57 protein-coding genes, 2 tRNA genes, 1 rRNA gene, 1 other RNA gene and 4 pseudogenes are annotated in these 57,671 nt (G+C 33.4%); 11 read left to right on the top strand and 54 right to left on the bottom strand.

All coding sequences use genetic code 11. From position 1 onward, the window contains the following. Positions 1-93: 93 nt before the first annotated feature. Complete coding sequence (locus AAGD19_RS02535; protein ID WP_341748205.1) at positions 94-738, bottom strand: ankyrin repeat domain-containing protein; 645 nt, start codon at positions 736-738, stop codon at positions 94-96. A 360-nt stretch (positions 739-1,098) separates the two neighbouring features. On the opposite strand from AAGD19_RS02535, the pseudogene AAGD19_RS02530 reads away from it, so the two are divergent. After that, positions 1,099-2,414, top strand: a pseudogene (locus AAGD19_RS02530) (cytochrome ubiquinol oxidase subunit I). Between the two features lie 525 nt (positions 2,415-2,939). Here AAGD19_RS02530 and AAGD19_RS02525 read toward each other — a convergent pair. After that, complete coding sequence (locus AAGD19_RS02525; RefSeq protein ID WP_341748204.1) at positions 2,940-3,548, bottom strand: transposase; 609 nt, start codon at positions 3,546-3,548, stop codon at positions 2,940-2,942. Positions 3,549-3,697: 149 nt separating this feature from the next. Then, entirely contained in the window at positions 3,698-4,138 is a 441-nt protein-coding gene (locus AAGD19_RS02520; RefSeq protein WP_341748203.1) for a hypothetical protein, read from the bottom strand. Positions 4,139-4,255: 117 nt separating this feature from the next. Between AAGD19_RS02520 and cydB the strand changes: the two are divergent. Next, positions 4,256-5,207: pseudogene (cydB, locus tag AAGD19_RS02515) on the top strand (cytochrome d ubiquinol oxidase subunit II); the annotation flags it as partial. 145 nt (positions 5,208-5,352) lie between these two features. On the opposite strand, the gene AAGD19_RS02510 reads toward cydB, so the two are convergent. The 36 genes from AAGD19_RS02510 to AAGD19_RS02335 form a co-directional block, all read right to left on the bottom strand. Then, positions 5,353-8,358 carry an efflux RND transporter permease subunit gene (locus AAGD19_RS02510; RefSeq protein WP_341748202.1) on the bottom strand — a complete coding sequence of 1,002 codons (3,006 nt, stop codon included), beginning with the start codon at positions 8,356-8,358 and terminating at the stop codon, positions 5,353-5,355. 15 nt (positions 8,359-8,373) lie between these two features. Then, the gene (locus AAGD19_RS02505; protein WP_341748201.1) at positions 8,374-15,255 is read right to left on the bottom strand and encodes a hypothetical protein; all 6,882 of its coding nucleotides are present in this window, start codon (positions 15,253-15,255) and stop codon (positions 8,374-8,376) included. 123 nt (positions 15,256-15,378) lie between these two features. Then, positions 15,379-16,419 (bottom strand): efflux RND transporter periplasmic adaptor subunit, encoded by a 1,041-nt coding sequence (locus AAGD19_RS02500; RefSeq protein WP_341748200.1) that lies wholly within the window; start codon positions 16,417-16,419, stop codon positions 15,379-15,381. Positions 16,420-17,017: 598 nt separating this feature from the next. Then, the gene (locus AAGD19_RS02495) at positions 17,018-17,824 is read right to left on the bottom strand and encodes a glycosyltransferase family 2 protein (protein ID WP_341748199.1); all 807 of its coding nucleotides are present in this window, start codon (positions 17,822-17,824) and stop codon (positions 17,018-17,020) included. 32 nt (positions 17,825-17,856) lie between these two features. Continuing rightward, complete coding sequence (locus AAGD19_RS02490) at positions 17,857-18,141, bottom strand: hypothetical protein (protein ID WP_341748198.1); 285 nt, start codon at positions 18,139-18,141, stop codon at positions 17,857-17,859. Between the two features lie 126 nt (positions 18,142-18,267). Beyond that, positions 18,268-18,531 carry a 30S ribosomal protein S20 gene (gene rpsT / locus AAGD19_RS02485; protein WP_341748197.1) on the bottom strand — a complete coding sequence of 88 codons (264 nt, stop codon included), beginning with the start codon at positions 18,529-18,531 and terminating at the stop codon, positions 18,268-18,270. Between the two features lie 24 nt (positions 18,532-18,555). Further along, on the bottom strand, positions 18,556-18,975 hold the full coding sequence (gene rplQ, locus AAGD19_RS02480; protein ID WP_341748196.1) for a 50S ribosomal protein L17: 420 nt from the start codon (positions 18,973-18,975) through the stop codon (positions 18,556-18,558). Positions 18,976-19,248: 273 nt separating this feature from the next. After that, the gene (locus tag AAGD19_RS02475; RefSeq protein WP_341748195.1) at positions 19,249-20,268 is read right to left on the bottom strand and encodes a DNA-directed RNA polymerase subunit alpha; all 1,020 of its coding nucleotides are present in this window, start codon (positions 20,266-20,268) and stop codon (positions 19,249-19,251) included. 15 nt (positions 20,269-20,283) lie between these two features. Next, a complete protein-coding gene (gene rpsK, locus AAGD19_RS02470; protein ID WP_341748194.1) occupies positions 20,284-20,670 on the bottom strand; it encodes a 30S ribosomal protein S11 in 387 nt (128 codons plus the stop codon). Between the two features lie 12 nt (positions 20,671-20,682). Next, positions 20,683-21,060, bottom strand: a complete 378-nt coding sequence (rpsM, locus tag AAGD19_RS02465; RefSeq protein WP_341748193.1) for a 30S ribosomal protein S13 — start codon at positions 21,058-21,060, stop codon at positions 20,683-20,685. Positions 21,061-21,121: 61 nt separating this feature from the next. Continuing rightward, positions 21,122-21,760 carry an adenylate kinase gene (locus tag AAGD19_RS02460; RefSeq protein WP_341748430.1) on the bottom strand — a complete coding sequence of 213 codons (639 nt, stop codon included), beginning with the start codon at positions 21,758-21,760 and terminating at the stop codon, positions 21,122-21,124. A gap of 96 nt (positions 21,761-21,856) precedes the next feature. Then, the gene (gene secY / locus AAGD19_RS02455; RefSeq protein ID WP_341748192.1) at positions 21,857-23,158 is read right to left on the bottom strand and encodes a preprotein translocase subunit SecY; all 1,302 of its coding nucleotides are present in this window, start codon (positions 23,156-23,158) and stop codon (positions 21,857-21,859) included. Between the two features lie 3 nt (positions 23,159-23,161). Then, entirely contained in the window at positions 23,162-23,617 is a 456-nt protein-coding gene (gene rplO, locus AAGD19_RS02450; protein ID WP_341748191.1) for a 50S ribosomal protein L15, read from the bottom strand. A gap of 20 nt (positions 23,618-23,637) precedes the next feature. Further along, positions 23,638-23,847 (bottom strand): 50S ribosomal protein L30, encoded by a 210-nt coding sequence (gene rpmD, locus AAGD19_RS02445; RefSeq protein ID WP_341748190.1) that lies wholly within the window; start codon positions 23,845-23,847, stop codon positions 23,638-23,640. A gap of 327 nt (positions 23,848-24,174) precedes the next feature. Next, positions 24,175-24,729 (bottom strand): 30S ribosomal protein S5, encoded by a 555-nt coding sequence (gene rpsE / locus AAGD19_RS02440; protein WP_341748189.1) that lies wholly within the window; start codon positions 24,727-24,729, stop codon positions 24,175-24,177. A 15-nt stretch (positions 24,730-24,744) separates the two neighbouring features. Then, entirely contained in the window at positions 24,745-25,098 is a 354-nt protein-coding gene (rplR, locus tag AAGD19_RS02435) for a 50S ribosomal protein L18 (protein ID WP_341748188.1), read from the bottom strand. Between the two features lie 16 nt (positions 25,099-25,114). Next, positions 25,115-25,648 (bottom strand): 50S ribosomal protein L6, encoded by a 534-nt coding sequence (rplF, locus tag AAGD19_RS02430; protein WP_341748187.1) that lies wholly within the window; start codon positions 25,646-25,648, stop codon positions 25,115-25,117. Positions 25,649-25,657: 9 nt separating this feature from the next. After that, the gene (gene rpsH, locus AAGD19_RS02425; RefSeq protein WP_341748186.1) at positions 25,658-26,056 is read right to left on the bottom strand and encodes a 30S ribosomal protein S8; all 399 of its coding nucleotides are present in this window, start codon (positions 26,054-26,056) and stop codon (positions 25,658-25,660) included. A gap of 267 nt (positions 26,057-26,323) precedes the next feature. Beyond that, complete coding sequence (gene rpsN / locus AAGD19_RS02420; RefSeq protein ID WP_341748185.1) at positions 26,324-26,629, bottom strand: 30S ribosomal protein S14; 306 nt, start codon at positions 26,627-26,629, stop codon at positions 26,324-26,326. An 18-nt stretch (positions 26,630-26,647) separates the two neighbouring features. Beyond that, the gene (gene rplE, locus AAGD19_RS02415; RefSeq protein WP_375331539.1) at positions 26,648-27,187 is read right to left on the bottom strand and encodes a 50S ribosomal protein L5; all 540 of its coding nucleotides are present in this window, start codon (positions 27,185-27,187) and stop codon (positions 26,648-26,650) included. A 2-nt stretch (positions 27,188-27,189) separates the two neighbouring features. Continuing rightward, positions 27,190-27,522, bottom strand: coding sequence for a 50S ribosomal protein L24 (gene rplX, locus AAGD19_RS02410; RefSeq protein WP_341748183.1), 333 nt, complete (start codon positions 27,520-27,522; stop codon positions 27,190-27,192). Continuing rightward, positions 27,522-27,890, bottom strand: a complete 369-nt coding sequence (gene rplN, locus AAGD19_RS02405; protein ID WP_341748182.1) for a 50S ribosomal protein L14 — start codon at positions 27,888-27,890, stop codon at positions 27,522-27,524. The genes rplX and rplN overlap by 1 nt, the downstream gene beginning before the upstream one ends. A gap of 102 nt (positions 27,891-27,992) precedes the next feature. After that, the gene (rpsQ, locus tag AAGD19_RS02400) at positions 27,993-28,238 is read right to left on the bottom strand and encodes a 30S ribosomal protein S17 (protein ID WP_341748181.1); all 246 of its coding nucleotides are present in this window, start codon (positions 28,236-28,238) and stop codon (positions 27,993-27,995) included. 4 nt (positions 28,239-28,242) lie between these two features. Further along, complete coding sequence (rpmC, locus tag AAGD19_RS02395; protein WP_341748180.1) at positions 28,243-28,455, bottom strand: 50S ribosomal protein L29; 213 nt, start codon at positions 28,453-28,455, stop codon at positions 28,243-28,245. Beyond that, positions 28,448-28,858, bottom strand: coding sequence for a 50S ribosomal protein L16 (rplP, locus tag AAGD19_RS02390; protein ID WP_341748179.1), 411 nt, complete (start codon positions 28,856-28,858; stop codon positions 28,448-28,450). Before rplP ends, rpmC begins: the two co-directional genes overlap by 8 nt. A 15-nt stretch (positions 28,859-28,873) precedes the next feature. Further along, positions 28,874-29,533: a 30S ribosomal protein S3 gene (rpsC, locus tag AAGD19_RS02385; protein ID WP_341748178.1), complete on the bottom strand. Its 660-nt coding sequence runs from the start codon at positions 29,531-29,533 to the stop codon at positions 28,874-28,876. Between the two features lie 3 nt (positions 29,534-29,536). After that, a complete protein-coding gene (gene rplV, locus AAGD19_RS02380; protein ID WP_341748177.1) occupies positions 29,537-29,896 on the bottom strand; it encodes a 50S ribosomal protein L22 in 360 nt (119 codons plus the stop codon). 2 nt (positions 29,897-29,898) lie between these two features. Continuing rightward, positions 29,899-30,177: a 30S ribosomal protein S19 gene (gene rpsS / locus AAGD19_RS02375; protein ID WP_341748176.1), complete on the bottom strand. Its 279-nt coding sequence runs from the start codon at positions 30,175-30,177 to the stop codon at positions 29,899-29,901. Between the two features lie 13 nt (positions 30,178-30,190). Continuing rightward, positions 30,191-31,012: a 50S ribosomal protein L2 gene (gene rplB, locus AAGD19_RS02370; protein WP_341748175.1), complete on the bottom strand. Its 822-nt coding sequence runs from the start codon at positions 31,010-31,012 to the stop codon at positions 30,191-30,193. Beyond that, complete coding sequence (gene rplW, locus AAGD19_RS02365) at positions 31,013-31,312, bottom strand: 50S ribosomal protein L23 (RefSeq protein WP_341748174.1); 300 nt, start codon at positions 31,310-31,312, stop codon at positions 31,013-31,015. Next, positions 31,309-31,932, bottom strand: a complete 624-nt coding sequence (gene rplD, locus AAGD19_RS02360) for a 50S ribosomal protein L4 (RefSeq protein ID WP_341748173.1) — start codon at positions 31,930-31,932, stop codon at positions 31,309-31,311. The genes rplW and rplD overlap by 4 nt, the downstream gene beginning before the upstream one ends. A gap of 5 nt (positions 31,933-31,937) precedes the next feature. After that, positions 31,938-32,588, bottom strand: a complete 651-nt coding sequence (gene rplC / locus AAGD19_RS02355) for a 50S ribosomal protein L3 (protein WP_341748172.1) — start codon at positions 32,586-32,588, stop codon at positions 31,938-31,940. Further along, positions 32,588-32,911, bottom strand: a complete 324-nt coding sequence (gene rpsJ, locus AAGD19_RS02350; RefSeq protein WP_341748171.1) for a 30S ribosomal protein S10 — start codon at positions 32,909-32,911, stop codon at positions 32,588-32,590. Before rpsJ ends, rplC begins: the two co-directional genes overlap by 1 nt. A gap of 126 nt (positions 32,912-33,037) precedes the next feature. Then, entirely contained in the window at positions 33,038-34,222 is a 1,185-nt protein-coding gene (tuf, locus tag AAGD19_RS02345) for an elongation factor Tu (RefSeq protein ID WP_341748170.1), read from the bottom strand. Positions 34,223-34,306: 84 nt separating this feature from the next. Continuing rightward, positions 34,307-34,380 (bottom strand) — tRNA-Gly (locus AAGD19_RS02340). A 20-nt stretch (positions 34,381-34,400) separates the two neighbouring features. Beyond that, a tRNA-Tyr gene (locus tag AAGD19_RS02335) sits at positions 34,401-34,486 on the bottom strand. A gap of 591 nt (positions 34,487-35,077) precedes the next feature. Between AAGD19_RS02335 and AAGD19_RS02330 the strand changes: the two are divergent. Next, positions 35,078-35,554, top strand: a pseudogene (locus AAGD19_RS02330) (TrmH family RNA methyltransferase); the annotation flags it as partial. Between the two features lie 131 nt (positions 35,555-35,685). Continuing rightward, positions 35,686-36,669, top strand: a complete 984-nt coding sequence (locus AAGD19_RS02325; protein ID WP_341747233.1) for a transposase — start codon at positions 35,686-35,688, stop codon at positions 36,667-36,669. On the opposite strand, the gene AAGD19_RS02320 is transcribed toward AAGD19_RS02325, so the two are convergent. From AAGD19_RS02320 to AAGD19_RS02305, 4 genes and pseudogenes are all read right to left on the bottom strand, one after another. Then, positions 36,649-37,500, bottom strand: a complete 852-nt coding sequence (locus tag AAGD19_RS02320) for a hypothetical protein (protein WP_341748169.1) — start codon at positions 37,498-37,500, stop codon at positions 36,649-36,651. The two genes, AAGD19_RS02325 and AAGD19_RS02320, sit on opposite strands and share 21 nt — an antisense overlap. A 192-nt stretch (positions 37,501-37,692) precedes the next feature. Continuing rightward, the gene (locus AAGD19_RS02315) at positions 37,693-39,066 is read right to left on the bottom strand and encodes a hypothetical protein (RefSeq protein WP_341748168.1); all 1,374 of its coding nucleotides are present in this window, start codon (positions 39,064-39,066) and stop codon (positions 37,693-37,695) included. Between the two features lie 140 nt (positions 39,067-39,206). Further along, the gene (locus tag AAGD19_RS02310) at positions 39,207-40,160 is read right to left on the bottom strand and encodes a hypothetical protein (protein ID WP_341748167.1); all 954 of its coding nucleotides are present in this window, start codon (positions 40,158-40,160) and stop codon (positions 39,207-39,209) included. Positions 40,161-40,467: 307 nt separating this feature from the next. Next, a pseudogene (locus AAGD19_RS02305) lies at positions 40,468-40,652 on the bottom strand (DDE-type integrase/transposase/recombinase); the annotation flags it as partial. A 442-nt stretch (positions 40,653-41,094) separates the two neighbouring features. Here AAGD19_RS02305 and AAGD19_RS02300 point away from each other — a divergent pair. Both AAGD19_RS02300 and AAGD19_RS02295 read left to right on the top strand, forming a co-directional pair. Then, on the top strand, positions 41,095-41,484 hold the full coding sequence (locus tag AAGD19_RS02300; protein WP_341748166.1) for a helix-turn-helix domain-containing protein: 390 nt from the start codon (positions 41,095-41,097) through the stop codon (positions 41,482-41,484). Next, positions 41,468-42,199, top strand: coding sequence for a transposase (locus AAGD19_RS02295; RefSeq protein WP_341748165.1), 732 nt, complete (start codon positions 41,468-41,470; stop codon positions 42,197-42,199). Before AAGD19_RS02300 ends, AAGD19_RS02295 begins: the two co-directional genes overlap by 17 nt. A 255-nt stretch (positions 42,200-42,454) precedes the next feature. Here the strand turns inward: AAGD19_RS02295 and tyrS are convergent, their stop codons facing one another. The 5 genes from tyrS to AAGD19_RS02270 form a co-directional block, all read right to left on the bottom strand. Next, the gene (tyrS, locus tag AAGD19_RS02290; protein ID WP_341748164.1) at positions 42,455-43,690 is read right to left on the bottom strand and encodes a tyrosine--tRNA ligase; all 1,236 of its coding nucleotides are present in this window, start codon (positions 43,688-43,690) and stop codon (positions 42,455-42,457) included. Positions 43,691-43,805: 115 nt separating this feature from the next. Beyond that, on the bottom strand, positions 43,806-44,711 hold the full coding sequence (gene secF / locus AAGD19_RS02285; protein WP_341748163.1) for a protein translocase subunit SecF: 906 nt from the start codon (positions 44,709-44,711) through the stop codon (positions 43,806-43,808). Positions 44,712-44,727: 16 nt separating this feature from the next. Further along, complete coding sequence (locus AAGD19_RS02280; protein ID WP_341748162.1) at positions 44,728-44,964, bottom strand: DUF2312 domain-containing protein; 237 nt, start codon at positions 44,962-44,964, stop codon at positions 44,728-44,730. 123 nt (positions 44,965-45,087) lie between these two features. Then, positions 45,088-46,338 carry an MFS transporter gene (locus tag AAGD19_RS02275; protein ID WP_341748161.1) on the bottom strand — a complete coding sequence of 417 codons (1,251 nt, stop codon included), beginning with the start codon at positions 46,336-46,338 and terminating at the stop codon, positions 45,088-45,090. A 527-nt stretch (positions 46,339-46,865) separates the two neighbouring features. After that, a complete protein-coding gene (locus tag AAGD19_RS02270; protein WP_341748160.1) occupies positions 46,866-47,753 on the bottom strand; it encodes a DMT family transporter in 888 nt (295 codons plus the stop codon). A gap of 178 nt (positions 47,754-47,931) precedes the next feature. Here AAGD19_RS02270 and AAGD19_RS02265 point away from each other — a divergent pair, with 178 nt between their 5' ends. After that, entirely contained in the window at positions 47,932-48,648 is a 717-nt protein-coding gene (locus tag AAGD19_RS02265; protein ID WP_341748159.1) for an OmpW family outer membrane protein, read from the top strand. 121 nt (positions 48,649-48,769) lie between these two features. Next, positions 48,770-49,336: a cell cycle transcriptional regulator TrcR gene (locus tag AAGD19_RS02260; RefSeq protein WP_341748158.1), complete on the top strand. Its 567-nt coding sequence runs from the start codon at positions 48,770-48,772 to the stop codon at positions 49,334-49,336. A 144-nt stretch (positions 49,337-49,480) separates the two neighbouring features. Here the strand turns inward: AAGD19_RS02260 and AAGD19_RS02255 are convergent, their stop codons facing one another. From AAGD19_RS02255 to AAGD19_RS02225, 6 genes are all read right to left on the bottom strand, one after another. Beyond that, on the bottom strand, positions 49,481-49,783 hold the full coding sequence (locus AAGD19_RS02255; protein WP_341748157.1) for a YbaB/EbfC family nucleoid-associated protein: 303 nt from the start codon (positions 49,781-49,783) through the stop codon (positions 49,481-49,483). 12 nt (positions 49,784-49,795) lie between these two features. Next, a complete protein-coding gene (gene dnaX / locus AAGD19_RS02250; protein WP_341748429.1) occupies positions 49,796-51,322 on the bottom strand; it encodes a DNA polymerase III subunit gamma/tau in 1,527 nt (508 codons plus the stop codon). Between the two features lie 59 nt (positions 51,323-51,381). Next, positions 51,382-51,477, bottom strand: an RNA gene (gene ffs / locus AAGD19_RS02245) — signal recognition particle sRNA small type. 36 nt (positions 51,478-51,513) lie between these two features. Further along, positions 51,514-52,317: an outer-membrane lipoprotein carrier protein LolA gene (locus AAGD19_RS02240; protein WP_410520822.1), complete on the bottom strand. Its 804-nt coding sequence runs from the start codon at positions 52,315-52,317 to the stop codon at positions 51,514-51,516. Then, on the bottom strand, positions 52,314-53,198 hold the full coding sequence (locus AAGD19_RS02230) for a bifunctional 5,10-methylenetetrahydrofolate dehydrogenase/5,10-methenyltetrahydrofolate cyclohydrolase (RefSeq protein WP_341748156.1): 885 nt from the start codon (positions 53,196-53,198) through the stop codon (positions 52,314-52,316). The genes AAGD19_RS02240 and AAGD19_RS02230 overlap by 4 nt, the downstream gene beginning before the upstream one ends. Then, on the bottom strand, positions 53,198-54,199 hold the full coding sequence (locus tag AAGD19_RS02225) for an NAD(P)/FAD-dependent oxidoreductase (RefSeq protein WP_341748155.1): 1,002 nt from the start codon (positions 54,197-54,199) through the stop codon (positions 53,198-53,200). Before AAGD19_RS02225 ends, AAGD19_RS02230 begins: the two co-directional genes overlap by 1 nt. A gap of 114 nt (positions 54,200-54,313) precedes the next feature. On the opposite strand from AAGD19_RS02225, the gene AAGD19_RS02220 reads away from it, so the two are divergent. The 3 genes from AAGD19_RS02220 to AAGD19_RS02210 all read left to right on the top strand — a co-directional run bounded on the left by AAGD19_RS02220 (position 54,314) and on the right by AAGD19_RS02210 (position 57,439). Beyond that, positions 54,314-54,574 (top strand): monovalent cation/H+ antiporter complex subunit F, encoded by a 261-nt coding sequence (locus tag AAGD19_RS02220; RefSeq protein ID WP_341748154.1) that lies wholly within the window; start codon positions 54,314-54,316, stop codon positions 54,572-54,574. Beyond that, positions 54,574-55,722, top strand: coding sequence for an FAD-dependent monooxygenase (locus AAGD19_RS02215; RefSeq protein WP_341748153.1), 1,149 nt, complete (start codon positions 54,574-54,576; stop codon positions 55,720-55,722). Before AAGD19_RS02220 ends, AAGD19_RS02215 begins: the two co-directional genes overlap by 1 nt. A gap of 214 nt (positions 55,723-55,936) precedes the next feature. Then, positions 55,937-57,439, top strand: a 16S ribosomal RNA gene (locus tag AAGD19_RS02210). Positions 57,440-57,671 lie beyond the last annotated feature (232 nt).

Raw genomic sequence — 57,671 nt, 5'->3', positions numbered from 1 at the left:
CTGAGATACCCTAGGCTATTAAACCGATGCCTTACATCTAATTGAGGTTAATATATGTTTCATCCATTTTCCAGTTGCTACCCACTTGCTTCATTAATAATCAAAAGATAGTCCATCATCTACCCCTGACAATGGAACAGACACTGCACCAATACCACGCTCAAGTACATTTTGGTATATAGGAGTACATTTATTATTAAATGAATAATCAGTAGTGTAATCATGACTTATTGCTTCATATAAGGATTCTACAATACCACTTATCTTTTTTAAATGAGCATCCGATGATAAACCCATTGATTTGTTTAATAATTCCCAAAAATCATCCATATATTTCTGTCTATTCTTACATAGCTGTGCCTTAAACAAATTTGGTTTTTTAATTTCAGCACCATTTGCTTTTAATAGACCAACATTTGGATAATTACTATTTATAGAAGCAATGTCTAATGGTGTATTAGTATCCTTATTAGCTATATTTGGATCTGCGTTCATGCCTAATAACATTTCAATGATCTTAGTACTCTTAAGATTGTCATTATGTTCTGCTGCATAATGTAGTACAGTATTACCGTCTTGATCTTGCTTATTTACATTACCTTTTGTAACTAAATGGTTTACTAACTCCACGTTACCTGTTTTTACAGCTGTAAATAATGGATTTTTATCGAATAAAGTAGTTAAACCACCATAGCGTACTTTAGCAACAAATTGCTTACACACTGTTCCAAACGTCATATTTATTCCTCCAATTAGTTTTTACATCACAAATATCCGTTTAAAACGGATATTTGTGATCATACTACAGTAAAATCCCATTACATGCAAGCAATATTTAAAAAATTTTTAAGTTGAATGAATAGAATCAAAGGTTTATATACTCGAATGTGACTCCGAATTGGATTTGAAAATGAGGTTAACTTAACGTGACAATCTAGTGCGAATAGTGTATGATAGCATTTGAAAATAAAATTGACTATAGCATTTTTTATCAAAGAAGTCTCTTATCACCTCAATTTCAGATTAATTTCATTAATCCGAAATTGGAATGAGAATGTAAACAATCAGACTTAAAGCAGTTTGACACAAAGTAACAATATGGAATTCGATCCTAATCTACTATCTCGTATACAATTTGCCTTTACCATTGGTCTTGCTAGCTGGCTTGCTGTCGTAGAAAGGTTATGGATTAAAACTGGCAATAATATTTATCAAGAAATATATAAATTTTGGATTAAGATTTTTGCTATTACTTTTGGTATGGGAGTGGTATCAGGCGTTGTTATGTCTTATCAATTTGGTACGAATTGGTCAGGTTTCTCTGATAAGGTAGGTAATGTACTTGGACCACTATTAGGTTTTGAAGTGCTTACTGCATTCTTTTTGGAATCATCTTTCCTTGGAATTATGCTATTTGGCTGGAATAGAGTCAGTAAAAATATGCATTTCGCTGCCACTTTAATCGTGGCAGTTGGTACAATTATCTCTGCTTTTTGGATTCTTGCAGCTAATAGCTGGATGCAAACTCCTACTGGTTATGAAGTACGAGCAGATAATATTTTATACCCGGTAAGTTGGTTGGAAATTATTTTTAATCCTTCATTTCCATATCGTTTTTGTCATATGATTGTAGCAGCATATTTAACTACAGCCTTTGCAATTGGTGGTGTTGCTGCCTGCTATCTTTTACATAAAAAATTTGTTAACCATGCTAGAATCATGTTTGGCATGGCAATGTTGATAGCAGTAGCTGTTGCCCCCATACAATTTTTATTGGTGATCAACATGGGTTAAATACTCTAAAACATCAACCGGCAAAAGTTGCTGCTATAGAAGGTATATGGAACACGGAGAAAGGAGCAGGCCTTAGACTCTTTGGCTGGTCTTCAACAAAAGAAGAGACAACAAAATATACTATAGAAATACCAAAAGTTGCTAGCTTATTACTGACACACAGCTTAGATGGAGAAGTAAAAGGTTTAAAAGAATGGTCAAAAGAAAATCGACCTCCCGTATTAATAGTATTTTTTTCCTTCCGAGTAATGGTAGGAATCGGTATATTAATGGTAATTACTGGGGTTATTGCATTAGTTTTATACTTACGTAAAAGATTATTTGATACCAAATGGTTTCAATATTGGTGCATGTTGATGACTCCATCTGGTTTTATAGCAATATTAGCAGGTTGGTTTGTTACAGAAGTTGGTAGGCAACCTTATGTAGTATATAATATACTCAGAACATCTGAAGTATCTTCACCAGTATTAGGTCAATATATCTTTGCCTCCCTAATTACTTTTGTTATAGCGTATGCTTTTATATTTGGCGGAGGCATTTATTATATTATAACTTTAATAAAAAAAGGACCTAGTACTACAAATATAGTAACCTCAAATATTGATGTAATAAATTAATAGTAAGCTTAGGTATCATCGCCATTAGGTGTGATGTCACCGCTGCGTAAGCAGGGGTCTAAAAATAGCATAGATAGTGTATATTACGTAGTTTTATATCCCAGCTTTCGCTGAGATAACATAATGGTAAGCAGGGGTGACATCCGAAGGGGCAGGAATATCCCCTAGGCTATTAAACCGATGTCTTATATCAATAGTTGAGGTTACAACTATAATACTAGAGAATCTAACCGGTAAAAGGATATATCACCATGCTTAATTTTGCTCCCTATATAGATTTACCTTTAGTTTGGGGTGGGCTAATTGTCATTGCAATCTTTCTTTATGTCAAAACTTACGCTATGTAACCCGAGTTGCCAATTAATTATACTGGCAAAAGCTATATTTAACGCTGGTTTCATGTGAGGCTCGATACTAAAACATTTTTAATACAAACATATTTCTAAAAAATATAGTTTTTATTAAGTGTTTTAATGTTACAAATTAACTTCAAATGTTCATAAAACCTAGCTCTGCTCTTATAAATTAATTGGCAACTCGGGTTATGTAAGGTTCTAAATAGCGTAAAGAGGGTGAACGTAACTGCTGTTGCATATAATGATCTAAAAGCCCTAACTTTATTTGATAAACCGTCTTACCTATTTTGTGTGCAGTTCTTTTTAGAAAAGCCCACACTAAAAATGCACAACTAATGTGATTACGCTGGATGCGTTGTTTTCTGCATTGGCATCGTTCTATACCGGTAAGTTGCTTGATTTCTCTATGCATGCTCTCAATTACCCAACGAAAGCCACACTCATCTTGTACGGCTTTAGAAGATTTTTGAGTTTTGTTATTGGTAACAATATAATCAACTCTGTTGGTAGAAACAGTAAGTTTAAACAAATTAACATGCTTATCTTTTGCAAAGCCCTTTATATGAATCTCCACTCCGCTCTTAATTTCCTCATCTGAAAACGTTAACTTGCTAACAGCTTTATAAGGCTTAGAAGAGGAAGTTTTAGTAACGTTTCTATTTGCTTTAATAGGAGCATAATAATATTTACCCAAGGAATCAACATGTTGCATAATTTTATGCGTAGCATACCATGTGTCAAAAAGCACAGTTTGAAAAGGAATCTTTTTGCTATACACAGCATTATTTAACCCGAGTTGCCAATTAATTTATAAGAGCAGAGCTAGGTTTTATGAACATTTGAAGTTAATTTGTAACATTAAAACACTTAATAAAAACTATATTTTTTAGAAATATGTTTGTATTAAAAATGTTTTAGTATCGAGCCTCACATGAAACCAGCGTTAAATATAGCTTTTGCCAGTATAATTAATTGGCAACTCGGGTTATTTAACATATTTAATAGGTGTTCTACTTTTGTCGCTCCATCATGTTCGGGCGAAAAAATTCGGTAATCTATTACCCAAAACTTATTAATATCCGGATTATAATATACCAAACTTACTACTCCTATACCAGTAGTAATACCACCTGTAGCCCCACTGTACTGTGATCTAGCAATTTCTATTTTCTTGGTATTTCTTTTATTTAACACCGTATCATCAAATATTGTATATCCGTTAGGCGATAAAATAACATCATCCTTAATATGTTCCCATAACAAAGAAGGTGTATATTTTTCATTTTTTAAAAATCTATTAATAACATCATGGCTACATTTTTTGGCATGTTCAGCATAGTAGGTCAAACTATAATTCTTTTGACTCACTATTAGAAATTGACAGTAATCTGTCCTATTAACTGGTATTGCTTGCAATTTTATCCTCTTGGCATTTGTAAATTATACTCAACATAATGTACCATTTTTTTTCTCATAGCGTAAGTTTTGTATGTATTACTAGATGGTTTTGATCTAGGAATTGGTATATTATTCCCATTTGCTCCTACTCAAGATTGCCGCAATAAAATGATGAACTCTGTAGTACCATTTTGGGACGGTAATGAAACTTGGTTAGTTTTAGGTGGCGGGGGGGTTATTTGCTGCATTCCCACTAGCTTATTCAGTTTTGATGTCAGCCTTCTATATACCAATTACCATAATGCTTTTGGGATTAATCTTCCGCGGAGTAGCTTTTGAATTTAGATTTAAAGCCTCTCTAAAATATTGTTTCATATGGGATTACTCTTTCCATTTTGGCTCTATCATCGCTACATTATTTCAGGGAATTATGCTAGGAGCTTTTATACAAGGAATTAAAATTGATGGCAGAGTATTTGTTGGCAATGCTTTTGATTGGCTAACACCTTTTTCTATCATGACAGGTATTGCTCTAGTATTTGGTTACGCTCTTCTTGGTGCTACTTGGCTGATAATGAAGACTGACGAAAATACCCAAATATGGGCTCGTAAATCCGCATCATACGTATTAATATATGTTATGTTATTTATGGGTTTAGTAAGTTTATGGATACCATTTTTAAACGAGAGAATTCGTATATTTTGGTTTAGTATGCCTAATTTTATATATCTCTCATTAATCCCCGTTTTAACTATTTTTACATTATTTAGGTTACTTTCAACTCTTTATAAGAATAAAGAATTTCAGCCTTTTTGTTACTCAGTTTTACTTTTTATTCTAGGCTATTTAGGGCTTATCTTAAGTATTTGGTCTTTTATAGTACCATATCAAATATCTCTGTGGCAAGCGGCAGCGGCAGCAGAATCACAATCTCTAATGTTGGTAGGAGCGGCAACACTTTTACCAATAATATTGGGTTATACAACTTATTGTTATTATATATTCCGTGGAAAATCAACTCATCACCCTATGTATTAATAAGTTGAGAAAAATTTTTATTTCTCAGAAATGCAAACAATGGCTTTGGTTTGTAATTTTATACTTAGTGGGGCTAATATTTGTGCTATCATTATCCTGTATAATTAAAGCTATCTTTTATATATTAAACTAATAGCTTTTACTATTACCCCCTAGCTCTTCTAACTTTCGACAGTTGATGAAAACCAACATAAAGCAAAGGTGTTACATAAAGTGTTAATATCGATCCAACAACAATCCCTGTTACCAAAACTATAGCCATTTGAAAACGACTATTGGCATAGTTGCCATTATCAAAGAAAAGTGACAACAAACCAATACTCATAGCTAAAGAAGTAATTAAAATTGCCCTGATTCTTGACGTTGCCGCTGTTACTATTGTTTTTAGAGTTCTTTGTCCCTTCTGATGCATTGCACTACATAACAACACACTATGCTTAGTCATTAATCCTGCTAATGTGATAAGTGATATTTGCGTATATATATTTAACCCCCCTTGAGAAAAATATAAGCTTAATAATGCTACACTTAAAGCAGCTGGAATTCCCCCAACTAAAATAAACAATGATAGAATTGAGTCGTTAAAGCGTGCAAACATTAATAAGTAGAGTCCAAGTACAGATAGTAAAATTAGTACTGTAAATGATGATGTTGAATCAATAAGTATTTGCGTTTGCTCACTATAGCTAATATCACTATCATTTGGTAACTTGCTGTTTAACTGATTAATAAAATGAACTGCATCCTGCAATTTAATACCATGTTTAGCAGTGGCAATTACTTCAATGGAATATTGCTCATTATAACGCATAATTTGATTAACGGTATTCACCCTATTAATATCACATATATCCTTAAGCTGAATAAGGTTTTCTCCATTTTTCTGTGTTGTAATGAACATATTTTGTATATTACTTAGTGTTTTGCCAAATTTAGGATCTGATTTAGCGATGACATCATAGGTATTATCATAGTGCTTAAAGTTCCCTATCTTCCTAGCATTAAACAGAATATCTAATGTACTTGATATATCTTTCTGACTTAAACCATATTTAAATAACTTATCTTGATTACACCAAATTTTATAATCTTGTACAGGTGAAGCCTCAATAGCTATAACATTAGTAAATAAATCTTTTGAGTTATTCTGTATAAAATGAACAGCCTGCCAAGCATTCTCCATGGATGATTGGTTATTGACATAAAAGCTTAACTCAACGTTACCCTTTGCTGAACCAGCATTTTTCCCTTGAGCAAATTTCACTGAAATATCTCCACCCACTGCTATTTTTGCTAGTTTAGCTTCAATTTCATGCAATGTTTGTACCGCTTTAGCTTTATCTTTTAATATCAACCAAATTGTTGAACGTGGTGATTCTTCAATGCTCAGAGTATATTTTATATTATCATTATCTTTGATTATTTTAGTAATTTTCTCCATATAGTGATGGATGTAACTTAAATTGGTATTAACCATAAAGGTGTTAGTAAGTATAAGCATATCTTTTTTTTCAAATGGCTCAATTTCTATTTTCATATTGTTAACTGCAACATATGTACCAGCCGCTACAACGATAGCCACCAAGGATAAAAATACTTTGGCATGACGTATAATAAAAAATAAAGACTCCTGATATTTGTATGTAATCATATCCAATGTCTTATTAACAATTTGAACAAATTTGCTTTCATGCGTATTATTTGCTAGTTTTAAAAACAATATGGGTGTTAAGGTAAATGCAACGATAAAGGACATCACTAAACAAGCAATTACTGACAAAGCAAATTCCTGCAAAATTTTTCCTACTTCTCCTTTAATAAACAAAATAGGGACATATATTACTACTAGCGTAAACATCAATATTAAAACAGATAAAAAAAGACTATAAATTGCTTGTAATATACTAGTTAAAGCATCTTTATTTTTTCGATAATAATGTTCAGCATTCTCAATCACTACAATAGAGTCGTCAACCACTAACCCTATAGCCAATACCATAGCCAACATTGTTATGGCATTGAGTGTAAAACCACATAAGTACAGCATAACAAAACAAGCTGCAAGCGAGACTGGAATTGCACAAATTGCGATAATTGAATATCGCAATGATCCCATTAGCAGTAAAACAATTACTGACACCAACAAGACCGATTCAAGCAAAGTTTTTCTTACTTCTTGAAATGCTTGTAAAATATCTTGGCTATCATCGATAATAACCTGAAAGATAAATTGGGGATTGGCTTTTTCATAATGTTCTAGGAAATGTTTTACACTCTTTGATACATCGATTGGATTTGCATCCGACTTAGCAAAAATACCTAATAAAACAATTTTATCCATGCCAAAATAAGAGAGGCTAAGTAGCTCTTTATCTGATATTGTAATGCTGGCAACATTTTTTAATTTTACAGCAACATTATTACTTTCTAAATTGATTTCGCCAAAATCACTCAACTTACTAATTGCTGTATCAAAAGAAATATACTCTGTTTTATATTGATTTGATAACTTACCACCAGAGAAATCACTGTTTTGTAGTGTTAACGAAGCAAGAATACTATCTAACGGAATATAATATTTTGCAATCTTTTCAGGATCAATATCGATATTAATCACTTTTTCAGTCACACCAAAACTAGATGTATTGGCTACACCATCGACATATTTAAGCTTTTTTTTGATCAACTCAATATCATCAGCAGTAGCTGATACATTGTTCTTAGAACTCACCGCAATATACATCATTGGTAAAACAGAAAAGCTTTCAGTAGATATTATAGGCTCTTTAGCCCCCTCTGGCAGGAGAGCCTTATTTTTTAGTATCAAATCTCTAACTTGATTAATTGCTTGTTCTATAGGAACTTTTTTGGCTATACTTAGAGTTATTTTACTCTCTCCTAACTGACTAATAGCAATAATCGACTTAAGGCCATCAATATGTGAAAAAACTTCCTCAAAAGGTTTGGTAGTATATTTCTCTATCAGGTCCGGCTTTACATTCGGGTTGATGATAGAAATGTAAATATTTGAAACAGGAATATTTGGTAAAAGTTGAATTTTCAGCTGCAAATATGAATATATACCAAATAGCACAACCACAATATTTATCACAATAAAGAAGCTACTATGTTCCAACAATTTTTTTATCATAAAAGTTTTTTCATATTAATCCCTAATATTCTTAGTAGGACCCTGCACCCCTATTTTCCTCTGTGCTGGGTCTTGCGAGATGTAGCCATGGCTTATTCTAGGTGCAGCTGAGGTTCTAGTTGTATTTGCTGATCTTCGCAGGGTATTGGATGGCAGCTTGGTATTGTCTATTCCATTTACAGCTGGAGTTACAACAGTATCTTTTTTTATTACTACCGCTGGATCGATTACTTCAGTTGCAGACCGCTTTGAGGGTACAAGTTGAGGAATATTCTGTTCTCTTAAACCATTCTGTCCTTGTTCTCTTAGTACGTTCTTAGCCCCAGTTCCTACTATTTTTACTGGACTAGCTACCTCAGTTGGGGATGCTTTTGGAATTACAACTGGAGTTTTTTTGCTCTGTTGTTCTACTAGTAGCTTAGTTTCAGCACGTTTCTGATCTAATGGATTAGGAGATTGTGTCAAATCACCTACACTACCTATACTACTTACACTAGATCTACTAATTGAACGATTGCTTCTAGAAGTTACACTATTATTATTACTATTCAATGGTGTACTGCTCCCCTGTACCTTTTTCATTTCATTTCGCACATTAGTTAAGTCTTGAGTTGCTGTTTTTACTCCTGATGAGTTTCGTTGATTAACAGACTGTCTCTGGACTCCCGTAACATTCCCACTCTTCTCCATAATGGATTTTCTATTCTGATTTAGTGGCACTTTTGTTTTTGCAGAATCTTGCAGAGCAAGAGCATTCGCAGGCATAACCTTAATTTCTTGTATCTCTTTATTTATTTTGTCCTGTCTTGCTTCGAAGTCTTGACGAAGCTGTGCATGCTCATTCTCAAGCTTTTGTAGTTCATCAGCTTTTTTCTTCTCACTTCTTATACAGGCTGCCCGTTCCTTCTCTTGCTTCTCCTCAAGATCTGTTAGCTCTTTAGCTCTTTTTTTCTCACCTCTTACGAAGGTTTGGTAAGCCTTCGCATAGTCTTCATCAAGCTTTTTTAGTGTCTCATCTCTCTCTTTCTCTTTTTTTTCTAAGCTTTTCCGTTCATTCCCATGCTTATCTTCAAGTTTTTTCATCTCTTTAGCTCTTTCTTCCTCTTTTGTCACGAAGAATTTCTGAGCACTCTCATGCTTATCCTGAAGCTCTTTTAAGTCTTTATCTTTTTTGTCCCCATTTCTTGTGAATAATCTATAAGCCTCTGTACGTGCATCCATAAGGTCTTGTATCTCCTTATTTATCCCATCATCATCTTGTTCGAATTTTCTGCGAGCAACCACACGTTCATCCCTAAATACTTGCATCTGTGCATCTAATTTCTCTTTGCTCTGACCTCTTGCCTTCTTGTACTTCCCCTCAAGCTCCTGTATCTTCTTACTTACTAGATCATCTTGTGTTTTGAAGATTCTTTGAGCACTATCACGTTGAGTCCTATACTCTTTTATTTCGTTATTTTTTTTCTTATCATCTTCATCGAAGCTTTTCTGAGCCTTCGCCTGCTTATTTATAATATCTTGTATCTCTTTCATTCTTTCTCCCGCTCTTGCTTTGCCATTTTTCTGAGCCGTCGCATGCGTATCCTTAAGTTTTCCCATCTCTTGCTCTCTCTTTTTCTCGCCTCTTTCGAAGGCTTGCTGAGCCTTCGCATAGTCTTCATCAGCCTTTGTTATCCCGTCTTTTCTTGCTTGCTCAATTTTTTTGAAGCCTAACTGAGCAACCGCATGCTTATCCTGAAGTGTTTTTAGCTCTTGAACTCTCGCTTGCTCTTTGTTTGCGTAGAATTTCTTCGCACTCTCATACTTCTGCTTAGCTTCTTCTATAGCTTCTTTTCTTTTTTTCTCACCTCTTTCGAAGACTCTCAAAGCACTCATATGCTGCTCCTTAAGTGCTTGTATCTTTTGATTTCTCTTTTCCTCATTTCTTTCAAAGTCTTCCATATCTTTCTTACGCTGACTATCATTCTCTTGTTTCTGCTTACTTATTTGATCCTTTAACGTTTCTTGGGCTTGTCCAGTCACCAGTGCACACTGATTCTCAAGCTCTTTTATCTGCTGTACTCTTTCCCTCTCTTTTTTTTCGAGGTCTTGCATCTGTCTTTTTATTTCTTCCCCTTCTTCTTCTAAGATTTTCATATCTTTAGCATAGTCATCATAAACATTTTTTATCTGTTTTCTCATTTCTTCCTCTTCTTTTGCTAAGGTTTCCACATCTTTAGCACACTCATCATCAATAGCTTCTATTCGCTTATTTATGTCTTCCCCTTCTTTTGCTAAGGTTTCCACATTTTCAGCATACTTCTTATGAATATCTTCTATTCGCTTATTTACCTCTTCCCCTTCTTTTTTTAAGATTTCTACATTTTTAGCATGCTCATTATCAATAGCTTCTACTAGCTTATTTATGCCTTCCTCTTCTTCTGCTAAAATTCCCTCTTTCTTAGCATGTTCATCATCAAAAACCTTTCTCTCATTGTTTAGTATATCATCTTTAGCATCTGCTAACTTTTCTTCCAACTGCTTATTATATCTCTCCAATTCTTCTATACTGTCTTGGGCACTTTGTTTTTCCAATTTGTTAGCTTCAAGCATTTGAGCAAACTCAACTAACTTAGCTTGTGCATCATCATTTTGTTGAGTCAAAGCAAGTACTTGTTGTTGTGATTTTTCATTAGCATCCGCTAATTCCTTGTCCCTCTCTGCTATCGTAGCTGCGTGCTTCGTAGTCACTCCATCCAATGCATCTCTTTCTTTAGTCAAAGCCTCTATCTGTTGTTGTGATTTTTCATTAACTTCTGCTAACTTCTCCACCGCTACCTTATTCTCTTGCTCTAATCTTTGTTTGTCTAATGCGTGATTTCTAAGCACTTCCTCTAACTTAGCCTGTACAACATCTTTTTCGTTACTAGCATCTACTAAGTTCTTTTCCAACTGCTTATTACCATCCTCTAAGGCTGTCATCTCTTTTTGTAGATTCTCACTTTCTTCCTTAAATTTGGTCTGCTCTATTTCTAATGCTTTCTGAACTGACTCTAATGCCTGTTGCTTATTTGTTATCTCAGCCTGTGCCAACCTTTCTGATTCTTCTGCTTTATCAAATTTAGCCTGAATAGCATCTTTTTCATTATTAGCAACTTTTAAACTATTCTCCAACTTCTCCTTAGCTTTAGCCACTTCATCTTTTTGTTTCATCAAAGTTATAATTTTTTCTTCCTGAGCTTTAGTCACAGCTTCAATCTTTTCTTCATAGGCTTTAACCAATTGCTCTTTTGCTTTATGAGTTCTAAGATCCTCAGCTAACTTGACCTGTAACACTTTTAATTCGTCATCTTTGTTCTGTTGTACTTTAGTCAAAGCTGCAATTTGCTCTTCTTTTTCTTGCTGAATTTTAGTCAAAGCTGTTATTTGTTCTTTCTGAACTTCTAAATCTTTAACCGCCTTCTCGTTTGCTTGATTCAAAGCCGAAATTCTTTCATCCAACTGTTTCGTACCATCCTCTAAGGCTATCATCTGTTCTTGCAGATTCTTATTTTCTTCCTTAAATTTGTTCTTATCTTCCACTAATTTTTGCTGAACTTCTTCATACTCACCCTTTACCTTTCTGAATTCTTCACCCTTTACCTGTTTTTCTTCAGTTAAAGCTGTTATTTTTGCTTCATACTCCTGTTCTTTCTTTGCTTGAACTTCAGTCAAATTTGCTAGCTCTTTAGCTATCTTCTCTCTTTCTTGATTCAAACCTAGCAGTCCCTGTTGATTCTTTGCTAACACATCTTGCTGAGCTGCAAATGTTTCAGCCAACTTAGCATTCTCTTCTAATGCCACCTGTTTTTCTTTAGCCAAAATTTCATTCAAATCAGCAATTTCTTTAGTAGAAGCTACAATTTTTTCCTCTAGAACTTTCTGCTCTTTAGCCGCCTGCTCTTTTTCTTTATTCAGTTCTGCTAATTTTGCTTCATACTCCTGCTCTTTTACTTGCTGAACCTCAGTCAAAGCTACAATTCTTGCATCTAACTGCTTCTTATCTTCCACAAATTGTTTCTGATCTTCCGTCAAAGCTACTATTTGTGCTGCAAATTCCTGCTCTTTTGCTTCATAAGCTTTAACTGTTTCATCTAACTTATCCTGTGCTACTTTTAATGCGTCATCTTTTGCCTGTTTCTCTTTAAGCAAATCTGCAACTTCCTGCTCTTTTGCTTTATGAGCTTCCGTCAAAGCTTCTATTTCTTTGCCTTTTTCTGCTAGCTGCTTAACGGCATCATCCTTTACTTTAGTCAAATCTGCTATTTCTTGACCTTTTGCTGCCAACTCTTTAACGGCATCATCCTTTGCTTTAGTCAAAGCTTCTGCATTTTTTTCAGCATCTACTAAGTTCTTTTCCAACTGCTTTTTATTTTCTTCAAATTCCTTCTTAGCTAATTCTAATGCCTGCTCGTTTGCTTGATTCAAAGCTGCAATTGCTTCATGCTCCTGCTCTTTTGCTTTCTGAGCTTTAACCATCTCTTCTTTTTCTGTATTCAAATCAGCAACTTGTTTTTTATGAGCTTCAACCTCCTCAGTTAACTTAGCCTGCTCTGCTAATGCCTCCTGTTTTTCTTTAAGCAAATCTGCAACTTCCTGCTCTTTTGCTTTATGAGCTTCCGTCAAAGCTTCTATTTCTTGACCTTTTACCGCTAGCTCTTTAACGGCATCATCCTTTGCTTTAGTCAAAGCTTCTGCATTTTTCTCAGCATCTACTAAGTTCTTTTCCAACTGCTTTTTATTTTCTTCAAATTCCTTCTTAGCTAATTCTAATGCCTGCTCGTTTGCTTGATTCAAAGCTGCAATTGCTTCATGCTCCTGCTCTTTTGCTTTCTGAGCTTTAACCATCTCATCTTTTTCTGTATTCAAATCAGCAACTTGTTTTTTATGAGCTTCAACCTCTTCAGTTAACTTATCTTGTGCATTTTGTAATTCCGTATCTTGCTGCTGTTTCTCTTTAGTTAAAGCCGCCATTTTTTCTGCAAATTCCTCCTCTTTTGCTTCATAAGCTTTAACTGTTTCATCTAACTTATCCTGTGCTACTTTTAATGCGTCATCTTTTGCCTGTTTCTCTTTAAGCAAATCTGCAATTTGTACTGCATGCTCTTGCTCTTTTACTTGCTGAGCGTCAACCGCTTCAGCTAACTTAGCCTGCTCTTGTAATGCCGCCTGTTTTTCTTTATCCAAAATTGCATTCAAATCAGCAATTTTTTTAGTAGAAGCTACAATTTTTTCTTCTTTTTCTTTCTGGGCTTTATTCAAATCTGCTATTTGCTGATCTCTTGCTACCTGAGCTTGCTTCAAATCTGCAATCTCTTTAGTCACAACTTCAATCTTTTCTTCATGAGCTTTAACCATCTCATCTTTTTCTACATTCAAATCAGCAACTTGTTTTTTATGAGCTTCAACCTCCTCAGTTAACTTAGCCTGCTCTGCTAATGCCTCCTGTTTTTCTTTAAACAAATCTGCAACTTCCTGCTCTTTTGCTTTATGAGCTTCCGTCAAAGCTTCTATTTCTTTGCCTTTTTCTGCTAGCTGCTTAACGGCATCATCCTTTACTTTAGTCAAATCTGCTATTTCTTGACCTTTTACCGCTAGCTCTTTAACGGCATCATCCTTCTCTTTAGTCAAAGCTTCTGCATTATTTCTAGCATCTAATAAATCCTTCTCCAAACCATCATTATCTTTACTTAAGATTGTTATCTGCTCTTGCAAATCCTTATTTTCTTCTTTCTTTTTTTCTAATTCTTGCTGAACTTGCTCATGATCTTTTCTATCTTCAGCCAAGTTAGCTTGTAAATCTGTATTCAACGCATTATATCCTAAATCTTTTGCTGCACTAAGTGTTGCCTGTTGATTTTTTGCATTTTTTTCTGTCTTTTTTGAGTTACCTTTAATCTTGCCTTGAATCTTTTTAACTGATTGATTTTTCTGCTTTTTAAGTTCAGTATGATGATTCGTAATAGGTTGTTTTAATGCTGTTTTCTTTTCTTTAATCTTGTTCTTTAAGGACTTTATCTGTTGTTGTGAATCATCAAGCAATTTCTTTTGAGCCTCCAAATCACCCTGTAAAGCAGCCGCATTTTCAGCCACATTTTTTTTAGTCTCTTGATTTTGCAGCTGATTTAATGAATTATCTTTTATCTCCGATTGTTTAGGCAATTGTGATTGCAGTTGCTCTAGTTTTTCAAATGCTAATTTTTTCTCCATATAAGCATTATTCAAATTATCTTCTTTGGTCTGCAAATCTAATAATTTTGCTTCAGCTTCCTTAATATCACTCTGCAATAGTTCAAATTTCGAAGTATTTTCATGTGTTTCCAGTGGTTCACCATCTGAATCCAATTGGTCAATTTGATTATTCGATTGCTTATTATCACCTAACATTAGTTCTTGTTGGTTCGAATCTCCAAGTATAGCACTTTGTGATTGATTAGTTTGTGATGAATTAGGTTTCTGCACAGAATCAGTAATATTTGGAACTTTTATAATATCAAGATTTTTGTCATCATTATTTACATATACTTTAGAATTAATTTGAGAACTTGCATTATCTTGAGTATTACGATTATTACTAATATACTGTTCTGGAGAAACATTATTGCCTCCTGTAGTTCTTTGTCCAGTATTTGATGAAGAATGTGAGTTATCTGAGGTATTACTACTATTATTTTGAGATTCCTCCAATTCTTGCACTGTTTTCTCTAATTCTGCCTGAAGCTCAAGTTTCTTCTTCATCAGGTCCTGTATAGCACCTGCTTGAATTGCGTTTAATTGCTTAAGTTTAGCTGTGTTATTATCATTATTCTCAAGAGCATTAACAGAACTACAAAATAGCAGTATCATAAGAAAGTATAGTTTTTGGATTTTTTTATTCATTTGTATTTAGTTCTCCAACTATCAGAAAAAGTATTAATATATTGTAAATATAAATTGAAATGTTCTTAATTTATCAAACTATTATTATAATTTGTCAAGTTTCGATTCCGGTGCGTCAATAAGTTATGACCTATTTCGTATTGTTGAGTGAGTTGTCTCATCTTCAATCAAAACCTTGACTCCGTCATGCAATCCTTTCTTTCCTGAAATAACCACTTGGTCATTCGGTTTGATGCCAGTAACTACCTCTACACTTTGGCTATCACTATCACCTATTTCAATCCTTACTTTTTTAGCTGTATTATTTTCAATAATATAAACATAGTAATAAGAGTCAAAGAAAACAGCTGAGTTTGGTAATTTTATCCGTTGCTTGTTACCATTGAAAATAACATTTACGTTAACAAATAAGCCCGGCATGATTGAATTATCATCATTTGGAATCAATGCTTCAATATAAACTGAGTGATTCTTATCTTGGGCAATTTCTGAAGTTTTAAAATCACTTAGTTTAAGGGCTAAATTTAAAGCGGGAATATAGATGTTGACATAGCTCCCTCCCGCACTTTTAAATTTTTGATAGTCGCTTTCATCAAGACCAAACGCAACCTTGATAATATGAATATCATAAAGAACGACTATTTTATCCTTTTGTGTAACAAGCTCTCCAACAGTAACAAGTTTTCGTTCAACAATTCCACTTAATGGGGCAACAACATAATGATTGGTTTTTTCATCAAGTAATGTATAATATTTTTGTTTAGCATCAAGGTATTCTATGTTATGGTTCACATACTCTGTATATCTAATTAGATTCTTATCCAATAACTGCTTCATCGCATTAGCTTTTTTCTCTTTAAGACGATACTCTTCATTTGCTAGTTCAATCAGATAGTCAATTTGCGTGGTATCTAATACCGCTAAAATATCACCTTTTTTAACATAGCTACCTATAGGCAAGTCAAGTTCTTTAATTCTTCCTGTTGTATTGACTTTAACTGCATGGGTTTCATAGGCTAAGGTTTTGCCTGTTGTAACCAATATATCATTTGTCTCCTCTGAATATTGAGCCTTAACCACTTCAACAGGAATTACGACAGCCTGATTGTCCACTTGCTGTGTTGAGGCTTGTCTATTGACTACTTTTTTGATAGAAACTATCACTACAACAACCGATACTGCAACAAATAATAGTCCATATATATAGGATCTTCGACTTATTAATATCTTCCCTAGTGTCATTTGAATTTTACCATATTTCTGATTAGATTGCTAACCTTCTCTTTAATCTATTCATTTTCAACTTCGATTATACTCAAATGATTTGAGTATAATTTCTGATAACAAAAGAACCGTGTCAAACGGTTTTATTGTTTTCTAGTCACATATACAGTAAAATTTTATTTTATGCAAGTAATTATTTTAAAATTTTTTAATTTTATTTACAGAAAGTAGTAGTGTAGCTAACATGAAAATGTTTCAACCATAACTAGTGTATAGCCTTATATACATTATAGCCAATATAGAAATGTTTGAGTCATAGTAATAGAATTGGTGACCCCCTGCAAAACAAGGGTCTACAATCTATAAATATCCCCTCAGAACATTGCTTTCCCGCACCGAGGCTGGTATAACATCGATAGAAGCTAAATCTATATTTATACCACCCACTGGTAACAACTTTTAAACTGCCCTGTACTTATGTCTATATGCTGAGCTTACTACTAAACTCCTTACAAAAATTGTAGGCTATTGATGTAATCTACGCTTCTATGTTGCTATCGTCTTTTTTATTATTTAACAACTCTCTTGCTTTAGCAAGTCTTATAAACCGTGCAAAAGCAAAAATCATAGAATCAACAAAACCATCAAAACCAAATACCCAATATCGTCTTATAAAAAATGATTTTAAAAAATAAAAAATACTTTCTGTAGCAATTCTTGTTTTTGATGGATTCCTACCTAATTTAACTAAATCTTTTGCTTGCTCGGAGGAATAAAAATTTGCTTTAGCTACTAGTTGCTCAATTGACGTGCCAGACCTATGATAAATTATACCATTTAAATCATAGATTTTGTTTTGTGAATTAATATTTGGATTAAACAACACCGAATCATGAGTAGTAGTGTTATTATTAGAAAAACTACTATATTTACGATTATATAATCTGATACATTTATTATAAGGAGCAAAACGACGAACCTTCTGATCATTACGGTGCAATATAACAATTTTAGTACGGTAAGCTAAATAATTAGCTTGATTATTTGAAGCAAATATAAACTCTATTTCATCTTGTAATTCTTTTGATAGTTCTTCATCAGCATCAATATTTAATATCCAGTCATTCTGACATAAATTTTCGCCAAAAGTCTTTTGTTTAACATAACCATTCCATTCGTTAAAAATCACTTTGATTCCTAAATTTCTAGCAATTTGTACTGTATCATCAGTACTCCCACTATCAACAACAATAAGCTCCTCGACAATGTCCTTAACACTGTTGATAGCTCTTGCAATCCTAGTAGCTTCATTTTTTGTGATAATAAAGGCTGAAATCTTTAGCATATCCCTCTCAACTAGGTCCTTGCATACATTTTCTATCTAGCTTCTGTAAAGGTTTCATTTCTATAGTCTATATGTTCATTATTTTTAGGAAGTACCCACAAATTGAATAATTTTTGAGGAATTTCTGAGTAAAAGAGTAGCCAAATAACCTCAAGCAGTACATAATATGTCCATGAGGAACGAAAGCAAATTTTGACAACAAAATTACCAAAAGGAATCAATTCGTGAACACTCCTTTTTGTTCTCGAATCCTCACTTGCATACCTACTATTACCTGCATCTTTTAAAAGTCGTATATTTGAACCTACTGACGTCATATACGACGTCCCACAAATCTAGAATGTGGGTAATAGTAATAAGGCAGGGATAATACACCCTAGGCTGTTAAACTGTCTTTCATCGAGATTGGTATTACATAAAAGGCATACACAAGAAACTAGAAGCTAATTCATATTTTTAATTTTTTGAGATAATCTACTGATTTTACGTGAGGCTGTATTTAATTTGATAATGTTTTTTGTTACACCTTTCATTATTTCAGATTGTGCAACAGTCAAAGCTAATTTAGCTGATTCTTTTGAGCCACTAATAACTTCTTGCAAAACTTTTTTTATATATGTTTTAATTCTACTTGACCTATTCTTATTTATTAAAGTTTTTTTTATTGTTTGTCTTATTGCCTTTTTTGCTGATGAATGATTAGCCATATTTATTATTTTCCTACAGATTTATTAGTTTTGTTCTTCATGGTTATGACTTTCTACTTTTGGGGTCATACAGCCTTTACTATTTACATCTCTATCAACGAACTCAATATAAGCTACTGATGCCATATCTCCATAACGAAAACCAGCCTTTATTATCCTAGTATAACCACCTGGACGTTCACTATATCTTTTACCTAAAACACTAATAAGTTTTTCAGTAGCAACTTTATCTTTGATTTTAGCAAGCAACATTCTTCTAGTCGCTAAATCAGATTTCTTGGCCTTAGTTATTAGTACTTCAATATATGGTCTAAGCTCTTTAGCCTTAGGTAAAGTTGTTTTTATTTGCTCATTCATCACAAGTGCAGCAGCCATATTAGCAAACATCGCCTGTCTATGACTACTTGTTCTATTAAGCTTTCTACCCTTAATTTTATGTCGCATGTTATTACCTTTTTATTAACCTCAATTCGATATAAGAATTGTTAATTCTTATATCGAATTGGCTTGTTATAAGGAAAAATGCATTCTTGAAGCGGCTTTTACGAATGCATTTTAATCTATTACCACTAAATAATCTTATTTTTATATCATATAAAAATTAAGATTATTAGCAAATTAATATTTAACAATCAGGTGACGAACTGCTTCAAACCTGATTGTTTCTATATGTATCCCTGAATTAGATATAACCTGTTACATCTAATTCAGGTTTTATTAATATGGATCTTCATAACGCTTAGATAGTTCCTGAATATTTTCTGGAGGCCATCCTGGTATGTCCATACCAAATTTTAAACCAAAGCCTGATAATATATCCTTAATCTCATTAAGAGACTTTCTACCAAAGTTTTGAGTTCTAAGCATTTCTGCTTCTGTTTTGATAACAAGATCACCTATATAAATTATATTTTCATTTTTTAAACAATTCTGAGATCTAACAGATAATTCTAATTCCTCAACTTTCTTCAACAAAGTTGGATTAAATGCTAATTCTTCTAACTTATCCTGTTTATCTTCTGTTTGTTCTTCAAATGTAATAAATAATTGTAACTGATCTTGCAGAATTCTAGCAGCAAGTGCTATAGACATCTCCGGAGAAATACTACCATTAGTTTCAACGGTCATAATCAATTTGTCATAATCTGTAACTTGACCAACACGTGTATTATCAACTTTATAGGTAACCTTTCTTACAGGACTGAATAACGCATCTATTGGGATAACGCCAATAGCTAATTCCGAACCAACGCTGCTTGCAGCGGGAACATACCCTTTTCCCGTCTCACACACTAATTCCATTTCAAGCTGAGCCCCTTTTGCCAAAGTACAAATCACATGGTTAGGGGTTAGTACCTCCACATCATGCCCTGTTCCAATCATCCCAGCAGTTACAACGCAAGGACCAGTAGCACTTAATCTGACAATCTTTCTTTCCGAAGAATGCATCTTAACGACCACAGACTTAAGATTCAAAACTACATCAACTAAATCTTCCTTAACCCCAGGTATAGCAGAAAATTCATGCACCACCCCTAGTATCTTTATTGATGTTATTGCAGCACCCTGAAGAGATGAGAGTAGAATTCGCCTCATAGCATTACCTATTGTTAAACCAAATCCTCTCTCTAAAGGTTCAACCACAATTTTTACTATATTACTACTCTTATCAGGACTGTCATAAACTATCTTAGAAGGTTTTATTAATGCACTCCAGTTTTTATTTAATGATAACATTATTTACCTATGCCCCTATACTCTTCTTCTTTTTGGTGCTCTAACACCGTTATGTGCAACAGACGAAACATCTAAAACTGACGTAACTATAAAATTTTGACTAAATACCGCACGCATAGCCGATTCCCTTTGAGCCCCTGCACCTTGCACTCTAATTGAAACAGTTTTCAGACCGTGTTCTTTTGCAACTTCTGAGGCTTTATCAACAGTTATTTGAGCAGCATAAGGCGTAGCTTTTCTAGCCCCCTTAAAACCATGTGTACCTGCTGTTGAAAAAGCTATAGCATTACCTTGCACGTCCGTAAAAGTAACAATAGTATTATTAAAAGTTGTCTTTATATGAACAACACCAAGAGTGATATTTTTTCTTTTTTTCTTGACCTTAGTATTAGCCTGACTCATCATTATACCATATTACTTTGTAACTTTTTTCTTACCGGCAATCGCAACAGCTTTACCTTTTCTTGTTCGAGCATTAGAATGAGTATTCTGACCTCGAACAGGCAACTTTCTTATATGTCTAAGACCTTGGTAACTTCTAATATCCTTTTTCTTCTTGATATTAAGATTCACCTCTCTTCTTAAATCACCTTCTACTTTATATTCTTTTTCAATAATATTACGTAAAATAATAAGCTCTTGATCTGTTAAGTCTTTGACCCTTTTACTTTCAGATATTCCAGTTTTTCGACAAATCTCTTCTGCAGCAGAAAAACCAAGCCCATAAATATATGTTAAGCTCACTACTAATCTTTTGTTTGCTGGAATATTAACACTCGCTATTCTTGCCACAAATAATCTCCAAAATTTCGATAATAACCAAAAGGGAATAATATAAAAATATCCCTTAAAGTCAAATCATTTTTAATACTTTATATAAAACAAGCTCTACTTCTTCTTTATCCTTATTTGCATCAACAACATAGAATTCACTATTATCTCTATAATAGTTAAGTAACGGATAAGTTTCTATTTTATATTCTTCTATTCTTTGCTTAATAGTCTGTTCATCATCATCTTGTCTGTGCATAAATTTATCTGATCCACAAACATCACAGACATTATCAACCTTAGGTTTAATGAAATAACTATTATAAATTTGTCCACAATTTTCACAATTAAACCTACCTAGAATCCTCTTGATAATCACTTGATCGTCTATGTCGAAAAACACAACTTTAATCTTTTGATTAGCAAACATTCTTAGAAAATTAGCTTGCTCTAAATTACGAGGATAACCATCTAGAACATAACCGTTTTTATATATATCCTGAGTTAAAAACTCCTTAACTACATTATTCACCAATTTAGGAGGGACAAGTTTTCCTTGTGCCATATACTCTTTAATTAACAAACCATCCTTGTTATTAACCTTTACCATTTGCCTGAATATATCGCCAGTAGACACATGAGGTAAATTTAACTTTCTTGCCAATAACTGCCCTTGAGTTCCTTTCCCTGAACCAGGAGACCCTATAAGCACTATAATCATTTGAAACTCTTCTTTAAACATAACATAATATATACCCTCCACTAAGTTAAAATGTATAATTTTTTGCTTTAAAGAATTGTTTTTTTATAATACCAGTTAGTTTTTTAACTTCATTTTTTTAATTAATCCCTCATACTTACTGCTAAATAAATGAGTTTGAATTTGTACAAATGTATCTAGAACAACATTAACAACAATTAAAAAACTTGTACCCCCTAAGGCAAAAGATACGGCATATTTATTCATTAACATTTCAGGAACTATACATATAAAACTAAGATATATACCACCTATTACAGTTAACCTAGTTAACAAATAATCAAAATATTCCGCAGTATTCTTACCAGGCCTTTTGCCAGGAATATATGCCCCATATTTTCTTAAGTTATTTGCTGTTTCTTCTGAATTAAAAACTACTGCTGTATAAAAAAAACTAAAAAACATTATCAACGCAACATACAACAAAATATATAAAGGCTTCCCATGCCCTAGATGGAAAGTTAATAAACTCATAATTTCTGAATTATTGCTAGAAAAATTAGCTATTGTCACAGGAAACAATAAAATCGAACTAGCAAATATTGGCGGAATTACCCCAGAAGTATTAAGTTTAAGAGGCATATGAGTCGAATCACCACCATAAATTTTATTACCAACTTGTCTTTTTGGATATTGTACCAAAACTTTTCTCTGTGCCTTCTCAAAGAAAATTATTATAGCTATAATTACAATAACTCCTAAACAAATAGCCATAACTACTATCGGAGACAAACCACCACTTCTTGACAACTCAAACATGCTTATAATGCCACTTGGTACACCCGACACTATACCTATAAATATAATTAAGGACGATCCATTACCAATACCTCTACCAGTAATCTGTTCACCAAGCCACATTAAGAACATAGTACCTACAACTAAAGTAATAACGGTAGTAACCTTGAAAAAAAGCCCAGGTATAATAACTACTGGACCTACATTAGTCACAACATGTTCCAAACTTACTGCAACACCATATGCCTGAAAAGAAGCTAATAAAACAGTTAAATACCTAGATAATTGATTGATTTTCCTTTTACCAACCTCACCTTCTTTTTTTAAATTCTCTAAAGGCTTGTAGGCTATTGACATTAATTGAATGATAATTGAAGCAGTTATATATGGCATAATTGCTAAAGCAAAAATAGACATTCTACCTAGAGAGCCCCCAGATAGCATATTAAACATACCAAGTATACCAGATTGATTTTGTTCAGCCACACTGCTTAATGCAACCGAATCAATACCCGCTATAGGAATAAATGAGCCAAATCTACATACTATAAGAGCCAAAATAGTAAAAATAATCCTATTAGCTAAGTCTTTATTAGATTTTTGTGTGGAATTTAAACTCATAAATTACAATATTTGACCACCAACTTGTTCTATTAACTTCTTAGCAGAGCTAGAATAAGCATCTAATTGAAATGATAAGGGACTATTAAAATCACCACTGCTAACAGATAATAACTTAACCAATAAGTTAGTATTCTTAATTAACCCGACTTCAACTAATCTATCCTTTGTTACAACTTCTGTTGAGTTCAAACGATTTTCTGCTATTAAAAATTCTATATCAGCAATATTTACTACACTATATTTCTTAGAACTAGGACAGTTAAAGCCTCTCTTTGGCAATCTTTTAATCATAGGCATCTGCCCCCCTTCAAAACCTTTGATAGCTACACCAGATCTAGATTTCTGTCCCTTAACACCTCTGCCACATGTTTTACCTTTACCACTGCCAATACCGCGACCTACTCTTTTTTTATCTTTCTTGGCACCAAAATTGTTAGATAACTCATTTAATTTCATTTTCTAAACTCTAATTTATTCTAATTTATATTTTCTACTTTTAACAAATGTTGTACCTTCTTGATCATCCCTCTAACAGAGTTTGTATCTTTCAAAATAACAGATTTATGCATTTTATTTAGACCTAAACCTACCAAGGTTTCTTCCTGATCATATTTACGACCTATACTACTACCAATTTGGGTAACTTTAACCTTTACCTCATTCACTTTTTCTTGATTACTACTCATAAATTCCTACAACCCAATTATTACTTTACTTTAAATATAAAGACTCACTATAGCCCATTGCTTCAAAGCCCCATTCACACGCAAATTCGGTGAAATTATCGAAACAATCAGATTTGAGACGGCTCTGCATCTGATTGTTAAATTAATATTTTGCTAAAAACATGATTTTAAAAGATTAAAATCATGTTTTTAGCTTAAGGTTTAAAATGCATTCACAAAACCGCTTTAAGAATGCATTTTTCTTTATTTTTTAGATTCTGCTACCTACCAATCAAAACTTCTTAAGTTGACACTCATAAGTCTACGCTGGAAGGACTATTACACTACTTAAACTTGCACACTTGGTTCTGATATTATTTGTTGCCCTTTTGTAGATTTAGTTGATACCTCATTTATTCTTTTTCCTCTCCTTTCAGCAATATTCTTTGGAGAAGATAGTTGAGATAACGCATCAAAAGTTGCAGCAATCATCGCATATACATTACTAGAACCCAAAGATTTGGCAACAATATCATGAACTCCTAAAGAATCAAAGATTGCCCTCATAGCACCACCAGCGATAACACCAGTACCTGCCTTGGCTCTTCTTAAAATGACTTTAGCTGCTCCACTTTTACCAATGACATCATGATGAATAGTTCTATTTTGATAAAGAGGAATTTTAATCATATCTTTCCTTGCTTCTTGAGTAGCCTTAGCTCTAGCTTCTGTTACCTCTTTCGCTTTGCCATGACCATAACCAACCTTACCGGCTTTATCACCAGCAACAATACAAGCAGAAAAAGAGAATTTTCTACCCCCCTTTACTACTTTAGTAACTCTGTTTACATCCACCAAAGTTTCTGTTAGTGCTTCACCCGTATTTTTTTTAGCTTTAGCCATTTCTTAAACCTAAAATTAAAATTTCATTTTTTTTCTTGCTGCATCAGCTAAAGCCTTAACAACACCATGATATTTATAACCACCCTTATCGAATACAACTTCTTGCACCCCTTTAAGCGATGCTCTTTCGCCTATTAAATCACCTACTTTCGTGGCTGTACCAATATTACAGTTGGATTTTTTTAACTGTCTAATTTCTTTATCTAAAGTCGAAGCAGATGCAATAGTTATTGATTGTTTGTCATCTATGACTTGTGCATATATGTGCTTTCCAGACTTAAAAATAGACAGCCTGAGTCTGTTTGATTTTGATATCTTAGACCTTACTCTAGCCTTTCTTATATCAAACTTTAACTTTGAACTACGCATATTTAACTCTTAAATTTTAATTTTTCTTACCTTCTTTTCTCTGAACATATTGACCTTTGCGTTTAATACCTTTACCTTTATATGGTTCAGGTGGTCTCTGCTTTATAATAATTGATATAAACTGACCTAATTTTTCTTTATCAACACTTTCCAATATAATCTGATTTTGTTTAGGAGCGGTAACTTTAATATTTTGAGGTATTTCTACTTTAGTATTATGACTTTTAGCAAGCATTAAGTTTAAATATTTATCCTTCACCAAAGCCTTATAACCAACGCCATTGACTTCAAGCTCTTCTGTAAAACCTTCTTTAACACCTTTTATCATACTATTTATTATACTTCGTGCCGTACCCCACATAGATCTAGCACTTTTAGTCTCTGCTAATGGTTTTACAAAAAGCTGATTATCTTGCAATAAAATTGCTATATTTCCTGCGAAAGTTTTTGTTAATTCTCCCTTGGGACCAACAACATTAACTTTCAACCCATCAAGTTCAACTTTCACCCCTTCAGGCACAGGGACTGGTAATTTTCCAATACGTGACATCTTTATACCTTAAAACACTTTACAAATTACTTCACCGCCAATTTTTTGGCTATGTGCTTCTCTATCTGATAAAACTCCTCTAGAAGTAGAAAGAATATAAATACCCATATTGTTATAATATCCTTTTAATTTATCAATAGAAGAATAAATCCTCTTACCTGGTTTTGAAACTCTACTTATTTCACATATAGCAGGTTTTCCATTAACAGAATATTTTAGATCCACTTCAATATGACTTATATTACCATCCTTGACAACTACATACTCTTTTATATAACCTTCTTTTTTTAAAACATCCAAAATAGCACATTTTATTTTTGAACAAGGTAGAGATATATTCATCAATTTACTTTTTTGACCATTTCTAATTCTAGTCAACATATCCGCTATATTATCTGTCATTGACATACGATAAACCTACTATTTTAACCTCAATTCGATATAAGAATTTTTATATCGAATTGGCTTTGTTATAAGAAAAAGTGTACCCTTGAAGCGACTTTTACGAGTGCATTTCAACTTTTTTCATCATTCAATGGGTGATTTTAATTATTAAAACCACCTATTGAATAGAATATTACATTTTAACAATCAGGTACTGAACCGCTTCAAACCTGATTGTTTCTACTTAACCCTTGAATTCGATATAATAAGTTATATCGAATTCAAGCTATTTTACCAACTTGCTTTAATCAAACCAGGAACTAATCCCTTACTACCAAGATCTCTCAGCTTATTTCGCGATAGACCAAATTTACTATACACTCCTCTTGGACGTCCAGTAAGCTCACACCGATTTCGAACTCTATTCATAGCTGAGTTTCTAGGTAACTTAGCTAAAACCATCACTAACGAAAATCTTTCTTCCAAAGATAAAGTTTTATCGTAAATCTTGTCCTTTAATTTAGCACGCTTGTTATATAAACTTTGTGCCATCTTTCTTCTTCTATTATTCTTTTTTATAGAACTTACTTTAGCCATCTATTTTTCTTCTAAAAATTAATTATAAAAAGGCAAATTAAAGCCAGAAAGTAATAATTTACCTTCTTCATTATTCATAGCACTTGTAACAATCGTGATATCCATACCACGAATTACATCTATCTTGTCGTAATTAATCTCTGGAAAAACAATCTGTTCTTTTATACCAAAAGTAAAATTACCTCTACCATCAAAGCTTTTGCTTGAGAAACCTCTAAATTCTTTAATACGCGGTAGAGCAACGATTACTAATCTCTCTAAAAAATCATACATTCTATCTTTGCGCAGAGTAACTTTACAACCAACTTTCATACCTTCACGAAGCTTAAAAGTAGCAATAGACTTTTTGGCCTCAGTTACTAAAGGCTTTTGTCCTGAAATTAGAGTTAGATCATTGACAGCATTATTAATTACCTTAGAATCTGCAACCGTCTCACCAACACCCATATTAACAACAATTTTTACAACCTTAGGCATTTGATGTTTATTCTTGTACGCAAACTCTTTCTGTAAGTTTGGTACAATCTCTTTAGTGTATAAATCTTTAAACCTGAGCAACATTACTTACCTTCCTTATTACTAATAATTTCACCAGACTTCTTAGCTACTCTTACTTTAGAGCCATCTTCTAGAAATTTAAAAGCAACTTTTGTATGGTTACCTGTTTTAGGATCTATGTGAGCAACATTGGATATATGTATGGATAATTCCTTTGACACTATGCCACCTTCACTTGTTTTACTCGCCTTAACATGCTTGCGAACAATATTTATACCCGAAACAATAGCTCTATTTTGCTCAGGCAAAACCTTTAAGACCTTACCCTTTTTTCCCTTATTTTTTCCGGTGATAACAATAACTTCATCACCTTTCTTAATTTTTAGCTTAATCATTACAACACCTCTTCTGCAAGTGACATAATCTTAACGAATTTTTTTGCCCTTAATTCTCTAGTTACAGGACCAAAAACTCTTGTACCTATTGGTTCTCCTTGCTTATTTAAAAGTACTGCTGCATTAGAATCAAACTTAATTGTACTACCATCTGCCCTTCTAACACCCTTTTTTGTTCTAACAATTAGAGCCCTATGTACGTCACCTTTTTTTACTTTTCCGCTTGGTAAAGCTTCTTTTATAGATACCACAATGACATCCCCAAGATTTGCTATCATGTGATGTGAACCACCAAGCACTTTAATACACATAATTTTTTTAGCACCAGAGTTATCCGCAACATCTAAGATGCTCTGCATCTGAATCATAACTTACTTCCACTTGAGAATTTAATAACGCAACAAAATAAACAATCTAAATAACAAAGTCAAAGGATAAAACTCACCATTCTGTGACAACCAAACCTATCATTAGAGAGACACCTTTACATCCCCTAACACCACCCAAGACTTAGTTTTAGATATAGGACGACTTTCAACTATACTAACCTTATCACCATCCTTATAAGTATTCTCTGGATCATGAGCAGCATATTTTTTAGAGACTTTTACAATTTTTTTGTATTTAGGATGCTTAAACCTACGCTCTACTTTAACTGTAATAGTCTTATCAGTTTTCGAACTTACAACAACGCCCTGTAGCACTCTTTTCGGCATTTCCCTATTCTCCAGTTTTTGATCTTATAGTTAACTCTGTATTAATACGAGCTATTGTTTTTTTTACAAAAGAAAACCTGCTAGTATTTTGTAATTCACCTAATGTTCTTTGAAACCGTAGATTAAAAAACTCTTTTTTAAACAAAATTCTCTTTTTGTGAAGCTCTTCCGTAGTCTGCCTAACCAATTCCTTTGCTGATACCCCTAAATTATTCATAACGCCTCACTATCTTTGTTCTTACAGGCAATTTTGCACTAGCAAGCTCAAGTGCTTTCGTCGCTATATCATCTGTAACCCCTTCCACTTCAAACATAATTCTTCCAGGTGATACTCTCACTGCAAAAAATTCAGTAGAACCTTTTCCTTTACCCATTCTAACTTCCGCAGGCTTCTTTGACACAGGCAAATCCGGAAAAATTTTAATCCATAATCTCCCCTGCCTTTTCATACAACGAACTGCAGCCTTTCTTGCTGCCTCTATTTGTCTTGCGGTAACCCTTAAACCATCTAACGATTTCAAGCCAAAAGAACCGAAAGCTAGCATAGTACCAGCCTTTGCTTTTGAGGAAACTCTCCCCTTATGTGCTTTTCTAAATTTTTGTTTTTTCGGAGCTAACATTATTTTACTTCAAAATTAATTATGTTTCTTTCTATTTTCCACATGATCACCCCTATAGACCCAAACCTTTATACCTATAACTCCATAAGTTGTCATAGCTTCAGCAGTCGCATAGTCAATATCAGCTCTCAAAGTATGTAAAGGTACTCTACCTTCTCTATACCACTCTGTTCTCGCTATTTCAGCTCCAGCTAAACGTCCAGAACAAGCAACCTTTATACCTAACCCTCCTTGCTTAAAGCAGGCTTGGATAGCGGTTTTCATAGCTTTTCTAAAAGACACTCTTTTTTCAAGCTGCATAGCAATCGTTTGAGCAATAATGTTAGAGTCTATATTAGGCTTCTTTACTTCATGTATGTTAATATATATTTCTTCTAAACCCGTAATTTTTTGGACAGATTTTTTTAATTTATCAATGTCGTTACCACTTTTACCTATAATAACTCCAGGCTTTTTAGCAAAAATATTAATTATAACATTCTTATTAGAAGGCCTCTCTATTAATACTCTACTAACTTGTGCTTGCACATAGTTCTTATTAACTAGATTTCTAACCTCTAAATCTTGGATAAGAAGGACTTTATACTGCTTCTTATCAGCATATAACACCGAGTCCCAACCTTTAATTAATGTCGGACCAACTCTAAAGCCATGCGGATTAACTTTCTGCCCCATATCTTATTTCCCCTCAACTTCAGTAACTGTAATATATAAATTACTAAAAAATTTATTAATCCTTGTTGCTCTTCCTTTAGCTCTTGGCATAATTCTTTTCATCACCAACGCCTTACCTACAGTTGCAGAAGTAATAAACAAAGTATCAATATCTAAACCAAAATTATTTTCAGCATTAGCAACAGCAGACTGTAAACATTTTTTTACATCTTGAGCAATTCTTCTAGGGGAAAAGGTAAGCTGAATTAGAGCCTCAGACACTTTCATATTCCTAATAGAAGTTGCAACCAAATTCAATTTCCTCGGACTCACTCTAAGAGACTTAGCAATTGCTGTAGTAGAGCCTTTATTCACCTTCACCATATCTATTTTCTCTTAACTTTTTTATCTGTGCCATGACCATGAAAAGTCCTAGTTGGAGAAAATTCACCTAATTTTTTACCAACCATTTCTTCACTTACAGTAACAGGTATAAATTTATTTCCATTATGTACAGCAAATGTTATTCCAACAAAAAATGGTAAAATTGTTGACCTTCTAGACCAAGTCTGAATCATTTCTGATTTACCAGATTCAATCAATTTTTGTACTTTTTTTATCAGATAACCATCTACAAAAGGTCCTTTCCAAACTGAACGAGCCATAATTACTACCTAATTACTTTCTTCTCTTAATAATAAATTTTGATGTAAGCTTATTCTTACGTGTTTTCTTACCCTTAGTTGGGAAACCCCATGGAGTCACTGGATGGCGACCACCAGAAGTTTTTCCTTCTCCTCCCCCATGTGGGTGATCGAATGGATTCATTGCAACACCACGAACATGTGGTCTCCAACCTAGCCATCTATTTCTTCCGGCCTTACCTAAATTGGTATTCTTTTGATCAGGGTTTGAAACAACACCTATGGTAGCCTTACAATCTAACGGTATCAATCTAAATTCTCCAGATCGAAGCTTGATCTGTGCATAACCCGAATCCTTACCTACTAAATTAACAGAAGTACCAGCAGATCTTGCAATTTGACCACCTTTACCAACTTTCATTTCTACATTATGTAAAGTAGTACCAACAGGAATAGATTTCAAAGATAAACAATTTCCTACTTTTATGTCAGCTTTATCACTTGATACTATTCTATCTCCTACAATAAGCTTTTGTGGTGCTAAAATATAAGAATACTCACCATCATCGAATTTAATTAAAGCAATGAAGGAAGTTCTGTTAGGATCATATTCTATTCTTTCAACAGTGGCAAATATATCCTGTTTATTTCTTTTAAAATCGATTATACGATAAAGTCTTTTATGCCCTCCTCCTCTATGCCAAGAAGTGGTTCTGCCCAAATTATTTCTACCACCAGTCTTAGATAAACCTTTAGTTAAAGGTTTATGAGGCTTACCCTTCCAAAGATCAGATTTATCAACCTGTACTAATTCTCTAAGGGATGGAGTAACTGGATTAAACGTTTTTAAAGCCATTTATTTAATACCCCCAGTAAAATCAATAGTATAATCTTTTTCTAACGTCACAATTGCTTTCTTTTTATCTGATTGTCTGCCATTAACACCCTTGAATCTTTTTCTCTTACCTTTTACATTCATTATGTTAACTTTTTTAACCTTAACCTGAAAAATCTTTTCAACAGCCATCTTGATAGAAGCTTTCTCAGCACTACCAGCAACATGAAAAGTAAACTTATTTTGTTGCTCAGATAAAATATTGGTCTTCTCAGTGATCACAGGATTCCTAATAATATCATAATGTTTATAAGACTTCACTTTAACCTCTTTTCTAAAGCATCTACAGCTTCTTGTGATAACAAAACATAATCATGGCGTATTATATCATAAACATTTGCACCAATTTGCGGTACTGAAATAGTATTTGGAATATTTTGTACTGCCAAAGAAAAATTGATATCAACTTCATCACCACTAACAATAAAATAACTTTTACCATGAAAATTATTTAATAATTTTATAAGATTAGAAGTTTTGGATTCATGTAATTTTAAAGAATCTACTATTAGCAGCTTTCCCTCAGCCAATTTTTCTGATAAAGCATGTTTTAAACCAAGTTTTCTAACTTTTTTTGGTAATTTTGTAGCATGACTCCTTGTTACTGGACCGTGAGAAACTCCACCACCTCTCATTTGGACAGATCTTAAAGATCCTTGCCTTGCATTACCCGTACCTTTTTGCTTAAAAGGTTTCTTTGTAGTACCAGATACTTGCGACACTGTCTTTGTTTGATGTGTACCAGCCATAGCTTTAGCTCTCTGCCAATCAACAACAAGCTTGATAATATCTTCCCTAACAAAATCTACGGCAAAAACTTCGTTATCTAAATCAATCTCACCAACAGCTTCATTTTCAAGATTTAATAATTTGGCTTTCATATAGTTTATCCTATAGCTGTAATGGTTTTCTTAATAGCATCCTTAATGTAGACATAAGATCCTTTTGAACCAGGAATATTTCCACTAACTATGATTATGCTTTTTTCCATATCAGTATCGACTACTTTCAAATTTTGAATAGTAACTCTTGTATTTCCCATGTGACCAGCCATTTTCTTATTCTTAAATACTTTACCAGGATCTTGTCTACCACCAGTAGAACCATGCGAACGGTGAGACACAGATACACCATGTGAAGCTTCAAGTCCTCTAAAATTATGCCTTTTCATACTACCAGCAAAACCTTTACCAATAGTAGTACCTACAACATCTATAAACTGACCAATAACAAAATGATCCACATGCAATACAAAACCTACATCAAGGAAACAAGCTTCAGAAATTCTAAATTCCTTCAATTTTTCCTTTGGCGTAACTTGAGCATTAGCAAATACCTGCTTCATTGGTTTTGTTACTTTAGATAATTTTTTATCTTTTACCCCAATAACCAAAGCATTATAGCCATCCCTTTCTAGGGTCTTTTGTCCTACTACTTGGCAATCTTCAACTTGTAGAAAAGTAACGGTAAATCTCTCACCTTTTTCATTAAAAATTGAACTCATACCAATTTTTTTAGCAATTAAACCGGTTCTCATCACTCAACACTCTCCAACTTAATCTCAACATCAACACCAGCAGGCAAATCAACTTTTTTTAAAGCATCAACAGTCTGAGGAGTTGGATAACTTATTATCAAAAGTCTTTTCTGAATTCTAATTTCAAATTGCTCCCTTGATTTTTTATTGACATGCGGAGACCTATTAACGGTAAATCTCTCAATTGTCCTTGGCAACGGAATTGGACCAATTATATCAGCACCGGTTCTTTTAACAGCCCCTACTATTTCTCTAGTACCTTGCTCAAGCGAGCGGTGATCAAACGACTTTAAACGAATTTTGATTTTTTGATTATTTTTCATTAACTAAACCTTTTTATAAACAGCTAGACCAGTCAAAGCACATTCTTTAATAGACTTACTCTAATTAAACATATTTTGCCTAACCCTAAAAAAATAGTCATCCTGAACTTTTTCGACTATTTCTTATTATTTTATAATCTTTGATACTACACCAGCTCCTACTGTCCTACCACCTTCACGTATAGCAAAACGTACTCCCTCTTCCATAGCTATCGGAGCGATCAATGCAATTTTCAGATTCGCATTATCACCAGGCATCACCATTGTTTTACCATCTTTCAAAGTGATTTCTCCAGTTACGTCAGTCGTTCTAAAATAAAACTGTGGTCGATATTTATCTGTAAATGCTGTATGACGACCACCTTCTTTCGTGGTAAGTACATAAACTTCAGCTTCAAACTCAGTATGCGGAGTTATACTTCCAGGCTTAGCTAACACTTGACCTCTGCATACATCTTCCCTTTTAGTTCCACGCAGTAATATACCAACATTATCACCGGCTTCACCTTGATCTAATAGCTTCTTAAACATTTCCACACCAGTACAAGTAGTTTTTTGAGTATCTCTTATACCGACAATCTCTACCTCTTCACCAACTTTTACTATACCTTTTTCGATTCTACCAGTAACAACCGTACCTCTTCCAGAAATAGAAAATACATCTTCTATCGACATTAAGAAAGGTTTATCTGTATCTCTCTCAGGTTGAGGTATATATTCATCAATAGCATTCATCAACTCTTTAATCGCAGCTTCACCTTCAGGTTTTCCTTCTAGAGCCTGTAAAGCTGAACCTCTGATAACTGGTATATCATCTCCAGGAAAATCATACATTGATAAAAGTTCTCTGACTTCCATTTCTACTAAGTCAAGCAATTCTGGATCATCAACCATATCAACTTTATTCAAAAATACAACTATTGCAGGTACGCCAACTTGCTTAGCAAGCAATATATGTTCCCTTGTTTGGGGCATTGGACCATCAGCAGCAGATACTACCAATATAGCAGCATCCATTTGAGCTGCACCACTTATCATATTCTTTATATAATCTGCGTGACCAGGACAATCAATGTGAGCATAATGCCTTTTTTTAGTTCTATATTCAACGTGAGCAGTAGCAATAGTTATACCCCTTTCCCTCTCTTCAGGAGCTTTATCAATGTCATCATAATTAGTAGCCTGTGCTCCACCTTCTTTTGATAACACTAAAGTTATTGCAGCTGTTAAAGAAGTCTTACCATGATCTACGTGTCCTATAGTACCTATATTACAATGGGGTAGATCCCTTTCAAATTTTACCTTTGCCATAATTCATTCTCCACAATTTAAGATTTAATACAATTTAACATAAAAATACAAATTTATCCAATTTCCAATTATCACCAATACTCTTGGAGCGGGTGATGGGAATCGAACCCACGTGGCCAGCTTGGAAGGCTGGAGCTCTACCATTGAGCTACACCCGCGTATCTACCTAACCAACTTGTGGTGGAGGAAGAAGGATTCGAACCTTCGTACGCTCACGCGGGCAGATTTACAGTCTGCTGCCATTGACCACTCGACCATTCCTCCAAAGAATTTACGCAAGTATTAAATGGTCTAATTAAACGTAAAGCATATATATAACTTAGTATAAGTACCAACAAATCTTCTCTGCTCTTTTCCAAGGACATTTGAACTTCGGGCTACAAGCCTTTATAAATAAGGATACAACCCTTTAATACATCATTATTATTCCTGTGCATCGCATGGGTATCAATTTAAGAAGTCTCGATATCCTTCCCGCGGCAGCAATCCAAAAAACAACCTAAATGGCTGTTAGGTATCATGGACTCGCCTACGCGGAAAGGACATCTTTTTTGTTATAAAGCTGAAACTCAAATGATCCCGACCCTTTTCTCTTGAACTATCCTAGGTTCTGTGAACGTTTCTATGTAATGAGTAGATTTATAGGCATTTTCGCTCGCAGAACCGTAGCGTACTAAATGTACGTGAGGATTCGAGAACGAAAATGCCTATAAATCTACTCATTACATAGAAACGTTCACAGAACCTAAATAAGCTAATATTAAACTTATATTACTTCAGAACGTTTATCAGTTGTAACTTTCTATAATAAATAGTAGTTTGTGTCAAGAATAAATTACTCTAGGTTCTAATAAGATGAGAAATAAAGCTAAAATTTCTAAAGATTTGCACTATATATACGGCAAACATCCAGTATTTGCAACATTAAGCAACCCAAAACGTTATATTCAAAATGCTTTATGTACAGAAGATATTTTCAATTTGCACAAAAATTTAATCTCTAACCACCCGTATGAGATTACCAACATAGATTACTTAACCCGTCTTTTTGGTTCAAATCATAATCATCAGGGAATAGCCGCTAACGTTAAAAGTATCTTCTCTAATCGTATTGAAGATATTGACATAACTATTCCTAATTGTAAAGTTGCTATTTTGGATCAAATAACCGATCCACAAAATATTGGTGCTATTATTCGTAGTGCAGCTTCTTTTGACATCACGACCATAATATTACCTCTAGATAATGCACCTGATGAAAATGCTACCATAGCAAAAACAGCTTCTGGAGCTTTAGAACTAGTACAAATGGTTAAAGTCACTAATTTAAGGTGGTCAATAGACAAAACTTACGCTATGAGAAAAAAAATGGTACATTATGTTGAGTATAATTTACAAATGCCAAGAGGATAAAATTGCAAGCAATACCAGTTAATAGGATAGATTACTGTCAATTTCTAATAGTGAGTCAAAAGAATTATAGTTTGACCTACTATGCTGAACATGCCAAAAAATGTAGCCATGATGTTATTAATAGATTTTTAAAAAATGAAAAATATACACCTTCTTTGTTATGGGAACATATTAAGGATGATGTTATTTTATCGCCTAACGGATATACAATATTTGATGATACGGTGTTAAATAAAAGAAATACCAAGAAAATAGAAATTGCTAGATCACAGTACAGTGGGGCTACAGGTGGTATTACTACTGGTATAGGAGTAGTAAGTTTGGTATATTATAATCCGGATATTAATAAGTTTTGGGTAATAGATTACCGAATTTTTTCGCCCGAACATGATGGAGCGACAAAAGTAGAACACCTATTAAATATGTTAAATAATGCTGTGTATAGCAAAAAGATTCCTTTTCAAACTGTGCTTTTTGACACATGGTATGCTACGCATAAAATTATGCAACATGTTGATTCCTTGGGTAAATATTATTATGCTCCTATTAAAGCAAATAGAAACGTTACTAAAACTTCCTCTTCTAAGCCTTATAAAGCTGTTAGCAAGTTAACGTTTTCAGATGAGGAAATTAAGAGCGGAGTGGAGATTCATATAAAGGGCTTTGCAAAAGATAAGCATGTTAATTTGTTTAAACTTACTGTTTCTACCAACAGAGTTGATTATATTGTTACCAATAACAAAACTCAAAAATCTTCTAAAGCCGTACAAGATGAGTGTGGCTTTCGTTGGGTAATTGAGAGCATGCATAGAGAAATCAAGCAACTTACCGGTATAGAACGATGCCAATGCAGAAAACAACGCATCCAGCGTAATCACATTAGTTGTGCATTTTTAGTGTGGGCTTTTCTAAAAAGAACTGCACACAAAATAGGTAAGACGGTTTATCAAATAAAGTTAGGGCTTTTAGATCATTATATGCAACAGCAGTTACGTTCACCCTCTTTACGCTATTTAGAACCTTACATAGCGTAAGTTTTGTATTTTTGAAAGTACATCTAGACTGAATGCACTAAACAATGCTATTTCATCCCAACGTTGATGGTAAGCATTCATCCCTGTTATAGTAAATTTTAATGTAGTAGCTTTAGTATCGATATTGTATACCACTGATACTGAGGCAGAATGATTATCTAAGACAATATTGTAATTATTTGTATATTTTTCTTTAGCTATATAAGAACTAGATAATTTAGTAGTATAGCCAAAGTAACTTATAGACAATAGTTCTTCACGTATATGTTTCAGTAGATTTGGAGGATCTATATTATCATGCCATTTTGTTGCTTTACTGCTTAAGTCTATTAATAGTTGATGAAGTAAGGTAAAACAATCTGCTAAGGTCTTACAAGAGTTTAGCATTTCTTTTAGCATTTTTCCGTTGGTACTCATAGCTATATTAACATTAAATTCCTTTGAGGGAGAGAGATCTGATGAGTTGAATTCTTTTGAACCTTGCAACATTTTTCTTATATGCATCATAATCAATTTCAAATCATCTGAATTAGTATTGACGATCAATTTGTAAGTTTTTGCCACCTCAAACATGTCATGTAGCATTTGCTTAAAATTAGATGCTTGTTGCTTCTTGTCCTGATATATTGAGGATGTTGACATAGATTTTATGCTCAGGTCTAAAACATTCACAAAATCATTCATTTGTTTTGCAAGTATAAGATTCATTATAGAATCCTGAGAATCCTTATATCCTAATAGCTCTTCAATCTCTTCTGTTGTAGACTCAAAGTGTTTATATAGAGCTTCAAATTTACTTGGATCGCGGAAATCAACGACTTTTTCTTTCATTTCTTGGATCAAACTATTAATTTTTTCTATACTGTTAGTATTGTTTTCAACAATATGAGCTAACTTTGACCCTAGATTTTTTAAAAGCTTTCTAGAATTTGTCTCTACCTTATAACTATCAACAAATTCAGTATTACACCATGCTCCAGGAATATCTAGGATTGTTATTTCTTTTACCAGTGTTCCAAGAGCTTATAAAAAAATTTCTTTATCTTTAGCCAAGTCTATACAAAATTTTAGCCAATTTTTCTTATCATTATCGGTTATAAAAAATTTTGCTAATTTAGTTACTTCGTTAAAATAAGCTTTTTGATTAGTAGATAAATTTAATCCTGCACTTTCTAGAATTTTTGCAGTTTCTCGTTGATGGTGAGTTGTGGTTAAGTCTTGTAGCAAAGAACTAGATAATACATCATTATCACCTAATGTTGTGATAATTAGCCCTTGGAATTTTTGATGAATATTTAAATAGTTTGTTATAATATCTTGTTGTTCTATATTTGATGTTTTTGCATTCTTGGTGCTATTATATGTATTAATAGACATAATTAATTCAGCACTGGATAATGCTATTTGTATAAACAGTTTTTGGGATATCAATCCTTTGTTCTTTAATTTATAAGCACTATTAAATATTTCTTGAACCTCGTTAATATTTGCTGATGTTGGATTACTTAAACAGTCTAGCTTTTCAAGAATTTCTGCGTATGTACCAGCACTTTTTGTAGTGTTATTTTTAAAAATTAATGTCTTCAATAATTGAAATAAGTTAGTTGAAGCTTGTTGTGCAAGGCTCTCATCGGAGCTGTTTGACATTACCACTAGATCACCTAGTTTATCATTATCAGTGTTAATAACATCATCATTAGTAGTGTCAACATGCTTAAACTTATGCGAATATGGGCTTACATGAGGTGATAAAGTAGAAGAAAAGATACCAGGTACTATAATCCCGTCATCTTGTAGTTGTTGGTATGTCAATTCTTTATATGTTGTTGGTAATTGAATAATAGATTTATGCTGTGGATCTATAACTAGTTGCTTCCCTGCATTCAACTCTTGTACTAGCTCCTTAACCTTAGTGAGATCCTTAATTCTAATTACTGGTATTCCCTTGAAAGCAAATTCTCCTGCTTCATGAGAATTAGGTGAAGCGTCATTTTGTATAATAACAGCCTTAACCTCATTAGCTGAAGAAAGATATGCATCTAAAGCCTCATTTATATTGTTGAAAACTAAAATTTCTTCAACTTCTTTAATTAATTGACTATTATTGATATCCTGTGTGATTGTGCTACCCTTTAGTACTTTACCACCCTCTTCAGCAATTTTTATTAGAGATTCTGGACTTAATGCTGAGGGCTGTTGTAGGGTGCGATCTCCATCAGGTTTTGATCGTACTTGCACTATAGATATTTTGTTATCTTTAGGATCATAAACAAATTCTACATCCACTTCCATACCACTATATTCTTCTTTGACAAACTGTACAAATTGGTGCAAATATAATGAAACTGGCTCAGGTAAACTATCAGCATATTTTGTATTATTAACCCGAGTTGCCAATTAATTTATAAGAGCAGAGCTAGGTTTTATGAACATTTGAAGTTAATTTGTAACATTAAAACACTTAATAAAAACTATATTTTTTAGAAATATGTTTGTATTAAAAATGTTTTAGTATCGAGCCTCACATGAAACCAGCGTTAAATATAGCTTTTGCCAGTATAATTAATTGGCAACTCGGGTTTATTAGTATTAATTATTGTGTCTAAAGACAGTTTTCCATTGTTAATTTTAGCTTGTAATCGATAATCTTGAGGACTCTTTGTTGGATAGACCATATTGTTTTCAGTAATATAAAAACTGTGTGAAGGACCTTTGCTATTTACAACATATTCTCCATGACCAAAAGCTGCATTAATCGTAGTAGTACCACGACCACTATACGCTACTCCCGAAACAACAATAGATTCATCTTCTTCATGAATCATCAATTGGGCTAATAAAGGTACAAATGGCAATTTTGTAATATCATCACCAGCTTTTAACCGCTGTGATAGAGATTTTTCATCAAAATAACCTGCTATTACATCAACAATAGGTTGATTTATTTCACTAAAAACAGAGCTAGATATAGAGCTTATGTTTCCACCTGGGTTTGCAAATTCCTCTGAATCTTCGTGCCCTGTACTTCTGAACATTACATAAGAGTTTGGTCCTAAATCTGATATAAAACTATTTAATCCATCCAAATTTATAGTGTTTTCAGAGAAACATTGTTTAATACTGTCCTTAATATCCTGTAGAGTTTGTTTAGCGTTATCGTCTATAGTCTCCTTGTTAGGCTGTTTGTTAAAAAATTCAACAAACTTTAACCAGTTTTGTTCAATATCTACGTTATGAGATTTCAAATAATTAAATATTGTATCATGTGAAAATTTCAGAAATTCTGGTATTTGAATTTTTATACCAAAACTGTCATTATTATCAGCTTGTATTAAGAATTCTGGAAGTAATTTCCCTTTTAAATACATTAAGTTAGCAGCTTTGTTTCCATACATAATAGCTGCTTTCTTCACTTCATTAGGATATTGAGGGATTGTTTTACTTAAAGAAACTTCACTATTTTGGATATCTTTCAATGTTGTTTTAGTCATAAATCACGCCTGTTTCATAAATTTATTACGTTGTTCTTATAAAAATCTTATTAATTAACTAATTATTTGCCATAGACAACCTTATAGATTTTATTTAAAAAATAAATAACCGTTTGCAACGGTTATTTTGCTTCCGACCAGGATTATACTAACTTAAATTTGGATTGCAAGTATTATTTTCTACGATGTCAATAACATTCTAAAATCTGAACTTGTTGCTGTTATGCGTAAATTACTAGCTTTTATGCATTCTATTGTAAAAAATAATTCTTCTTGCAATGAAAATTTATGTTAAGTTATTATTTTCTTATTGACTTCCATTACGGATGCTGAGGTTATTATTAGCTCCAGTAATTTGTCTTTTTTGAATCATACGAATATTTTCTATATCAGTGATAGTAACCACAGCAGAACGAAAAATTTTAAACCAAGCATTGACTTAGCTCGTTTCTTGATAAAGCGGTGCTCTTGTTCAGCTATATTATTCAGATATACTCTTCTGCTCCTACGAATTGTTTTTTGAAAATATCATGGATTCGCATGCGTAACTATACTATATGTACGCTACGCCTTCTCACCATTCATTTTCAAATCCAATTCTTCAAATCATTTGAGTATAGTTGCAAGAATGGAAGATATAAAAGATTAGAGAAATTAAGATTGATCAATAAATATGGACTTTACTCCTAAATGGGTTTACTATTTAACCCGAGTTGCCAATTAATTATACTGGCAAAAGCTATATTTAACGCTGGTTTCATGTGAGGCTCGATACTAAAACATTTTTAATACAAACATATTTCTAAAAAATATAGTTTTTATTAAGTGTTTTAATGTTACAAATTAACTTCAAATGTTCATAAAACCTAGCTCTGCTCTTATAAATTAATTGGCAACTCAGGTTTTTTTAAGGAGTTTTTAGGGAGTGTTTATCGTGGAATCAATTGCAAAAATACGCAAAATGTATCATGTTGATGGCAAAGCAATTAAAGCAATTGCCAAAGAGCTTAATATATCAAAAAATACCGTTAAGAAAGTTATACGCAGTGATGTAACCAAATTTGAATTAGCCAAATATACTAAAGCTAAGCCAGTTTTGGGTGAATATCTTGCGATGTTAAATCAACTATTAGCAGAGAATATCAAAGAACCAGTCAGACGTAGGATGACTGGTAAGAAGCTATACGAACAGTTGAAGATATCAGGTTATCAGGGTAGTTATGAATCTGTAAATCTAATCGTTAGGAGTTTTCGGAGAACCCATGAAGCAAAACCTGATTACAATTTACATAAGAAATATATTAGTATTGTCGGTATCATATAATAAAATTGCTATGCCATTAATATATAAAATAATTCCTTATAAAGGAGCATGTACGGCAGACGATCAAATTGCAGTAATATCGAAATTTATAGAGGAATTTGGTAAGGAAAAGATAGAGGGAATATTAGGAGATAGGGAATTTGATAATGAGAAATTAATTACCTATCTTCACAATAAAAATATTAATTATGCATTAAGGGTGAGAAGGACAAATAGAATAGTTAATAAACAAGGTCAATGGATTAGGATCGATAGCATGAAAGAAATAAAGATAAGAAATTTTTCTACAAGGTTTTATTCTGTCCCAGTGAAATTTGATCATATCAAATTAGCAAGCGGAAAATATCTATCGATAGTGTATAGTAAGAACATGTCAAACGGATATGAAATATATCGGAAGAGATGGGATATCGAGGCAGCCTTTAAAGGGTGCAAAAGTAATGGTTTTAGAATGGAAGATACGCATATAAAGAGTAAAGTGCGATTAGAGAATTTTATAAAATGTTTATTTATAGCATATGCAATGGCAAGAAAAATAGGAGCAATTGGAGAGCAAGAGCAACCGATAAAAATGAAGAAAACGCTAGGATGTAGGAGTTATTCTGTACTACAGTTAGGTATAAGATCAATTAAACAAGCTTATAGTCGTTCTAAGCAATTTTTTGATTCCTTAATCATAAAATTGTTTAAGTTACACTTTGTGCAACCAACCTAACCTTTTTGTCCAGTAGTGTGACTAGTTGTACGCGAAGGTAGCCGACACTCGTACTCCGAGTAGCAATTTAGTTTTGGGAAATGGTATAATAATATATCTCTTTGGCAAACTCTACTTCTGCTGGTAATTTATTCGTACTCTTGGTACTCTGCTCCTTACGTACATCATCGTCCGCTGTGGGTCAAGGTTTCGTGGCTTCTTTAAATCCTTGCACATAAACGAGTTTGCCAAAGAGATATATTTTTTCGTTCACTATTATGTCAACCTGATCAACACATATTTTTTCTTACCTACGGAGATCTTAATAACTTGGTTGTCCTGCATAAAGGTCAAGTCAATAACCGTGTTTTCGTCTTGGATTAATTGATTATTGATTTTTGCTCCAGCCCCTCTAATCAACCGACGTCCTTCGGATTTTGATTTAGCAAGACCTGCTTCATAAAGTAATTCATATGCTGGAATACCTAGAGCTAACCTCCCCTGTTCTAGATAAATAGTTGGTAAATTGCAATCAATTTCTCTTTGTTCAAAAAGCTTGGTAGCTGTTTCTAAAGCTGTCATAGCTGCCTCTTTACCATGACAAAGTTTAGTTAAATTAAAGGCTAATTGCTTTTTGGCACTATTAATATCAGATGCACTAAGTAAGATAAACTCTTGCATGGCATCTTCTCCTAACTCACTATATAATTTTGCGAACTTGACCACATCTTGATCTTCACAATTCCGCCAATATTGATAATAATCGTACGGGCTTAACATATCCTCATTTAGCCACACAGCTCCACCAACAGACTTGCCCATTTTGTTGCCAGAAGCAGTTGTTAGTAAGGGCGTAGTCATACCAAAGACTTCATTACCTGTTAGTTTCCTTGTAAAATCAACGCCCATTACTATATTACCCCACTGGTCACTACCACCTATTTGTAAGGAACAACCATATAGTTTATTTAAATGATAAAAATCGTAGGCTTGTAGCAACATATAATTAAATTCTAAGAAACTCATATGTTGCTCTCTCTCTAAACGTAATTTTACAGAGTCCATAGATAACATACGATTCACAGAAAAAAAACTACCAAAATTGCGAAGAAAATCTAAGTAATTTAACGATTCTAGCCAATTTGAATTATCAACTAATATTGCATCATTTTTCCCAGTACCAAATTTAATAAATTTTGATAATGATTTTTTTATACCTTCAGCATTTTGGGCAATTTCTTCTTTTGTTAAAGATTTCCTTGCCTCATCTTTACCAGTAGGATCACCAATTTTACTAGTTGCCCCTCCTAGGAGTACTATTGGTTTATGACCATATTGTTGCAATAAACGCAGTATCATAATTTGCATCAGACTACCTACATGTAAAGATTGTGCTGTACAATCAAAACCAATATAAGCAGATATTTTACTGTTTTTCATTAGCTCTGTTAGTTTTTCTAAATCAGTACATTGATATAGAAAACCTTTACTATCAAAATTTTTAATAAACATTTTTTAAACTAATTTTTTTTAATATTTATTATTATTTTGTAGCAGAATTGAAGACCTCTACTTCAATTTTGCCACTCAGCTTTTATCCAAAAATTTTATCTAGAAACTTGATTTATCAATTCTTCAAGTTTTTGAAGTAGGTCAATATAGGAGCAGATATAAAAATAGATGAATATGTACCAACTATTATACCAAAAAACACTAATACACTAAAACTATAAATAGCTTCCCCACCAAATATTACCAAAGCTAGGTTTGCGAGTAAGGTTGTAACAACTGTTAGAATAGTCCTAGACAGAGTTTCATTAATACTCAGATTAATAATTTGTGGCATTACTTTCTTATGTGATTTGCGTAAATTTTCTCTGATTCTATCATAGATAACTACTGAATCATTCACAGAATAACCTATTATGGTAAGAATAGCAGCTATGGAGCTTAAATTGAAGTCTAGCCTCATTACACTCATAAAACCTAAGCTTAGTATGGCGTCATGTAACAAAGCTACAAGTATACCAAGCCCAAAATACCACTCAAATCTAACCCAAGTGTAAACCATTATGGCAAGAAATGAAAGAATTAGTGCTGTTATTCCTGATTTTATCAATTGAGTACCAACTTGTGGACCGACAAAATCTACTTTACGATACTCAAATTTATAAGGAAATTGGTTTTTTAAAGTTGATTTGATAAGCTCAATATTTTGCATTAAAGTATCTTCACTATTGCTGCCAACTCGTATTGACAAATCATGCTGATTACCAAAATTTTGCAATACTACTTCACCAATCTTAAGGTTATTAAGCACTTCACGCATTTTGGTTAAATCAGGGTCTTGATCAAGCCGCACTTCTATAACAATCCCACCAGCAAAATCAATACCAAAATTAAATTTGTAAATCCCTATCCAAATAATACTTACAAGAGATAAAATAATGGATATCGTATAACTTACTTTTTTAAATCTGATAAAATCAAAGTTGATTTTATCAGGTAAAAGCCTTAATGGATATAATTGCATTATTGAATTCTTTAATTTATATACCGAGAGCTTGTCTATACAATTCTAAGATCGCATCTTGTTCAGCTAGCTTATTTCTATCAAGTTTTTTTAGTTTTAACACCGACTTCATGACCTTGGTATCAAAGCCACTAGAGCTGGCTGCATCAAATATATCTTTTATTGCTTCAGATAATTCAGCTTTTTCTTGTTCAAGCCCTTCTATTTGATTTATATATTGTTCTAATTGTTCTTTAGCTATCACTTCTGTCATAAAATTAAAGTTTATTGTTTATCAAAAATTGTAATATGGCTAGTATATATTATTTTTATCAAGCCACTAAGTAGTTTATAGATAATTTTGCTATAAATACTAGAAAAATTTTTAGATTAGTTGTTACCCTCTTGAACGATCCTTATAAAAACAAAGAGCTATTAGGCTTGAAATAGCACAAGCAATTACATAATAAATAGATGAAGTAATAGTACCAGTTTTTTGTACAAGATATTCTAGTATTAAAGGTGTTGTACCACCAAAAATACTGGTTGCTGTATTATAAGACAATGATAAAGCAGTATTTCTGATATTGGTTGGATAAAATTCAGCTTGCAGTGCAGGTTCAGGACCAATATAACAAGCAGCTAAAATTGATAATACGATTTGAGATATAATTATAAAATAAAATTCTCCAGTTTCAATTACATTCATCAAAAAAGGAATAACTAAAATAATTACCAGTAAATTAATCACAAAAATTTTCTTTCGACCAATTACATCAGATAAATAGCCAGAACATAAAGTAACAATAGCCATGATTATATAACAATAATTAGCTAAATTGCTAACTTGGTCATCGGTAAAACCACGATTTATCCTCAAAAATGACATTAGATAAGTAGCTTGTAGATAGAATATTACTGAACCTGTAGAATTGATGAAGATTGATATTAACATATCAATCCAATATACAGAGATAACTTTTTTCAGAGGAGATTTTAAAATCCCACCATTTTCTTTTATACTTTGAAAACTAGGGGTTTCACTGGTATATTTTTTTATATAAAGTCCAGCAAATAAAATAAAAATTCCTAATAAAAATGGTATTCTCCACCCCCAATCATTAAATTGTTGTCCTGATAAAAGGCTTTGTATAAGCTGCGAAATGAGTGATCCAAATAATAGACCAATACAAATACTGGACATTGGTATACTGCCAGTAAAGCCACGATGTACCTTACCTGTATGTTCAATAGCAAATGCAATTGAGCCAGTAAGTACTCCGCCCATTGATAAACCTTGCAGCATCCGAAGTAGAATCATTAATATAGTTGCGGTAACACCTATATTGTCATAAGTTGGTAATATGCCAATTAGTGCCGTTGGCAGAGACATACAAAATATAGATGTACTTAAAGCAGTTTTTCTACCAAAACGATCTCCCAGTATCCCAAAAAATACCCCACCTATTGGTCTCATTAAATAACCGATAGCAAATACCAAAAAAGCATGCAATAAAGACGAGCTAGGACTTGATCCAGGAAAGAACTTTGCTCCTATTATAGGAGCAAAGTAACCAAATAGTGCGTAATCATACCACTCAAATGCATTTGCTACACCGCTTGCAAAAACCAACTTACGTTTATTCATATTTTTTATTATTTCATTGGTGTCAAGGGTTAGAATGCTTATTAACCTCAATTTCGGATTAATGAAATTAATCCGAAATTGGAATGAGAGATGTTATTCCCTACAAACGATGTCATTTCTACTAGCCACTATGTCACCCCTGCGAAAGCAGGGGTCTAAAAATGCTCAACAATACTTCGAACTACTTTTTTTAGATACCAGCTTACGCTGGGATAACATCGAGGTTGCTTAAGTTGACACTTATGTGCTGTAGCTCGGATGACATCGTTATAGAATTTTCTCTTCTAAATTCTTCAATTTTTTGCAGTATATATCAAAAATTTATTCCACTAATATGTTTGTACAGAAAATGTAAACAATCAAGCTTAAAGCGGTTTGCGCCTGATTGTTAAATATTTCATTTGCTAATAATAGATCAGAATGCATTCGTGCCAGCCGCTTCAAGAATGCATTTTTCCTTATAACAAGCCTATTCGATATAAGAATTAACAATTCTTATATCGAATAGAGGTATTGTGAGTGCTTCTTCATGCAGTAGCTTTATCATTTTGTGTTATATTTCCTTTCTCAGAATATATTATAAACAATGTTGCAGGTATTATTATCAATGCTCCGTATAAAGTACTGTTTTCAGGGATTTCATTAAACACAAGATATCCAGCTGATGCTGAAATTATTAACTCTAAATATCTATAAGGGGCTGTGGCTGTGGCATCAACTAGAGAGAAAGCCTTTAATAAGAAAAATAAGATTAAACTACCCCCAGCTCCTAAGGTAAATAGCAAAATAAATTCTGAACTGGTAGGTGTTTGCCAATACATTATTGATGGTGGTATTGATACTAAAGATGTTACTAAAGCAGAATAAAATAGCATACTAATCATTGATTCTTTTACTACAAATTTCTTATTGATAATATCTAACATGGCAAAAGCTATAGCAGCTAAAACAAAAATCAATATCTGTGGATTAAAGTCACTAGCATGAGGTCTCAGGGTAATAACAATACCAATAAAACCAAATAAAGTTGCTGCCCATCTTTGCCAAATAATATTCTCATTTAAGAAAAACACTGCTAGCACTAGAGTAAATAAAGGTGTAGCAAGACTAATAACTGTAGCAGTAGTCACTGGGGCAATACTGAGACCATAAGTCCAAGACGTCATACCAAAAAACAATAAAACCCCTCTTGCAATATGTATAAAAGGACGATTAGTTGTAAGAGTCTGTTTCCCATAATATAAAATAAAAGGGACAAGAATTAAAGCACTAAAGAAAAAGCGAAAACAAGCCACCTCAAAACTATGTAGCCTAAGTCCAAGATATTTTGCTATTATGTCATTAGTTACACTACTTATCAAGCTTAATATAAACCAACCAATACCAACAAAATAAGTGTTTAATTTATTATTCATTGTATAGACCTTAATTCGTTATTTTTTTATATTTTTTGTATTAGTGTTTTCTATATTTAGTGTTATAGTGTCACTAATGTTAAACAAGTTTAAAAATCTTATTATCAATTTGATTTCCAAATAAGAAAGAATATATATAATACAGCAATATATTTAAAGCAAGAAAAGGTTTATAGTTATGATAAAAGTCACAAAAAAATTTGGAATATTGCTATTGGTAAGTTGTGTAAGTATCTCTAGCTTTGCTAATTCTGATTTAACTAATAATGACTATGATGCCGATTATTATGAAAATGAAGGTAATCTTGTGTTTAAAATAAGAGGGGGGGGGATAAAATCTAGTGCAAAGCAAAAAGGCTTTCCTAAGGCTACCGCCGCAAGCCCAGTATCGATTGGTAATTTTGTTGAAAATGGTTACGGTTTTGATGCTTCTACATCAATATTCTTTGCTAGTAATGTTGCTGCAGAGTTATCTTTAGGTTTTAATGTATTACGTCCTAAAAATAATAGTTTAAAAAATGTGGCTTATAATTATGGTGGTAATCCAGCAGATGTTGGTAAGAGAAAAGATCTTTATATGATACCCCTGACTGTTACGGGACAATATCATATAGCTCCCTTTGGTGCTATTAGACCTTATGTTGGCGTTGGTTATCATGGAGCTTATATGTTCAGTAAATCTAAAGGATGTACCGTCAAAAATGGTCACGGTGCTGTATTACAGATCGGGGTTGACTTATATGCTAAGGATGATACATTGATTAACTTAGATGTAAGGCAGTATTTTCTTAATACCAAAGTTGATTATAAAAATAGTTTAGTAAAACAACCTATATCATCTAAAGTAAGGTTTAATCCGTTAATGATTGCAGTAGGTATTGGTTTTAGGTTTTAGGCTTGCCTGACCTAATTAAGCGAGAAATTGAAATAGTCTAAGATGTCTATTGTTGACTTATTAGTTAGAAGAGACTATATCTTTTCTAGACATATCAATATTATATTATTAGTTTTTTACTATGAGTTCACAACAAAAATTACCTATACTGCCTAAAGCAACTGCTATTTGGTTGATTGATAATACTGCTTTAACGTTTAAGCAGATAGCTGATTTTTGTGGGGTTCATGAGCTTGAAATTAAAGGTATTGCTGATGGTGAAGTGTCTCAAGGTATTATGGGGTTAGATCCTATTGCTGGAGGACAATTAACTAAAGAAGAAATAATGCGTTGCACGAAAGATCCAAGTAGTAGTTTAAGACTTTTTGTGAGTAGTGCCTATGATTTGGTAAGTACAAAGAAAAAACAACAATCTAGATATACTCCTATTGCTAGACGTCAGGATAAACCAGACGCGATATATTGGTTACTTAAAAATTGTCCAGAAATTTTAGATAATCAAATTATAAAACTCGTTGGTACTACTAAGTCAACCATAGAAGCTATCCGTGATCGTAGTCACTGGAACATGAAAAACATTCGCCCACGTGATCCAGTTTTACTTGGAATTTGTAGTCAAGTAGAATTAGACAAGAGTATTGAGCAAGCACAGCTTTTATCTAAGCAAGAAAAAACTGTTAAAGAGTAAGTCTCAGGATAATTTAAAAGCCGCGATCGGTAGTTGCTATAGACATGCCTGCAAAGGCTATGAGATATTATAGATTCCCGCCTATGCGGGAATGACCTACTCATGATCCATGTAACAAATCCTCTATGCGGAAGTTGGGAGGATTTAAAATGGCATCTTTAGTCCAGGTGGCAAACCAATATTACCTAAAGCATCAGACATAGAGTTTTGTGAATCTTCATCGACCTTGCTTTTAGCATCGTTGAAAGCAGCAACAATTAAATCTTCCAATAATTCCTTCTCTGTTTCTTTAAGCAAAGAGGACTCAATAGAGACCTTTCGAACCTCTCCACGACCACTAACGGTAATATTTACTAACCCACCACCTGCTTTTCCAAAATATTCAGCATTTGCCATTTTTTCCTGCATTGACTGAGCTTGTTTTAAAAATTGATTAAAATTTGTCATACTATGTACCTTTTAATTTTCTAACAAAATATCTGAAATTGTAACATTTGGAAAGTGTTGTGTTAAAATTTTCCAATCTTGACTTGATTTTACTTTATTTAGCAATTGTTCTTTAAGAGTGATTATTTTTAACTGTTTTGTAATGATAACATTCCAAGTTTTTCCTGACCAAGCAAATAATAAATTAGCAATTTGTTCTTTTATTTTTGTGTTGAGATCGCTTCCAGCAATTTCTATAGTTTGAAGAACAAAAGATTTTAACTCCACTTGGTTTAGTAATCTGTAATAAACTTCCATCTCATTATGCAAATGTAAAAACTCAAGAAAACCGGTAATTTGATAGTTCTTAGTTGATTGTTGTAATACCGGTTGTTCTAGTTGCTCCCCATCATTATATTCCACTAATTCTTCTAGCGATGGTAACATTTGGGAGTAAATAGATTTTATCACCAGCATTTCAGCTTCTATCAATTGATTATGTGAAGTTTTCATCTCTATAATTCCTTTACTATATATTTGCCAAATAATAGATAATTGAGGAAGAGTAATTTTTGTTAGAATATTTGTAACATTATCATTAAAAGATACATATATAGGATTTTGATAATTAGGTAATATCTTTATTTTACTAAGATAGGCAGTAAAATCAGCAACTAATGCTACAAAAGTTTCTAAATTTGCTGAAGACATATAGAGATTGTTTACTAAATCAATAGATTTAGCAGCATCTTTTTGAATAATATATTCAAAAAACTTAACTATACTAGCTGTATCCACCAAACCAAGTATTTGATAAACGATTTCAGGAGTGATCAAGTCTCCTGCTGCCAAGCTTGTTGCTTGGTCTAGTACTGAAACTGCATCTCTAGCTGAACCATCAGATCTAGATGCAATTATTCTAAGAGCCTCTATCTCAACGTTTAACTGTTCTTTTTTAGCGATGGACTGAAGCAATTGAAAAATCTCATCAAATGTTAGCCTCCTTAAATCATATCGCTGACATCTAGAAATTACGGTTAATGGAATTTTTTGTGGTTCAGTAGTAGCAAATATAAATATTACATGTGCTGGTGGTTCTTCAAGGATTTTAAGTAGAGCGTTGAATGCACCTTTAGAGAGCATATGAACTTCATCAATTATGAAGATACTGTACCTAGCGATTAGCGGCTTATATTCACTACTTTCTATTATTTTACGGATATCATCAACACTTGTCTTGCTAGCAGCATCAATTTCAATTATATCGGGATGGTTATTTTTATTAAAACTGCTACAATTCTGACAACTCTCACAAGGTTTAATACTATCACCTTCAACTATCAGATTGGTACAATTAATAGTTTTAGCGATAATACGTGCTGAAGTAGTTTTGCCAACACCCCTAATACCAGTAAGAAGATAACCTTGAGATATACGATTTTTTAGAATAGTATAGCTTAAAATTTTTGTTAAAACTTCTTGTCCGTATAGCTCAGAGAAATTAGTAGGGCGATATTTTCTAGCAAAATTAATATATTGGTCAGTTGTTTTTGTCACTATGGTATATTCACAAAAATATGATCTACTCAAATGATTTCAAATCCAATTCTTGAAAACAGAAGAGTATGCTAGTAATGACCCACTAGAGACTATTTTGGCTGCTTCCTTTCGAACCTGACCACCTGAACAGCACCAATGCCCACTACTAGCACATGATAAAATAGTTCTTTTATCATCTAGAGGCAAGTTATTTAAGTAGCTAAATTGTATTTTTTTTCTATATCGTTTTTTGTCAGTCTACTTGGTGTTCCGAATATGTCTGGATTCTTAAGCTTAAATAAATCATCATCAAATTTTTGTACTTTTGCAATATGATTAAATATTATGGTAATAACATTTTCATCTTCAAGTATTTCTAGCTTTTTTATTTGTTTAGTTTTTTTATCAAAGGTAATCTGACTACGCCGCTCTGATAAAGTATGATAAATAGTAATTTTAAACATATTATCTTGATCTATTACTGACTCAATTTTGAAATATTTATCAAAATCTATACTATCTTCTAATAAAAAATTAAATACATTCTCCTCTGCCTTAATACGACTTACATGTTTCATATCATAATCATACACGGAAACATAATTAGTATTACCAATAACTACCAAAGGGAATGGTGGGTAATAATTACATCGAAACTTAGAAGGCTTATTTATTAATAACTTACCTTCAGCTTTATTCCCTGCTGAATCCTCTTGGCTAAAGTCCACAGCCATGGATTTTATTTCACGTAAATATATTTTAAGTTGATCAATAGCTTTGTTATCAAAAGGTCTATTCTCTAATATTAGAACTCTAGCAGAATTCGCTTCTACTAGGGAATTTGTAGGAGGATCGGAACGCAGAACCGTAGCGTACTCTAGTGTACGTGAGGATTCGAGTCTAGTCCCGACGCCCAAATTACCAGTAGAAGTAGAGTTATGCAAGAACTCTATTTCAGCATAGGCTATGGTTAGAAACCAATAAATGGCAATAATACCTTTACAAAGCCAGCTCATCTTTTATACCTAATATGTGTTATATTTTGTTTTGCTGCTTTAAGTGTATTCTTTAGCAAATAAGCGACAGTCATTGGTCCAACACCACCTGGAACTGGGGTTATATATCTCACTTTATCAACAACATTGGTAAAATCAACGTCTCCTACCATCTTGTCGCTATTAGGAAGTTTACTAATACCAACATCAATAACTATAGAGTTAGGACTGAAATATTCTTTTGTTAATGCTAAAGGATATCCAATAGCAGATATTACTATATCAGTACGGGAAGTTATAGAACTTAAATTTTGAGTTCTTGAATGGCATATCGTCACAGTACAATCTTCTCTAAGTAATAAAGCTGATAATGGTTTACCTACAATATTAGAACGCCCTATAACTACAGCATTTTTTCCAGCTAAATTTGGTTCAACTTGTTTAAGTAACTCAATGCAACCAAGAGCCGTGCAAGGTATAAAGCCATTGTCTGAGTTACTATGTAGATAACCAACATTTATAGGATGGAAACCATCGACATCTTTGCTAGGATCGATGGCAGATAAGATTAAATTTTTATTGATATGTTCAGGTAGAGGAAGTTGTACGATAATTCCAGAAATATTTGAATCATTGTTGAGTATGCTGATTTCATGCAGCATATGGTCAATATCAATTTCACTGGGCAAATTTATTTGCAAAGCGTTCATACCAATTGCTCCTGCTGCTTTGATCTTATTTCTTACATATATACTACTAGCTGGGTTATCACCCACTAGTATAATAGCAAGAGTTGGTACTAACTTGTGTTGCTCCTTGATTAAATTAATCTCTGCCCTTAACTTAGATAATATTTGTTCTGCAACATATTTACCATTGATTATATTACTACGTTCATTCACTATTTATGCACTCCTTTGGTAGTTGAATATTCGAAGTGTAAGGCCTTACCCTCAAATACCCTGCCATAGGCGTGATGTAAGCTGCTAGCTGCTTCGGCAAAACCAGTAAGAATTAATTTTAATTTTGCCGGATAACTAGCAATATCACCAATTGCATAAATGCCTGAAATATTTGTTTCAAAATATGAAGGTTCTACAATTATATGATTAGTTTTGAGATTTAATCCCCAATTTTTTATCGGACCAAGTTCTTGGCTAAGTCCAAAAAATGGCAATAATATATTTGCTGGTAAGGTGCGAATATTCCCTTCAAAATCCTTTACTCCGATTGCTTCTAGGATACCATCTTTTCCTACTAAATGCTCTAGTTGATAATTAATTACTAACTCAATTTTGCCACTATTTGCTAGTTCTTTGAGTTGTCTTATACTTTCATTCGCTGCCCGAAATCTCTCACGCCTATGCACTAAATATATTTTTTTAGCAATTTCAGATAGTGATATTGCCCAGTCTACAGCCGAATCGCCTCCACCAGCTATTACAATTTCTTTGTTGGCAAAACTATTGCGGTTATTGATAAAATAAAATACTGATTTTCCCTCAAATGCTTCTATATTAGGTAATGGAGGTCTATTAGGTCCAAAAGAACCGCATCCAGCAGCTATAATAATAACTTTAGCAGTAATTAGGGTGTCTTTAGAAGTGGTAATTTGGAAAAATCCCTCTTCTCTTTTCAATTGTATAACTTGCTGTTCGAGATGATAAACCGGCTCAAACGGCTTTGCTTGCAATGCCAATTGTGCTACCAGCTCTTCTGCCATAATTTTAGGGTAGGCTGGTATGTCGTATATCGGTTTTTCTGGATAAAGTATGCTACATTGCCCGCCTATTATTGCTTGCGAGTCAACAACATGGCAACGCATACCAAGCATTCCAGCTTGGAAAATAGCAAATAACCCAACTGGACCTGCTCCAATTATTATGATATCAGTGTCGTGCATAAAATAAATTTTTATAAATAAAAAATCGTAAAACTCTTAGTGATACCAGGATATTATGCTAGAATGGACAAATAATCAACTAGGTTGTAAACATTTTGCTTGAAAATTAGGTCTATGATAAATTTTTATTTAGTTATCAATATTTTGTTTATTGGTTTAATGATCTATTTATTACTTAAAAATGTAAATATTTTTGTCAAACTCTTAGTGCTAAATAGTTTAACTAGTATAATAACCTTATTCATTTGTTTTCTTGGTTCATTTAAAATGAATAATTGTTATCTAGACATTGCTATAATTTATTTTCTCTTAAGTTTTATAGCAAGTGGAGCATATTTAAAGTATTTTATCAATCAATCTAATAATGTGATGTGATGGAAAAACAAATAATAATATTGGGTTGTGGTTTCAGTGGTATGCTTACGGCATTATCATTTGCGAAAGAGGATATTAAGACTACCATCCTTGAGTATCAATCGATAAATTCTGATAATTTTTGTACTGATATCAGAACGACCGCCTTAACCCCTGCTTCTATGCAGTTTCTAAGAGGTCTTAATGTATGGTTTGAGATTGAGAAGATAGCTAGCAAAATGTTGGACGTCTATGTTGTTGATAATAAAGCACCAGAGATGCTATGTATGTCAAATATTAAGGGAAATGATGCATTAGGTTATATAGTAAAAAATAGTGAATTTAAAAAAATATTACTAGCAAATGTTAGAAAAAACCCTTTGATTAAGGTAATTGATCAGTGTGATTATAAAAAAGTTGATAGTAAACCTGATCATTCAACCATATATCTAGATGACAATAAGACTATGAATAGTGACTTATTGATTGTTTGTGATGGACGTAATTCTAAAGTTCGTCAATATTATTTTTTTAATAAAATAGAGAAAACCTATAACCAAATCGCCTTAACGTTTGATATTAAGCATGAGAAAGATCACGAAAATTGTGCTATTGAACATTTTATGCCATCTGGTCCTTTTGCCATTTTACCTCTCAGAGACCAAAAGGCCTCATCTATAATATGGACTACTGGGCAAGAGCAGGCTGCATTATTGATGAGCTTACCAAAGGAAGAATTTGAGTATTTAGTAAGTAAAAATTGTGGGAATTCTTTAGGGTCTATTGCTTTAGATAGTACTATTAGCTCTTTTCCTTTAAAGGCTCGTATAGCTAGTAAATATTTTTATAATAAAATAGCAGTTGTGGCAGATAGTGCCCATACAATTCATCCTCTAGCTGGTCAGGCTTTGAATCAAGGAATAAAGGATATTGAAACTTTAACTCAATTAGTGGCTAGTAGTGCTATAAGTACAGGAATGCTAGAACGATATCAAAAATTAAGACAAAATGATAATTTTCATATGTATATGATTACTGAAAGCTTAAATAGTATTTTCTCAAACCATTCAAAACCCTTGTGGTATCTAAGACGTTTGGGGCTTAAAACTATTGATAATATACAGCCTATTAAGAATTTGTTAGTAGAGTATGCCATGGGTCGTAGATAAAATGAATAAGGAAATTATAAAAAAAGTTCAAAATACCAGTTGACAGGATGGTAGATTTTGTATATAATTACTCCTACGAAAAGACGAACATTAATTGTTCGTAGCTGTTTTTAAAAGTAAATAATCAGATATAGGTAGTGACAGCAAAATGTACTTATCACTAAAAGTGATAAATTAAACCTGTCAATTTTTTGAATAAAAAGTAGACAGGATCAAACTTGAGAGTTTGATCCTGGCTCAGAACGAACGCTTTCGGTATGCTTAACACATGCAAGTTGAACGGATTAATTTAGGGCTTGCTCTGAATTAGTTAGTAGCAAACGGGTGAGTAACACGTGGGAATCTGCCCATCAGTACGGAATAACAATTAGAAATAAATGCTAATACCGTATATTCTCTTCGGAGGAAAGATTTATCGCTGATGGATGAGCCCGCGTCAGATTAGGTAGTTGGTAGGGTAATGGCCTACCAAGCCAACGATCTGTAGCTGGTCTGAGAGGATGATCAGCCACACTGGGACTGAGACACGGTCCAGACTCCTACGGGAGGCAGCAGTGGGGAATATTGGACAATGGGCGAAAGCCTGATCCAGCAATACCGAGTGGGTGACGAAGGCCTTAGGGTTGTAAAGCCCTTTTCAGCAGGGAAGATAATGACGGTACCTGACCAAGAAAGCCCCGGCTAACTCCGTGCCAGCAGCCGCGGTAAGACGGAGGGGGCTAGCGTTGTTCGGAATTACTGGGCGTAAAGAGTGCGTAGGCGGTTTAGTAAGTTGGAAGTGAAAGCCCGAGGCTTAACCTCGGAACTGCTTTCAAAACTACTAATCTAGAGTGTAGTAGGGGATGATGGAATTCCTAGTGTAGAGGTGAAATTCTTAGATATTAGGAGGAACACCGGTGGCGAAGGCGGTCATCTAGGCTACAACTGACGCTGATGCACGAAAGCGTGGGGAGCAAACAGGATTAGATACCCTGGTAGTCCACGCCGTAAACGATGAGTGCTAGATATCGGGAGAATTTCTTTCGGTTTCGTAGCTAACGCATTAAGCACTCCGCCTGGGGAGTACGGTCGCAAGATTAAAACTCAAAGGAATTGACGGGGGCTCGCACAAGCGGTGGAGCATGCGGTTTAATTCGATGTTACGCGAAAAACCTTACCAACCCTTGACATGGTGGTCGCGGGAAGCAGAGATGCATCCTTTCAGTTCGGCTGGACCACACACAGGTGTTGCATGGCTGTCGTCAGCTCGTGTCGTGAGATGTTGGGTTAAGTCCCGCAACGAGCGCAACCCTCATTCTTATTTGCCAGCGGGTAATGCCGGGAACTATAAGGAAACTGCCGGTGATAAGCCGGAGGAAGGTGGGGACGATGTCAAGTCATCATGGCCCTTATGGGTTGGGCTACACGCGTGCTACAATGGTATCTACAGAGGGAAGCAAGACGGTGACGTGGAGCAAATCCCTAAAAGATATCTCAGTTCGGATTGCTCTCTGCAACTCGAGAGCATGAAGTTGGAATCGCTAGTAATCGCGGATCAGCATGCCGCGGTGAATACGTTCTCGGGCCTTGTACACACTGCCCGTCACGCCATGGGAGTTGGTTTTACCTGAAGGTGGTGAGCTAACGTAAGAGGCAGCCAACCACGGTAAAATTAGCGACTGGGGTGAAGTCGTAACAAGGTAGCCGTAGGGGAACCTGCGGCTGGATTACCTCCTTTAAAGACTTAATTATAGCATGTTATTACTTTTGTAATATTTGCTCAAGTCCGACTTTCGCTGTCACTACCTTTAACTGATTGTTTATCAAATTTTAAAAACAGCTCTTTCTTTAAGTATTTTTTTATATTCACCAAGCCTAGCAAAATAAATATTTCCCAATATATATACTTGATGAATTTTAAGAGTTGGTTAGTTAGGCGTACGGGTGACGAGCGAACGAAACGTAGTCAA

The organism is Candidatus Tisiphia endosymbiont of Dascillus cervinus (genome assembly GCF_964026405.1).
Lineage (GTDB): Bacteria > Pseudomonadota > Alphaproteobacteria > Rickettsiales > Rickettsiaceae > Tisiphia.
This window is presented reverse-complemented; position numbering and strand designations above follow the sequence as displayed.

Excerpts from the sequence above, each read along its gene's own strand:
- rplP (WP_341748179.1), bottom strand. The coding sequence starts at position 28,858 with ATGTTAGCTCCGAAAAAACAAAAATTTAGAAAAGCACATAAGGGGAGA.
- AAGD19_RS02460 (WP_341748430.1), bottom strand. The coding sequence starts at position 21,760 with ATGATTATAGTGCTTATAGGGTCTCCTGGTTCAGGGAAAGGAACTCAA.
- AAGD19_RS02220 (WP_341748154.1), top strand. The coding sequence starts at position 54,314 with ATGATAAATTTTTATTTAGTTATCAATATTTTGTTTATTGGTTTAATG.
- AAGD19_RS02320 (WP_341748169.1), bottom strand. The coding sequence starts at position 37,500 with ATGAAAGAAAAAGTCGTTGATTTCCGCGATCCAAGTAAATTTGAAGCT.
- rplC (WP_341748172.1), bottom strand. The coding sequence starts at position 32,588 with ATGAGAACCGGTTTAATTGCTAAAAAAATTGGTATGAGTTCAATTTTT.
- AAGD19_RS02310 (WP_341748167.1), bottom strand. The coding sequence starts at position 40,160 with ATGACTAAAACAACATTGAAAGATATCCAAAATAGTGAAGTTTCTTTA.
- rpmD (WP_341748190.1), bottom strand. The coding sequence starts at position 23,847 with ATGAGTAGTAATCAAGAAAAAGTGAATGAGGTAAAGGTTAAAGTTACC.
- AAGD19_RS02260 (WP_341748158.1), top strand. The coding sequence starts at position 48,770 with ATGAGTTCACAACAAAAATTACCTATACTGCCTAAAGCAACTGCTATT.
- AAGD19_RS02215 (WP_341748153.1), top strand. The coding sequence starts at position 54,574 with ATGGAAAAACAAATAATAATATTGGGTTGTGGTTTCAGTGGTATGCTT.
- rpsJ (WP_341748171.1), bottom strand. The coding sequence starts at position 32,911 with ATGAAAAATAATCAAAAAATCAAAATTCGTTTAAAGTCGTTTGATCAC.
- AAGD19_RS02510 (WP_341748202.1), bottom strand. The coding sequence starts at position 8,358 with ATGATAAAAAAATTGTTGGAACATAGTAGCTTCTTTATTGTGATAAAT.
- AAGD19_RS02270 (WP_341748160.1), bottom strand. The coding sequence starts at position 47,753 with ATGAATAATAAATTAAACACTTATTTTGTTGGTATTGGTTGGTTTATA.
- rpsH (WP_341748186.1), bottom strand. The coding sequence starts at position 26,056 with ATGTCAATGACAGATAATATAGCGGATATGTTGACTAGAATTAGAAAT.
- rpsE (WP_341748189.1), bottom strand. The coding sequence starts at position 24,729 with ATGGCTAAAGCTAAAAAAAATACGGGTGAAGCACTAACAGAAACTTTG.
- AAGD19_RS02475 (WP_341748195.1), bottom strand. The coding sequence starts at position 20,268 with ATGTTATCATTAAATAAAAACTGGAGTGCATTAATAAAACCTTCTAAG.
- rpmC (WP_341748180.1), bottom strand. The coding sequence starts at position 28,455 with ATGAATAATTTAGGGGTATCAGCAAAGGAATTGGTTAGGCAGACTACG.
- rpsN (WP_341748185.1), bottom strand. The coding sequence starts at position 26,629 with ATGGCTAAAGTAAGTTCTATAAAAAAGAATAATAGAAGAAGAAAGATG.
- AAGD19_RS02255 (WP_341748157.1), bottom strand. The coding sequence starts at position 49,783 with ATGACAAATTTTAATCAATTTTTAAAACAAGCTCAGTCAATGCAGGAA.
- rplX (WP_341748183.1), bottom strand. The coding sequence starts at position 27,522 with ATGATTAAGCTAAAAATTAAGAAAGGTGATGAAGTTATTGTTATCACC.
- AAGD19_RS02495 (WP_341748199.1), bottom strand. The coding sequence starts at position 17,824 with ATGCTAAAGATTTCAGCCTTTATTATCACAAAAAATGAAGCTACTAGG.
- tuf (WP_341748170.1), bottom strand. The coding sequence starts at position 34,222 with ATGGCAAAGGTAAAATTTGAAAGGGATCTACCCCATTGTAATATAGGT.
- rpsT (WP_341748197.1), bottom strand. The coding sequence starts at position 18,531 with ATGGCTAATCATTCATCAGCAAAAAAGGCAATAAGACAAACAATAAAA.
- AAGD19_RS02275 (WP_341748161.1), bottom strand. The coding sequence starts at position 46,338 with ATGAATAAACGTAAGTTGGTTTTTGCAAGCGGTGTAGCAAATGCATTT.
- AAGD19_RS02265 (WP_341748159.1), top strand. The coding sequence starts at position 47,932 with ATGATAAAAGTCACAAAAAAATTTGGAATATTGCTATTGGTAAGTTGT.
- rpsK (WP_341748194.1), bottom strand. The coding sequence starts at position 20,670 with ATGAGTCAGGCTAATACTAAGGTCAAGAAAAAAAGAAAAAATATCACT.
- rplF (WP_341748187.1), bottom strand. The coding sequence starts at position 25,648 with ATGTCACGTATTGGAAAATTACCAGTCCCTGTGCCTGAAGGGGTGAAA.
- rplV (WP_341748177.1), bottom strand. The coding sequence starts at position 29,896 with ATGGTGAAGGTGAATAAAGGCTCTACTACAGCAATTGCTAAGTCTCTT.
- rplN (WP_341748182.1), bottom strand. The coding sequence starts at position 27,890 with ATGATTCAGATGCAGAGCATCTTAGATGTTGCGGATAACTCTGGTGCT.
- AAGD19_RS02225 (WP_341748155.1), bottom strand. The coding sequence starts at position 54,199 with ATGCACGACACTGATATCATAATAATTGGAGCAGGTCCAGTTGGGTTA.
- rplD (WP_341748173.1), bottom strand. The coding sequence starts at position 31,932 with ATGAAAGCCAAATTATTAAATCTTGAAAATGAAGCTGTTGGTGAGATT.
- rpsQ (WP_341748181.1), bottom strand. The coding sequence starts at position 28,238 with ATGCCGAAAAGAGTGCTACAGGGCGTTGTTGTAAGTTCGAAAACTGAT.
- rplB (WP_341748175.1), bottom strand. The coding sequence starts at position 31,012 with ATGGCTTTAAAAACGTTTAATCCAGTTACTCCATCCCTTAGAGAATTA.
- AAGD19_RS02280 (WP_341748162.1), bottom strand. The coding sequence starts at position 44,964 with ATGACAGAAGTGATAGCTAAAGAACAATTAGAACAATATATAAATCAA.
- rplR (WP_341748188.1), bottom strand. The coding sequence starts at position 25,098 with ATGCGTAGTTCAAAGTTAAAGTTTGATATAAGAAAGGCTAGAGTAAGG.
- rplO (WP_341748191.1), bottom strand. The coding sequence starts at position 23,617 with ATGAAATTAAATGAGTTATCTAACAATTTTGGTGCCAAGAAAGATAAA.
- rpsC (WP_341748178.1), bottom strand. The coding sequence starts at position 29,533 with ATGGGGCAGAAAGTTAATCCGCATGGCTTTAGAGTTGGTCCGACATTA.
- AAGD19_RS02240 (WP_410520822.1), bottom strand. The coding sequence starts at position 52,317 with ATGAGCTGGCTTTGTAAAGGTATTATTGCCATTTATTGGTTTCTAACC.
- tyrS (WP_341748164.1), bottom strand. The coding sequence starts at position 43,690 with ATGTTTATTAAAAATTTTGATAGTAAAGGTTTTCTATATCAATGTACT.
- AAGD19_RS02490 (WP_341748198.1), bottom strand. The coding sequence starts at position 18,141 with ATGACGTCAGTAGGTTCAAATATACGACTTTTAAAAGATGCAGGTAAT.
- rplQ (WP_341748196.1), bottom strand. The coding sequence starts at position 18,975 with ATGCGACATAAAATTAAGGGTAGAAAGCTTAATAGAACAAGTAGTCAT.
- rpsS (WP_341748176.1), bottom strand. The coding sequence starts at position 30,177 with ATGGCTCGTTCAGTTTGGAAAGGACCTTTTGTAGATGGTTATCTGATA.
- secY (WP_341748192.1), bottom strand. The coding sequence starts at position 23,158 with ATGAGTTTAAATTCCACACAAAAATCTAATAAAGACTTAGCTAATAGG.
- secF (WP_341748163.1), bottom strand. The coding sequence starts at position 44,711 with ATGCAATTATATCCATTAAGGCTTTTACCTGATAAAATCAACTTTGAT.
- AAGD19_RS02535 (WP_341748205.1), bottom strand. The coding sequence starts at position 738 with ATGACGTTTGGAACAGTGTGTAAGCAATTTGTTGCTAAAGTACGCTAT.
- AAGD19_RS02505 (WP_341748201.1), bottom strand. The coding sequence starts at position 15,255 with ATGAATAAAAAAATCCAAAAACTATACTTTCTTATGATACTGCTATTT.